Origin of the sequence: Streptomyces sp. B5E4, from assembly GCF_039871555.1 — a bacterium.
Taxonomy (GTDB): domain Bacteria; phylum Actinomycetota; class Actinomycetes; order Streptomycetales; family Streptomycetaceae; genus Streptomyces.
The window spans coordinates 1-54,535 of the sequence record NZ_JBDPMI010000026.1 but is presented as its reverse complement, the minus strand read 5'-3'; the positions used below and the strand labels follow the sequence as shown (position 1 = coordinate 54,535).

58 protein-coding genes are annotated in these 54,535 nt (G+C 72.9%); 21 read left to right on the top strand and 37 right to left on the bottom strand.

Annotated features, from left to right (window positions below; genetic code table 11):
• Positions 1 to 62: 62 nt before the first annotated feature.
• From ABGA99_RS27355 to ABGA99_RS27335, 5 genes are all read right to left on the bottom strand, one after another.
• Positions 63 to 467, bottom strand: a complete 405-nt coding sequence (locus tag ABGA99_RS27355; RefSeq protein ID WP_347575252.1) for an ankyrin repeat domain-containing protein — start codon at positions 465 to 467, stop codon at positions 63 to 65.
• Positions 468 to 476: 9 nt separating this feature from the next.
• Complete coding sequence (locus ABGA99_RS27350) at positions 477 to 1,586, bottom strand: phosphotransferase (RefSeq protein WP_347575251.1); 1,110 nt, start codon at positions 1,584 to 1,586, stop codon at positions 477 to 479.
• Between the two features lie 94 nt (positions 1,587 to 1,680).
• On the bottom strand, positions 1,681 to 2,385 hold the full coding sequence (locus tag ABGA99_RS27345) for an HAD-IA family hydrolase (protein WP_347575250.1): 705 nt from the start codon (positions 2,383 to 2,385) through the stop codon (positions 1,681 to 1,683).
• Positions 2,382 to 3,248, bottom strand: a complete 867-nt coding sequence (locus ABGA99_RS27340) for a winged helix-turn-helix domain-containing protein (protein WP_347575249.1) — start codon at positions 3,246 to 3,248, stop codon at positions 2,382 to 2,384. Before ABGA99_RS27340 ends, ABGA99_RS27345 begins: the two co-directional genes overlap by 4 nt.
• A gap of 278 nt (positions 3,249 to 3,526) precedes the next feature.
• Entirely contained in the window at positions 3,527 to 4,420 is an 894-nt protein-coding gene (locus tag ABGA99_RS27335) for a GntR family transcriptional regulator (RefSeq protein WP_347575248.1), read from the bottom strand.
• Between the two features lie 232 nt (positions 4,421 to 4,652).
• Between ABGA99_RS27335 and ABGA99_RS27330 the strand changes: the two genes are divergently transcribed.
• Complete coding sequence (locus ABGA99_RS27330; protein ID WP_347575247.1) at positions 4,653 to 4,868, top strand: hypothetical protein; 216 nt, start codon at positions 4,653 to 4,655, stop codon at positions 4,866 to 4,868.
• A gap of 13 nt (positions 4,869 to 4,881) precedes the next feature.
• Here ABGA99_RS27330 and ABGA99_RS27325 read toward each other — a convergent pair whose 3' ends face one another.
• The 3 genes from ABGA99_RS27325 to ABGA99_RS27315 form a co-directional block, all read right to left on the bottom strand.
• On the bottom strand, positions 4,882 to 6,138 hold the full coding sequence (locus ABGA99_RS27325) for a GNAT family N-acetyltransferase (RefSeq protein WP_347575246.1): 1,257 nt from the start codon (positions 6,136 to 6,138) through the stop codon (positions 4,882 to 4,884).
• A gap of 73 nt (positions 6,139 to 6,211) precedes the next feature.
• Positions 6,212 to 7,240 (bottom strand): asparaginase, encoded by a 1,029-nt coding sequence (locus ABGA99_RS27320; protein ID WP_347575245.1) that lies wholly within the window; start codon positions 7,238 to 7,240, stop codon positions 6,212 to 6,214.
• A gap of 63 nt (positions 7,241 to 7,303) precedes the next feature.
• Positions 7,304 to 8,011: an ABC transporter substrate-binding protein gene (locus tag ABGA99_RS27315; protein WP_347575244.1), complete on the bottom strand. Its 708-nt coding sequence runs from the start codon at positions 8,009 to 8,011 to the stop codon at positions 7,304 to 7,306.
• Between the two features lie 183 nt (positions 8,012 to 8,194).
• On the opposite strand from ABGA99_RS27315, the gene dtd reads away from it, so the two are divergent.
• Positions 8,195 to 8,620 carry a D-aminoacyl-tRNA deacylase gene (gene dtd / locus ABGA99_RS27310; protein ID WP_347575243.1) on the top strand — a complete coding sequence of 142 codons (426 nt, stop codon included), beginning with the start codon at positions 8,195 to 8,197 and terminating at the stop codon, positions 8,618 to 8,620.
• A gap of 138 nt (positions 8,621 to 8,758) precedes the next feature.
• Here dtd and ABGA99_RS27305 read toward each other — a convergent pair whose 3' ends face one another.
• The 6 genes from ABGA99_RS27305 to ABGA99_RS27280 form a co-directional block, all read right to left on the bottom strand.
• Positions 8,759 to 9,727, bottom strand: coding sequence for a folate-binding protein (locus ABGA99_RS27305; RefSeq protein WP_347575242.1), 969 nt, complete (start codon positions 9,725 to 9,727; stop codon positions 8,759 to 8,761).
• 98 nt (positions 9,728 to 9,825) lie between these two features.
• Positions 9,826 to 10,278 carry a transcriptional repressor gene (locus tag ABGA99_RS27300; RefSeq protein ID WP_347575241.1) on the bottom strand — a complete coding sequence of 151 codons (453 nt, stop codon included), beginning with the start codon at positions 10,276 to 10,278 and terminating at the stop codon, positions 9,826 to 9,828.
• Positions 10,279 to 10,359: 81 nt separating this feature from the next.
• Positions 10,360 to 10,926 carry an FABP family protein gene (locus ABGA99_RS27295; protein WP_347575240.1) on the bottom strand — a complete coding sequence of 189 codons (567 nt, stop codon included), beginning with the start codon at positions 10,924 to 10,926 and terminating at the stop codon, positions 10,360 to 10,362.
• A gap of 179 nt (positions 10,927 to 11,105) precedes the next feature.
• A complete protein-coding gene (locus ABGA99_RS27290) occupies positions 11,106 to 12,086 on the bottom strand; it encodes a hypothetical protein (protein WP_347583638.1) in 981 nt (326 codons plus the stop codon).
• Entirely contained in the window at positions 12,083 to 12,898 is an 816-nt protein-coding gene (locus ABGA99_RS27285; protein ID WP_347575238.1) for a hypothetical protein, read from the bottom strand. Before ABGA99_RS27285 ends, ABGA99_RS27290 begins: the two co-directional genes overlap by 4 nt.
• Entirely contained in the window at positions 12,895 to 13,845 is a 951-nt protein-coding gene (locus ABGA99_RS27280) for a hypothetical protein (protein ID WP_347575237.1), read from the bottom strand. The genes ABGA99_RS27285 and ABGA99_RS27280 overlap by 4 nt, the downstream gene beginning before the upstream one ends.
• 84 nt (positions 13,846 to 13,929) lie before the next feature.
• Between ABGA99_RS27280 and ABGA99_RS27275 the strand changes: the two genes are divergently transcribed.
• Positions 13,930 to 14,292, top strand: coding sequence for a DsrE family protein (locus ABGA99_RS27275; RefSeq protein WP_347575236.1), 363 nt, complete (start codon positions 13,930 to 13,932; stop codon positions 14,290 to 14,292).
• Positions 14,293 to 14,347: 55 nt separating this feature from the next.
• Here ABGA99_RS27275 and ABGA99_RS27270 read toward each other — a convergent pair whose 3' ends face one another.
• The 7 genes from ABGA99_RS27270 to ABGA99_RS27240 all read right to left on the bottom strand — a co-directional run bounded on the left by ABGA99_RS27270 (position 14,348) and on the right by ABGA99_RS27240 (position 19,259).
• Positions 14,348 to 14,599 carry a DUF3099 domain-containing protein gene (locus tag ABGA99_RS27270; protein WP_347583637.1) on the bottom strand — a complete coding sequence of 84 codons (252 nt, stop codon included), beginning with the start codon at positions 14,597 to 14,599 and terminating at the stop codon, positions 14,348 to 14,350.
• 54 nt (positions 14,600 to 14,653) lie between these two features.
• The gene (locus ABGA99_RS27265) at positions 14,654 to 14,941 is read right to left on the bottom strand and encodes a DUF1416 domain-containing protein (RefSeq protein WP_101423859.1); all 288 of its coding nucleotides are present in this window, start codon (positions 14,939 to 14,941) and stop codon (positions 14,654 to 14,656) included.
• A 44-nt stretch (positions 14,942 to 14,985) separates the two neighbouring features.
• The gene (locus tag ABGA99_RS27260; RefSeq protein WP_347575234.1) at positions 14,986 to 15,828 is read right to left on the bottom strand and encodes a sulfurtransferase; all 843 of its coding nucleotides are present in this window, start codon (positions 15,826 to 15,828) and stop codon (positions 14,986 to 14,988) included.
• 168 nt (positions 15,829 to 15,996) lie between these two features.
• Positions 15,997 to 16,137 carry a putative leader peptide gene (locus ABGA99_RS27255; RefSeq protein WP_347575233.1) on the bottom strand — a complete coding sequence of 47 codons (141 nt, stop codon included), beginning with the start codon at positions 16,135 to 16,137 and terminating at the stop codon, positions 15,997 to 15,999.
• 213 nt (positions 16,138 to 16,350) lie between these two features.
• Entirely contained in the window at positions 16,351 to 17,079 is a 729-nt protein-coding gene (locus ABGA99_RS27250) for a DUF2993 domain-containing protein (protein ID WP_347583636.1), read from the bottom strand.
• A 97-nt stretch (positions 17,080 to 17,176) separates the two neighbouring features.
• Positions 17,177 to 18,994, bottom strand: a complete 1,818-nt coding sequence (locus ABGA99_RS27245; RefSeq protein ID WP_347583635.1) for a hypothetical protein — start codon at positions 18,992 to 18,994, stop codon at positions 17,177 to 17,179.
• 7 nt (positions 18,995 to 19,001) lie between these two features.
• Positions 19,002 to 19,259, bottom strand: coding sequence for a MoaD/ThiS family protein (locus tag ABGA99_RS27240; protein WP_347575230.1), 258 nt, complete (start codon positions 19,257 to 19,259; stop codon positions 19,002 to 19,004).
• 143 nt (positions 19,260 to 19,402) lie between these two features.
• On the opposite strand from ABGA99_RS27240, the gene ABGA99_RS27235 reads away from it, so the two are divergent.
• From ABGA99_RS27235 to ABGA99_RS27225, 3 genes are all read left to right on the top strand, one after another.
• Positions 19,403 to 21,148 (top strand): ABC transporter ATP-binding protein, encoded by a 1,746-nt coding sequence (locus ABGA99_RS27235; protein WP_347575229.1) that lies wholly within the window; start codon positions 19,403 to 19,405, stop codon positions 21,146 to 21,148.
• Positions 21,149 to 21,219: 71 nt separating this feature from the next.
• Positions 21,220 to 23,058, top strand: a complete 1,839-nt coding sequence (locus tag ABGA99_RS27230) for an ABC transporter ATP-binding protein (RefSeq protein WP_347583661.1) — start codon at positions 21,220 to 21,222, stop codon at positions 23,056 to 23,058.
• A 69-nt stretch (positions 23,059 to 23,127) separates the two neighbouring features.
• Complete coding sequence (locus ABGA99_RS27225) at positions 23,128 to 23,397, top strand: hypothetical protein (protein ID WP_347575228.1); 270 nt, start codon at positions 23,128 to 23,130, stop codon at positions 23,395 to 23,397.
• On the opposite strand, the gene ABGA99_RS27220 is transcribed toward ABGA99_RS27225, so the two are convergent.
• The gene (locus tag ABGA99_RS27220) at positions 23,378 to 24,412 is read right to left on the bottom strand and encodes an alpha/beta fold hydrolase (RefSeq protein WP_347583634.1); all 1,035 of its coding nucleotides are present in this window, start codon (positions 24,410 to 24,412) and stop codon (positions 23,378 to 23,380) included. The genes ABGA99_RS27225 and ABGA99_RS27220 overlap by 20 nt on opposite strands.
• 163 nt (positions 24,413 to 24,575) lie before the next feature.
• Between ABGA99_RS27220 and ABGA99_RS27215 the strand changes: the two genes are divergently transcribed.
• The 3 genes from ABGA99_RS27215 to ABGA99_RS27205 all read left to right on the top strand — a co-directional run bounded on the left by ABGA99_RS27215 (position 24,576) and on the right by ABGA99_RS27205 (position 26,786).
• On the top strand, positions 24,576 to 25,313 hold the full coding sequence (locus tag ABGA99_RS27215) for a response regulator transcription factor (RefSeq protein WP_347575226.1): 738 nt from the start codon (positions 24,576 to 24,578) through the stop codon (positions 25,311 to 25,313).
• Positions 25,314 to 25,388: 75 nt separating this feature from the next.
• Positions 25,389 to 26,405: a LacI family DNA-binding transcriptional regulator gene (locus tag ABGA99_RS27210; protein WP_347575225.1), complete on the top strand. Its 1,017-nt coding sequence runs from the start codon at positions 25,389 to 25,391 to the stop codon at positions 26,403 to 26,405.
• Positions 26,406 to 26,579: 174 nt separating this feature from the next.
• Positions 26,580 to 26,786 (top strand): DUF397 domain-containing protein, encoded by a 207-nt coding sequence (locus ABGA99_RS27205; protein ID WP_347575224.1) that lies wholly within the window; start codon positions 26,580 to 26,582, stop codon positions 26,784 to 26,786.
• Positions 26,787 to 26,789: 3 nt separating this feature from the next.
• Here ABGA99_RS27205 and ABGA99_RS27200 read toward each other — a convergent pair whose 3' ends face one another.
• From ABGA99_RS27200 to ABGA99_RS27190, 3 genes are all read right to left on the bottom strand, one after another.
• A complete protein-coding gene (locus ABGA99_RS27200) occupies positions 26,790 to 27,428 on the bottom strand; it encodes a hypothetical protein (protein ID WP_347575223.1) in 639 nt (212 codons plus the stop codon).
• Positions 27,429 to 27,548: 120 nt separating this feature from the next.
• Complete coding sequence (locus ABGA99_RS27195; protein ID WP_347575222.1) at positions 27,549 to 28,691, bottom strand: ISL3 family transposase; 1,143 nt, start codon at positions 28,689 to 28,691, stop codon at positions 27,549 to 27,551.
• A 263-nt stretch (positions 28,692 to 28,954) separates the two neighbouring features.
• A complete protein-coding gene (locus ABGA99_RS27190; RefSeq protein ID WP_347575221.1) occupies positions 28,955 to 29,905 on the bottom strand; it encodes an NmrA/HSCARG family protein in 951 nt (316 codons plus the stop codon).
• 288 nt (positions 29,906 to 30,193) lie between these two features.
• Between ABGA99_RS27190 and ABGA99_RS27185 the strand changes: the two genes are divergently transcribed.
• The 5 genes from ABGA99_RS27185 to ABGA99_RS27165 all read left to right on the top strand — a co-directional run bounded on the left by ABGA99_RS27185 (position 30,194) and on the right by ABGA99_RS27165 (position 34,570).
• Positions 30,194 to 30,442 carry a helix-turn-helix domain-containing protein gene (locus ABGA99_RS27185; protein WP_347583660.1) on the top strand — a complete coding sequence of 83 codons (249 nt, stop codon included), beginning with the start codon at positions 30,194 to 30,196 and terminating at the stop codon, positions 30,440 to 30,442.
• A 317-nt stretch (positions 30,443 to 30,759) separates the two neighbouring features.
• Positions 30,760 to 31,788 (top strand): trypsin-like peptidase domain-containing protein, encoded by a 1,029-nt coding sequence (locus ABGA99_RS27180; RefSeq protein ID WP_347575220.1) that lies wholly within the window; start codon positions 30,760 to 30,762, stop codon positions 31,786 to 31,788.
• Positions 31,789 to 31,792: 4 nt separating this feature from the next.
• A complete protein-coding gene (locus tag ABGA99_RS27175) occupies positions 31,793 to 32,527 on the top strand; it encodes a response regulator transcription factor (protein WP_347583633.1) in 735 nt (244 codons plus the stop codon).
• Entirely contained in the window at positions 32,524 to 33,966 is a 1,443-nt protein-coding gene (locus tag ABGA99_RS27170) for a HAMP domain-containing sensor histidine kinase (RefSeq protein ID WP_347575218.1), read from the top strand. The genes ABGA99_RS27175 and ABGA99_RS27170 overlap by 4 nt, the downstream gene beginning before the upstream one ends.
• A 181-nt stretch (positions 33,967 to 34,147) precedes the next feature.
• Positions 34,148 to 34,570 (top strand): SSI family serine proteinase inhibitor, encoded by a 423-nt coding sequence (locus tag ABGA99_RS27165; protein WP_347575217.1) that lies wholly within the window; start codon positions 34,148 to 34,150, stop codon positions 34,568 to 34,570.
• A gap of 35 nt (positions 34,571 to 34,605) precedes the next feature.
• On the opposite strand, the gene ABGA99_RS27160 is transcribed toward ABGA99_RS27165, so the two are convergent.
• A complete protein-coding gene (locus tag ABGA99_RS27160) occupies positions 34,606 to 35,409 on the bottom strand; it encodes an SAM-dependent methyltransferase (RefSeq protein WP_347583632.1) in 804 nt (267 codons plus the stop codon).
• A 157-nt stretch (positions 35,410 to 35,566) separates the two neighbouring features.
• Entirely contained in the window at positions 35,567 to 37,312 is a 1,746-nt protein-coding gene (locus tag ABGA99_RS27155; protein WP_347583631.1) for a bifunctional metallophosphatase/5'-nucleotidase, read from the bottom strand.
• Between the two features lie 219 nt (positions 37,313 to 37,531).
• Between ABGA99_RS27155 and mshD the strand changes: the two genes are divergently transcribed.
• The 4 genes from mshD to ABGA99_RS27135 all read left to right on the top strand — a co-directional run bounded on the left by mshD (position 37,532) and on the right by ABGA99_RS27135 (position 42,557).
• Positions 37,532 to 38,476, top strand: coding sequence for a mycothiol synthase (gene mshD, locus ABGA99_RS27150; protein ID WP_347575214.1), 945 nt, complete (start codon positions 37,532 to 37,534; stop codon positions 38,474 to 38,476).
• A gap of 160 nt (positions 38,477 to 38,636) precedes the next feature.
• A complete protein-coding gene (locus tag ABGA99_RS27145) occupies positions 38,637 to 40,898 on the top strand; it encodes an RNA degradosome polyphosphate kinase (protein WP_347583630.1) in 2,262 nt (753 codons plus the stop codon).
• Between the two features lie 7 nt (positions 40,899 to 40,905).
• On the top strand, positions 40,906 to 42,126 hold the full coding sequence (locus tag ABGA99_RS27140; protein WP_347583629.1) for a hypothetical protein: 1,221 nt from the start codon (positions 40,906 to 40,908) through the stop codon (positions 42,124 to 42,126).
• Positions 42,123 to 42,557: an NUDIX hydrolase gene (locus ABGA99_RS27135; protein ID WP_347583628.1), complete on the top strand. Its 435-nt coding sequence runs from the start codon at positions 42,123 to 42,125 to the stop codon at positions 42,555 to 42,557. The genes ABGA99_RS27140 and ABGA99_RS27135 overlap by 4 nt, the downstream gene beginning before the upstream one ends.
• A 16-nt stretch (positions 42,558 to 42,573) precedes the next feature.
• Here the strand turns inward: ABGA99_RS27135 and ABGA99_RS27130 are convergent, their stop codons facing one another.
• The gene (locus tag ABGA99_RS27130) at positions 42,574 to 42,990 is read right to left on the bottom strand and encodes a VOC family protein (protein WP_347575210.1); all 417 of its coding nucleotides are present in this window, start codon (positions 42,988 to 42,990) and stop codon (positions 42,574 to 42,576) included.
• 79 nt (positions 42,991 to 43,069) lie between these two features.
• Between ABGA99_RS27130 and ABGA99_RS27125 the strand changes: the two genes are divergently transcribed.
• Positions 43,070 to 43,693, top strand: coding sequence for a TetR/AcrR family transcriptional regulator (locus ABGA99_RS27125; RefSeq protein ID WP_347575209.1), 624 nt, complete (start codon positions 43,070 to 43,072; stop codon positions 43,691 to 43,693).
• Here ABGA99_RS27125 and ABGA99_RS27120 read toward each other — a convergent pair.
• The 8 genes from ABGA99_RS27120 to ABGA99_RS27085 all read right to left on the bottom strand — a co-directional run bounded on the left by ABGA99_RS27120 (position 43,659) and on the right by ABGA99_RS27085 (position 51,025).
• A complete protein-coding gene (locus tag ABGA99_RS27120) occupies positions 43,659 to 44,192 on the bottom strand; it encodes a YbjN domain-containing protein (RefSeq protein WP_347575208.1) in 534 nt (177 codons plus the stop codon). The genes ABGA99_RS27125 and ABGA99_RS27120 overlap by 35 nt on opposite strands.
• Positions 44,185 to 45,549: a D-inositol-3-phosphate glycosyltransferase gene (mshA, locus tag ABGA99_RS27115; protein WP_347575207.1), complete on the bottom strand. Its 1,365-nt coding sequence runs from the start codon at positions 45,547 to 45,549 to the stop codon at positions 44,185 to 44,187. The genes ABGA99_RS27120 and mshA overlap by 8 nt, the downstream gene beginning before the upstream one ends.
• Before the next feature lie 349 nt (positions 45,550 to 45,898).
• Positions 45,899 to 46,756 carry a class I SAM-dependent methyltransferase gene (locus tag ABGA99_RS27110; RefSeq protein ID WP_347575206.1) on the bottom strand — a complete coding sequence of 286 codons (858 nt, stop codon included), beginning with the start codon at positions 46,754 to 46,756 and terminating at the stop codon, positions 45,899 to 45,901.
• A 73-nt stretch (positions 46,757 to 46,829) separates the two neighbouring features.
• Positions 46,830 to 47,495 carry a hypothetical protein gene (locus ABGA99_RS27105; protein WP_347583627.1) on the bottom strand — a complete coding sequence of 222 codons (666 nt, stop codon included), beginning with the start codon at positions 47,493 to 47,495 and terminating at the stop codon, positions 46,830 to 46,832.
• Positions 47,473 to 48,129 (bottom strand): hypothetical protein, encoded by a 657-nt coding sequence (locus ABGA99_RS27100; RefSeq protein ID WP_347583626.1) that lies wholly within the window; start codon positions 48,127 to 48,129, stop codon positions 47,473 to 47,475. Before ABGA99_RS27100 ends, ABGA99_RS27105 begins: the two co-directional genes overlap by 23 nt.
• The gene (locus ABGA99_RS27095) at positions 48,117 to 49,304 is read right to left on the bottom strand and encodes a putative T7SS-secreted protein (RefSeq protein WP_347583625.1); all 1,188 of its coding nucleotides are present in this window, start codon (positions 49,302 to 49,304) and stop codon (positions 48,117 to 48,119) included. Before ABGA99_RS27095 ends, ABGA99_RS27100 begins: the two co-directional genes overlap by 13 nt.
• The gene (locus ABGA99_RS27090; protein ID WP_347575202.1) at positions 49,301 to 49,597 is read right to left on the bottom strand and encodes a hypothetical protein; all 297 of its coding nucleotides are present in this window, start codon (positions 49,595 to 49,597) and stop codon (positions 49,301 to 49,303) included. The genes ABGA99_RS27095 and ABGA99_RS27090 overlap by 4 nt, the downstream gene beginning before the upstream one ends.
• A 72-nt stretch (positions 49,598 to 49,669) precedes the next feature.
• Positions 49,670 to 51,025 (bottom strand): MFS transporter, encoded by a 1,356-nt coding sequence (locus ABGA99_RS27085; protein ID WP_347575201.1) that lies wholly within the window; start codon positions 51,023 to 51,025, stop codon positions 49,670 to 49,672.
• A 140-nt stretch (positions 51,026 to 51,165) separates the two neighbouring features.
• Between ABGA99_RS27085 and ABGA99_RS27080 the strand changes: the two genes are divergently transcribed.
• Entirely contained in the window at positions 51,166 to 51,924 is a 759-nt protein-coding gene (locus ABGA99_RS27080; RefSeq protein ID WP_347583624.1) for a phosphoglyceromutase, read from the top strand.
• Positions 51,925 to 52,394: 470 nt separating this feature from the next.
• Here ABGA99_RS27080 and phoU read toward each other — a convergent pair whose 3' ends face one another.
• The gene (gene phoU, locus ABGA99_RS27075) at positions 52,395 to 53,069 is read right to left on the bottom strand and encodes a phosphate signaling complex protein PhoU (RefSeq protein WP_347575199.1); all 675 of its coding nucleotides are present in this window, start codon (positions 53,067 to 53,069) and stop codon (positions 52,395 to 52,397) included.
• Positions 53,070 to 53,240: 171 nt separating this feature from the next.
• Here phoU and ABGA99_RS27070 point away from each other — a divergent pair, with 171 nt between their 5' ends.
• Positions 53,241 to 54,515 (top strand): ATP-binding protein, encoded by a 1,275-nt coding sequence (locus tag ABGA99_RS27070; RefSeq protein ID WP_347575198.1) that lies wholly within the window; start codon positions 53,241 to 53,243, stop codon positions 54,513 to 54,515.
• The last annotated feature ends 20 nt before the right edge of the window (positions 54,516 to 54,535 follow it).

The window sequence follows — 54,535 nt, the reverse complement described above, 5'->3', positions numbered from 1 at the left end:
CGCACAGGGCCGGGACAGCCCGCAACGGACAGCCGCAACGGACGGCTCCGGACCGGCGGGACTCACACTCCGCCGAAGAGCTCCAGCAACTCCGTCCGGCCGTCCGCCCGCGCCGCCGCGACCGCCGACGGCGACCCGGCCTGCGGATCCGCCCCGTGCCGCAGCAGCACCCGCACGACCTCGTCCGCCCCCGCCCGCACCGCCGCCGCCAGCGGCGTCGCGCCCAGGGCCCCGACCTGGTCCGCGTCGGCCCCCCGCTTCAACAGCGCGGCGACGGTCCCGGGATGCCCGTGCACCGCGGCGAGCATGACGAGGGTGTCCCCGTGGTCGTCCCGCAACCCGGCGGGTACCCCGGCGTCCACATAGGCGGCCAGCGTGTCGGTCTGCCCCTGCCGGGCAAGCTCGAAAGCCTTGGTGGCCAGCTCGAACACGGCGGGGTCGTGTGCGGGCTCGTCGGCTCCACTCATGCCGTCACCCTACGATGCGGAAGGCAATCCCCCGGTATTGGCCGCGCGCCGCTCCCGCGGTGTGGTCAGCCACCTCTGCAGCTCGTGCTCGATCTCGCCGGCGCCGGTCACCGCGGGCAACAGCAGTGAGTCCGCGGCCCGGTCGAGCGCCGTGTGGATCACCTTGGCCGCCTCGGCGGTCGACGTCTCACCCCGCTCCGTCGAGTACGCCTGCCGGATCACATCGGTGTACACCGACTGGATCCGCTTGAACGCGAGATAGCGCGGCAGGTCCGCTCCGATACCGGCGGCCGCGCCGGGCCGGAACTCGTCCGCCACGTCCGCCCAGCGAGCGATGACCTCGTTCTCCTGACGGGCCGGATAGCGCATCAGGTGCAGGTGGGTGGCCAGGTCGTAGAGCGGATCGCCGATCAGGGCCAGTTCCCAGTCGATGGCCCAGAGAGCGTCGTGTTCGTCGACGATGAGGTTCGCGCGGTGTACGTCTCCGTGCAGCAGTCCGAGGGGGCGCGGGGTCATGCCCTGAAGCCGGGCTTCGAGGGCGGACGCGGGGGCGAGGGCAGACCCCGGGTGGATGCCCAGACTGTGGAACAGCGCGTCGAAATGCGGCAGCGAGCGCTCGACCACGCCGGTGAAGGTGAACCGGACGAGATCTCGGGCGAACTCCGCGCTGCCGTGGTCCTCCGGCATCGGCGCGTGGAGGGCGAGCAGCGAGGGATCGCAGGGGTCGACGGCCAGGAGCTCCCGGAAGAGCCGGATGATCTGGTCGGTGAACCCGGCGGGCACTTCCTCCCCGGGCGGCGCGACCTCCGCCAGCGTGCACCCTTCGATGAAGCCCTGGACGGTGAGGGAGTCGATGTGGCCGACCGCGGGAATGTGGGAGACGCGACCGGCCAGCGTGGCGAGCAGGTCGTCCTCGGACCCGAAGCACCTGCGATCGAACCACAGCAGCCCGGGCCGGGGATCCCGCAGCTTCACCCACCCGGCCGACTGCCCGAACAACCCTGGAGCGGCGCCCAGCCGAACCGCGTAGGTCTCGTGGTGGTATCCGGGCAGCGGTCCGATGACCTGCTCCGGCGCGGCGAAGAGGACCTGAAGAACGGATGCTGGGGAGGCCGGCACTGGCGAAGTGTCCTCTGCTGCGGGCGTGATCGGGACAGATTACTCCCTCTGCCGCATGGCGTCCCATGGACACAGATCAATCGTCAGGACGGTTTCAGAGCGGAGTGGTCGTGCCGCGTAGTTCGTGGAGTACGGCCTCCAGCGAACCGACCGTGAGTGGTGCGTCTGCCTCCCGGAGGGCCTGCTCTTTGTGGGCTGCGCGTGCATAGCCGATGAAGGCGACTCCCGCGGCTTCTGCGGCCTGCCAGTCGGACGGCGTGTCGCCGATCATCACGCAATCACCGGGCGTCGTGCCGGTCGACTCGAGCGCGCGCAACAGACAGTCGGGGTCGGGCTTCAGCCCGGATCCGTCGGGTCGGCGCCCGTGTATGTGGGGGGAGAAGTAGCGGCCGAGTCCCTGCCCGTTCAGGTGCACCTGGATGGCGGCAGCCGAGTTGTTGGACGTGATGGCCAAGGTGCGTCCGAGCGTGTGTAGTTCGGCGATCAGTTCGTGGGCGTACGGAGTGGGGGTGGCGGTTGCGGCCGCCTCCTTCTCCGCCCCCGTCAGACGCCTCTCCACGTTCTGGACCATGTCGTCATCGAACCGTTTCCGGGCCGCTGAGAGGATGCTGAGAGGGTCGTTCGGGTCGTGCTCGGACGAGCTCGGCAGGCCGGGTGCGTGGCCGTCCAGCATCGTGAGGAGCTGCCCGGCGACGTGTGCCGCAGGATACGCCGAGAACAACCGGCAGACGGGGCCGTCGAAGTCGAAGAACACGCACTTTGCCGATTCGAGCACTTCTTCCAGGGCAGTCACGGTCATCCGCTCCACGGTACGGCTATGGTTTCCCAACGCGTCTCGAACCACGCGCGCTGCTGGTCGATGAAGGCCGCCTCATGCGTGCCGCCGCCGTACTCGGTCCCGTGGAAGTGCAGCAACGGGGTCTCCATGCCGCGGACGTCGTAGATGGCGTGACGTCTCTCCGAGCCGGGATCGAGCGGGACCTCGTTCGGCTGCACCGTGTAGGCGCCGAAGAGGACCTCGGCGCTGTTCAGGATGTAGAACTTGTGTCCGGGGAGCTGCCCCGTGGTTTTTATCCGCACGGAAACCCTGACCCGGCCGGTCTCCTCCAGGTGGTTCAGATCGGCCCACAGCACCCGGGCGAAGCTGTTGCCGATCTCGTGCAGCCGATTGCCCGGTCGCTGGTCCTGCGGCTGCTGGATGAGCCGGGGAAGATCCTGAAACGCCGACCGTCGGGGGATCAGTGCCCTGACGGTGATGCTGGCCGGCGTCAGGCTCCCCCGGGAAACCGCCTGGAACGGCTCTTTCAAGGCGTTGACCAGCGATTGCATCGTTACCGAGACCACGTCCAGCGTGACGTCGTCTTCGCCGAAGGCCCGCATCAGGCAGTCGACCGGAGCCGGGTCGTCCGGAGCCGGAGCCGTCTGCAGCACCTTGGGCGGGCGGCCCTTCTTCGGGGCGTCGACCAGACCGTCCTTGCGCAGCAGGTCGATGGCTCGCTGAACGGTCGGCCGCGAGACATGATGCCGGTCGGCCAGGGACTCCTGGGTGGGCAGAGTGGTGTCGTCGGCAAACTCGCCCTCGTTGATCCGGCGGCGGAGGTCGTCGGCGATCCGCTGGAAGGCGGGAGCACGGGCGCCATCCCCCGCTGCAGCTTGATGCATCTCAGAAAGGTACAACGCCCTGTCATTTTCGAGCAGTTGTCAATGCTGTCGAGGCCGGCGCCTGCCTTTTGAGGTGACGAAACCGGGCATCTTCGGTGTCGCTGTCCGCTGCGTGCAACTGGTGCAACTCCGTAGATTCGCACCGTCGAAGGTCAGCGAGTGACGATGTGCGATCCCGGAGGCGAGGTATGGCCCATCTCCTGATCACCGGACAGTGCGCCGGGCCGCTGCCCGATCCCCCTGCTTGCGCTGCCGGTGGCGTTGCCGTGTCCCACGGCTCAGTAGCCGAAGGGGTACGGCTCGGCGATGTTCGTCCACAGCGACTCGAACCACGACCGGGAGTGCTCGACGAAGTCCACGTCGCTCTTGCCACGGCTGTGAGGGCCCGCGGAGTAGCGGAACAGGTGGGAGTGGAGACCGAGGACGTCGTAGATGTCCATGTGGCCGTCACCTGCCGGGGTGGGGACGCGGTTGGGGACCACCTCGTAGAAGCCTGTGAGGGCCTCGGTGCCGTTGAGAACGTAGAGCTTCGAGGTCGGGGTGATGGCCACGCCGCGGACCTCGACGGAGAGTTCCTGTACGAGGCCGCGTTCGCTGAGGAACTGCACGCTGTGCGCGAAGGCGCGCGCGTGCAGTTCGATGAGTCGGTTGAGGCGCTTGAGGGGGCGGGGATCCGCCGGGGCGTCGACCAGGCGGGGGAGTGCCAGGTGAGCCTCGGGGCTGGGGACCATGAGGCGGCAGGTGACCGAGCGGGGAGCCGCGCGGCCGGCCCTGATGGCCATCAGGGTAGGAGTGATCGCCTCCTTGAGGGTCTCGGTGGTCAGGCTGAAGACGTCGAGGGTGACGTGGGTGGCCTGAAATGCCACGTCGAGCCGCTCTGCCAGTATCCCGTCCGCTGTGAGCGCCGGAGCCCCGTCGCGGGGGGCGGCCGGCTCCGCCACCGTCGGTGGCGAACCCCTGCCGACGTCGGCGAGCAGGTGCTCGCGCTTGAGGAGGTCGAGGGCTTTGCGGACCACGCCGCGTTCGACCTCGAACTCCTCCATCAGGGCTTTCTGCGTCGGCAGGCTGTCGCCCGGGCGCAGTTCGCCGGAGTCGATGCGTGCGCGGAGTGCGTCGGCGACGCGGTCGCGTGCGGTCCGGCCGCCGGTTGCCGAATGCTGGTCCCTGCTCACCTCGCCAACCTTACAACTTCTGGCCAACCGGCGGGGGTTGTCTCCAGAATGTTTTGAGTTGGTTACCAACTGGGCACAAGTTAAGCAGAGTTGGTTACCAACTCTGCGACCCTGGGGGCAACTGAAGGAAGTTGGCGGTGATGGTCGTCGCCCGGGGCTCGCGCTCTCCCGCTGTCCGAAGGCGCATGGGGGGAGGGGGGACCACTGCGTTCGCAGAAGGGAGGGACCCACCATGCCGGTCGGAATCACTCTGGCTCTGTCCGCGCTGCTCGTGGGTTTCGAGCGCTTCGTCGAATGGCGCTTCGGCACGGTGGGAGCGATCGGGCTCACCACCTTGCTCGTGGGGCTCAAGGCGCAGAACGTCACGTGCATGACCATCGGCGGCCTCGCGCTCGCCGTGCTGCTGCTCCAGTCCGCCGAGCCCGGCCGCGCCGCGGCCGGGCAGTGAGGCAGAAGGAAATCTAGAACATGTCGGGACACCACGGTCGGCGCGAGGTGCGCAGCAGGGCGTCCGCCCGTGCGGCGGCGCCCGGGCGCTCCTCGTCGACCACGCCCAGGGCGGCGAGCCGTACCGCGGACTCGTCGCCCAGGGCGAGCCGCGCCAGCTCCGCCACGCTCAGGGCGAGGTCGGCGGGCCGGTCCGTGGGTACGCAGCCGGTGTCGCCCGCGCCGCCGGCGTCCAGCAGGAAGCGGCCGCCGGCCAGGCCGGCCGGGTCGTGTACGTCGAGTACCAGGGAGCCGGAGGCCGCGTAGGTGCGGGCCTCCAGAAGACGCGGGACGTCCAGTGGCCGCAGCCACAGGTAGTCCGCGTGCGTGGTCACCCGGGCCGCCCGAGGGTCACCTAGGTAGAGGGGGAGGAGATCGTCGGGCGCCCGGTGGCCCGTATGGATGGTCGTGATCCAGTCGAAGGAGACCAGGTAGCGCCAGAGCGCCCGTTCCGCGGCGGGCGTGACGGCGATCAGGTCGGTCACCGTCAGCTCGTCGTCGGAGAGCTTGCCGGGCCAGTCGCCCCACTTGGTGCGGTAGGTGACGATGCCCTCCGGCTCGCCCGCCGCCGAGCGGTACATCGCGTAGAAGGGTTCGTGCCACGGCCCGTCGATGCTGAAGCGGACCTCGCCCGTGTGCACCTTCCACCGGTACGCGCTCCGGTTCACCGCGCCCGGAACCAGCCGGCGGAAGCGGTCGTGCAGCGCCGGGGCGATCGCCCTCAGTTCGGCGGCGTCGAGGAGTTCGACGGTGCCGCCGTCGTCCGGGCCCGCGTAGCGCGGGTCGAGCTGGGCGCGCGGGGTGGTCACGTCGTAGCTCGTCGTCCAGGTGGCGGGGCCGAAGCCGTAGCGGCCGTAGATCGGATACTCGGCGGCGACGAGGCTGGCGACCACGTCGCCGCGCTCCTTCGCCGCGGCCATGTCGTCCCGCAGCATCCGGCTCAGCAGTCCGCGCCTGCGGTGCGTCGGCGAGACCGTGACGCTGGACACCGCGCACGAGGCCACCGCCGCCCCGCCCGGCACCGTCAGCTCCTGATCGAAGCTGCGGTACGTGCCGACCCACCGCCTGCCGTCGTACGCGCCCCGCACCCGGGCGAGGTCGCGCTCGGCCACGAAGAGCCTCACGTCCTCCTCGGTGACCGCGGGGGTGCGGAGGAAGCCGGTGTGCAGCGCGCGCATCCAGGCGTCCACGTCGCCTTCGGTGAGCGTGCGGATCTCGATGCCGTCGCTCATGACCACACCACGCCCGCGGGGTGAACAGCTGTGCCGGAGTTATCGATCATCCGCCCACGTTAGGTGGCGGGCGTCAGAACGTCGCGCGAATTTCCCCGACGTGCTCCGCGCCGCCCAGCAGCGGCGCCGCCCCGATCCTGGTCAGCACCGGCGACCGTACGCCCAGCAGCGCCAGCCCTCGCGCCAGCACCGGACCCACGGCCCGCAGTGCCCCGTCGTCGACCTTGAACGCCAGCGCCCGCCCGTCCGGCAGCGCCACCGCCTGCACGCCCTCAGCGCCGACCTTCGCCAGCGCGCCCGGCACCCCGCGCATCAGCCAGGTGTCCCACCGCCGGGTCCCCGCGACGTACTCCGGATGCGCCCGCATCGCGTCCGCCACCCGCCGCTCCGGCGTGCCCTCCGCGGCCACCACCATCCGCCGGAAGCCGCGCGCCAGCGCCGTCAGCGACAGCGACATCAGCGGGGCGCCGCAGCCGTCGACGCCGACGTGCCGCACCTCCTCGCCCGCCGTCTCCTCCACCACCTCCCGCACGAGCCGCTGCAGCGGATGGTCGGCGGCGAGGTACGACGCCTGCGGCCAGCCGTTCGCGACGCAGGCCGCGAGCATCGCGGCGTGCTTGCCCGAGCAGTTCATGGTCACCCGGTCGCGCCGCCCTCCGGCGGCGAGGTACGCCTCCCGCTCCTCCGGGTCCAGCGGCAGGTCGGGCGGGGTCTGCAGGGCGTCCTCGGAGAGTCCGGACCCGGCGAGCATCTTGCGTACGAGATCCACGTGGAACCGTTCGCCCGAGTGGCTGGCCGCGGCCAGCGCCAGCCGCGCGCCCGCCAGCGGTCCCGTGTCCGTACGGGCCCCCGCCCGCAGCACCGCCGCCGCCTGGAACGGCTTGTTCGACGAACGCGGGAACACCTGGGCCGTCACGTCCCCCCAGGCCCGCTCCACCCCGCCGTCAGGACCCAGCAGCACCAGCGACCCGCGGTGCCGCCCCTCGGCGAAGCCGGAGCGCACCACCTCCGCCAGCACGGGCGCGGGACCGGCGTGCGCGCCCTCCCCGGGCGCCGGGGGACCGGGGACCGGCGGCGGGGATATCCAGGTGTTGTCGTGCATGCGCGGGCGCCTTCCGTGCCGGGGACGGCCTCGGGATCTGAAGCTCCGTCGCTCGGTCAGAACTCAGGACAGCAGGTCGTCGACCTGCGCCTCCCCTTCACGATAACGGCGTGCGATCTCGGCGCTGCACTCGTCCGCCGTCCGCTGCAGCCGCTGCCGGCGGCCGGAGATCCGGGCCTCGTAGCCGGCCAGCCGGGCGAGGCCCTGGTGCAGCTCCTCGTCCGTACGGGCCGACAGGTCGGAGAGCGCGACCTCCGCGAGCATCTCCTCCGCCAGCTCCCGGTACTCCTCGCGCAGCGGCGTGCCCAGCGTGACGTGCCGGGCCGAGGCCGGGCGCGGCGAGGGGCCGTCGGTGAGGATCTCGGGGAGCCGGTCGAGCACCGGCGAGTGCGGGCTCGCGCGGCGGCCCAGCTCGGCGCGGAGGATGTCGATCCGGCCGTGCAGCAGGCGGCGTACGTAGCTGAGGTCGGCCTCCTCCTGCTGCGCGGAGCGGCGCAGCAGGCGCAGCTCGGGCAGGCCCAGCGCGTCGAGCCGCGCGGGCGGCGTGGCGGGATCGGGGGCGGCGAGCACGGCGGTGGCACCGGCCCCCGCCGGCGCGGCCCCGGCCGGCGCGGGCGCCGCGCTCCGCGCCGCCTGGGCTGCCTGGGCCGCCTGGGTCGGCCCGCCGTCCGGGGCGCGCGGCCCCGGCGGTCGGGGCGGGCGGTCGGCGGGCGGGCTGCTGCGCGCGGTCGGTACGGGCGGCGTGGGCCGCCCGGCTCCGGGAGAGCTCATGCGAGTGTCAGTTCCCCTTCGTCCGAAGATGCCGCGTCGGCGTGGCGACCTTCCGGACACCGTAGGCAATCGTGCCATTGCACACGGTCGAATCGCAGGGAGACTGCGCCCGTTCGGCCCCGCGCACATTGCGGCGCCCGGGGGCACGGCGGCGCACGTGGCGCCCTCGGGATAATGCGACGTATGCGAGCGGTGGTGCAGCGGGTGGACGGCGCGCGGGTCGAGGTCGGCGGCGAGACGGTCGGAGAGGTGATCGGCGAAGGGTTGTGCGTGCTCGTGGGCGTCACCCACGACGACACCCCCGCGAAGGCCGCGCAACTGGCGCGCAAGCTGTGGACGCTGCGGGTGCTGGACGACGAGAAGTCCTGCTCGGACGTGTCGGCGCCGCTGCTCGTGATCAGCCAGTTCACGCTCTACGGCGACCCCCGCAAGGGGCGCCGGCCGACCTGGCAGGCGGCGGCGCCCGGGGAGGTCGCCGAGCCGCTGGTCGACGAGGTCGTGGCGCACCTGCGGGCGCTGGGCGCGCAGGTCGCGACCGGGGCGTTCGGCGCGCAGATGCGCGTGACGCTGACGAACGACGGCCCGTTCACGGTGCTGGTCGAGGTCTGAGCCGTACGGGCCGTTCGGCACAAGGCGTACGAACCCGCGGCGCACACATGTACGCAACGCGCGGGGCACGGGGGGCGCGCGCGACATCCGAGGCGCACGGGAGCACGCCCCCGCGTCGGGGGCGCCGCCCCCGCGGCCTTAAGGCTCGACCACCGTCTCCTGCGCCGCCGCCGTCTCGTCCGCCAGCAGCGCCGCGTCCGCCGGAACGTTCCGCTTCACCAGCGCCAGTGCGATCGGCCCCAGCTCGTGGTGGCGCACCGAGGTCGTGACGAAGCCCAGCTTGCGCCCCTCCTCCTCGGTCGCCAGCCGGACCGCCGCCCCGTGCGGCGGGAGCGTGACCTCGCTGCCGTCCAGGTGCAAAAAGACCAGCCGCCGCGGCGGCCGGCCCAGGTTCTGCACCCGGGCGACCGTCTCCTGCCCCCGGTAGCACCCCTTCTCCAGGTGCACCGCGGTGCCTATCCAGCCCACCTCGTGCGGGATCGTGCGGTGGTCGGTCTCCAGGCCCAGCCGCGGCCGGTGCGCCGCCACCCGCAGCGCCTCGTACGCCAGCACCCCGGCCGGCGGGCCCGCGGCGGCGGCGAAGTCCGTCAGCGTCTCGCGCGGCAGGAAGAGGTCGCGCCCGTACGCCGTCTCGCGGACGGTCACGCCCGCGGGCGGCTCCGCGATGGAGCCGGCCGGCAGATGGACGACGGCGAGGTCGTCCGTACGGTCCGCGATCTCGACCCGGTAGAAGAACTTCATGCTCTCCAGGTACGCGATGAGGTCCTTCTGCGTGCCCGGCTCCACATGAGCCCACGTCGTCTCGCCGTCGTCGACGAGGTACAGAGCGTGCTCGATGTGCCCGTGGGCGGACAGCACCAGCGCCTCGGTGGCGTGCCCCGGCGCGAGCGCCTCCACGTGCTGCGTCAGCAGCAGGTGCAGCCAGCTCAGCCGGTCCTGGCCGGTGACCGAGACGACACCGCGGTGGGAGAGGTCGACGAAGCCCTCGCCGGCGTCCAGCGCGCGCTGCTCCCGGAAGAGATCGCCGTAGTGCGCGGCGACGCCCTCGTCGGGAGCCTCGGCGGCGACCGCCCCGGGCAGGGAGAGGAGGGGAGAAGGCGCGTTCATGCTTCAAGAGTACGTCCGGGTGGGCACCCGCGGTCACGGGCCGGATTCGGCCGCGTTCAGGGCCTCTCGGGGCCGCGGGGCCTCCGGGGCGCGGGGGCTCAGGGGCGGGACGCGGCGGAGGGGCCGGACGTACCGGACTCGGCGCAGGTGGCGCAGCGGCCGAGGATCGCGAAGTGCTGCACGTCGCTCTCGAAGCCGAACCGCTGCCGCAGCGTCTCCGCGAACGGCTCCGCCACCGCGTTCTCCGCCTCGATCACCCGGTCGCAGACGCGGCACACGAGGTGCAGGTGGTGGTGGCGGTCGGCGATGTGGTACGTCGGCGGGCCGTGGTTGAGGTGCGCGTGGCTGACGAGGCCCAGCTCCTCCAGCAGCTCCAGCGTGCGGTAGACCGTGGAGATGTTCACGCCGGCGGCGGTCTTGCGGACCTCGCAGAGGATGCCGTCGGGTGTCGCGTGCTCCAGGGAGTCGACGGCCTCCAGCACGAGCTGCCGCTGCGGCGTCAGCCGGTAGCCGCGCTCGCGCAGGTCGCGCTTCCAGTCGGTGGTCTCCACGGCTCAAGTGTATGAGCGTTGCGGCGGAACCCCGGCCGGTTGCCGGAAAGGGCCCCGGACGGGGCCGGGCGAGCGCCGGGCTCAGCGGAAGAAGGCGATCCCGTCGTCCGGGAGGTCCTTGAGGTCCTTCGCCCACTCCCGCGGGTTCACGACCTTCTTGAGCTGGGCCGACATATACGGGCGCAGCTCCACCTCCGGCGTGGCCTTCTCGCCGACCCACATCAGATCGCCGTTCACGTACCCGTACAGCCGCTTGCCGCCCGCGTACGGCGGGGAGGTCTCGCTGCGCGCGACCGCGTCCGTGGCCAGGTCGAGCTGGGGCTTGCCCTCGGCCAGCTCGCCGTACCAGACCTCGGCGACGCCCTGGTCGCGCACCATGACGACGTCGAGCTGCCGGCCGGGGCGGATCCGCCAGTAGCCGGACTCGCTCTCCAGCGGGCGCACCTTCTCGCCGTCCTCGTCGAGCACCCAGGTGTACGACGTGTACGCCAGGAAGTCCCGGCCGTCGTGGCCGAAGCGCACCTCCTGGCCGAAGTTGCACTTCTCGCTGCCGGGGAAGTCGAAGACGCCCGCACCCTGCCAGTCGCCCAGGAGGAACGCCAGCGGGACCAGGTCCTTGTGCAGGTCGGAGGGGATCTCGATCGGCATCGTCAGCGCTGGCCCTGGTACAGCTTCTTCACGACCAGGCCGGCGAAGGCGAGTGTGCCCACGCAGACCAGCACGAGCAGGATGTCGAAGGTGACGACAAGCACGAGGGCGCTCCGTAACGATGAGGGACGTACCGCCGCCGAGTCTAACCGCCGGGCCCGGCACCGGCCCGGCGGGCGTCAGCCGAGGAGCTGGTGCTGGAGGACCAGGGTCTGCTGGAACGGGACCAGCTCCGCCTCCTCGGGCGCCTCGACGGTGACCAGGCCCACGGTGTCGCCGGCGACGACGTACGCCTGCCGGACGTGCTCCTTGCCGCGCGGCTTCGCCTCGTCGTACACGTACAGCTCCATCTCCGGCAACTGGTCCTTGTCCGACCAGCGCTCGTCGACCGCCACCTCGGGGGCGCCGGTCAGGTCGCGGGCGGTGGAGATGCCGCCGGCGAGCTGCTCGTCGTAGAAGTGCGCGGCGAGGGAGCCGGTGTTGAACTGCAGCAGGTAGATCCGGGCACGGGTGCCGTCGGGCATGGTCCAGCCGGTGGCGGCGATGTGGCGTACGGCATCGTCGGTGAGCGCCTGCCGCAGCTCCTTGCGCTCCTCCTCGGCGTAGACGGAGGTGAAGTCGGCGGGCGCCAGCCAGCCGTCCTCGGTCTTCAGCTCCTCGTCGTCCTCGGCGCCCGCGGGGGCGGGCAGCAGCAGGTCGCGGAGGTCGGCGTGGTGGACCTCGCCGGCGTTGGCGGGCGCGAACGGCGGCGGCTTGCCCTCGGGCAGCGCGGGCAGTTCCAGCTCGGGGTAGTCCCAGCGGCCGTCGCCGTCGGTGGCCAGGCCGGGCAGGTCGCCGCGCTCGGCGCCGGTGACGGCGTAGGCGGAGCCGAACGCGGCGCCGGCCAGCAGAAGGACGGCGGCACCCCAGCGCAGGGCGGGGCGCAGCCACCGGCGGGGCGGCCTGGGCGGGGCGGGGGGCTGGGGGTGCGGCGGGGCCTGGTACGGGGACGGGGGTTGCTGGGCGTACGCGGGGGCGGGGGCAGCGGGTCCGGGCGCGGGGTGCGCGTACTGCGGCTGCTGCGGTTGCCCGTACTGCGGCTGGGGCTGCTGCGGCGGTGCGGCGTGCGCCGGCAGGGGGGTGGGGTCCGGGTGCCGGGGGGTCGGGTCGTAGCCGCTCATATGGACTTCCCGGGGGCGTCGATGTGGTCGAGCTGCTCCTCCAGGAGCCGTACCGCGCGCTCGCCGTGACCGGCCGGTCCGTACGCGGTGAGCGTGACCAGCATCTCGCCCTTGGCCGCCGAGCAGGTCATCATCTTCACCGCGTCGCCCTCCGCGCTGAGGGCGGTTTCGGGCACCAGGAAGCACGCGGCGCTCTTGTGCCCGTCGACCTTCGGCCCCTCCTCGAAGAGGTCCATCGTGCGCGTCAGCTCCTCCTGTACGGCCGCGAGCCCCGCCGCCTTGCCCTCGCCCGAGAGCTCGGCGAGCTGCACCTCGACGACGAGGTCGGCCTCGTCGGCCGCGTAGGACCGCATGGCCATCCCCTTGAGCTCCAGGTCGTCCAGCGCGTCGAGCTGCATCCGCCGCTGGTCGGGCGGCAGTCCGCGCGCGCTCTGCTTGTAGACCGCTTCCGCCTGCTTGGCGGTCAGGACGGTGTCGTTGCCGAACCCGTCGATGTCCGGCCCCGGGTGGTAGCCCGCCGGCATCGGCAGCAGCGCCTTGCCGATCGGGCCGCCGGGGGGCGCGGGGACGCCCGGGTCCTTGGCGGCGTCGCCGTCGAGGCCGCGCTCCCCGGGCTTCTTCCAGACGTCGGTGCTGCCGGCGCCGCGGTCGGCGTCCTGCACCTTCAGCGCGGTGGCGACGACCCCGGTGGCCGCCGCCCCGGCGACGAGCACCGCGGCCAGCACGACGGGCACGAGCCGCCGGGACCGTGGCGCCGGCGGGGCGGGCGCGGCGGCCGGCGGCGGGACGGGTCCGGGGTAGTGGCCGGTCACAGGCGCTCCAACTGGCGTTCGGCGATCGTCGTCAGGTCCTTCTGCTCAAGCGGGGAGCTTTCGATCAGGTAGATCTCCATCACGATGTCGCCGCGGCGCGCGAGGGCCATGCCCTGGTAGAGCGGCGGCACCCCCACCTCCTCGTACGGCTCCTCGGGGAAGTAGGCCTTGCCGTCGGCGGAGCCCTTCAGCGACACGGTCGGCACCCGGCCGTTCGGGCCGAGGGAGGAGAACATCTGCTGGTTCTCCAGGTAGTCGACGGACCCGGCCGCCGTGTCGTTGCGGAACTGGAAGAGGTTGACCATGACGACGGACTCGGTGTCCCCCTCGTTGCGCCACGAGGTGAACGCGGTCCGCCGCAGCCCGTTCTCCAGCATGAACGTCAGCACCTCCCCGGGCGCACCCGTGCCGGCCGCCACCTCGTACGGCGCGAGCCAGCCCTCGCCCTCGCCACCGACGTCGAGTTCGGCGTCGACCGTCCCGGCCGGCCGGGAGACGAGCAGCTCGCGCAGGTCGCCGTCCGTCTTCACCCGGCGGTCCTGCGCGGCGGACAGCGGTTCGACCTCGTCGTCGGGCAGCGGGTCCTCGGGGTGGGCGAGGCCGGGCTGGTTGAGCGGGGGGAGCGGGGTCGGGGGGTTGCCGGCCTGCTCGAAGTAGCCGTAGGTGACGCCTCCGAGGGCGCCGGCCAGCACGGCGGCGGCCAGCAGCAGGGCGGTGCGCTTCCCGCGGCGGCGCGGCCGGGTGCCCGCGGCCGGCGCCGCTCCGGCGTCGGCGGCCGTGCCGTACGCGCCTTGTGCCGTGCTCCCGTACGCACCCTGTGCCGCGCTCCCGAACGTCCCGTACGACGAGGTCCCCGGCGGCCGGGTGTCGGGTCTGATCGGCGTGAGCCTGGTCGTCGGCGGGTCGTCGGCCGCCTGCGGGCCGCTCGTTCCGTCGGGAAAGGTCACAAGCGCCCCCTGCTCCGGTCCATACCTGTACAGCGCGCGGCGGCGCCAGAACGTCACCCTCGCGGCAGTCCCTACAGTTGGCGCATGGCCAAGAAGCTTGTGATCAAGGTGACCGCGGGTACGGATGCGCCGGAGCGCTGCTCCCAGGCGTTCACGGTGGCGGCCGTCGCCGCCGCCAGCGGCGTGGAGGTGTCGCTCTGGCTGACCGGGGAGTCCGCGTGGTTCGCGCTGCCCGGGCGGGCCGCGGAGTTCGAGCTGCCGCACGCCGCACCGCTGCCGGAGCTGATCGACGGGGTGCTGGCGACCGGGCACATCACGCTGTGCACCCAGTGCGCCGCGCGCCGCGGGATCGAGGAGAAGGACGTGCTGGAGGGCGTACGGATCGCGGGGGCGCAGGTGTTCGTCAGCGAGGCGATGGCGGACGGCAGCCAGGCTCTCGTCTACTGACCCGGCTGCCGGGCGTGCGTCCTCTTTTGCCGCACCGCACGTCTGGTCCGCGGTTTCACTTCTCGTCCCACCACGTGTCGCCCTCCTCCCGCAGGTTGCCGACGATGACCGCCACCGGCACGAGGGCCGCCGCGACCACGCACATGACGAGGGCGGCGGTTGTGGAGAAGGGCAGGGCGACGGCCCCGGCGAGGACGAACAGCAGCACCGCGGTGCCCATCAGCAGGAAGTAACGCCTCCGCCGCCGCGGCTGACTCCGCGGCACGCGGGGGTCCGTGTGGACGCCGGAACGGCGAAAGCCCCGCATACCTCCACGGTACGCCCGGGAGGCGGTGCGGGGCTTCGCGCGGACCGCGCGGTCTCAGACCGCGATCGCGACCTCCGAGAGGCCGCCCTGCTGGGCGACCACGGTGCGGTCGGCGGTGGCGCCGGGCACCAGGGCCCGTACGGTCCAGGTGCCCTCCGCGGCGTAGAACCGGAACTGGCCGGTGGCCGAGGTCGGAACCTCGGCCGTGAACTCGCCGGAGGCGTCCAGCAGCCGCACGTAACCGGTGACGGGCTCGCCGTCGCGGGTCACGGAGCCCTGGATGGTGGTCTCGCCGGCCTTGACGCTGGCGGCGTCGGGGCCGCCTGCCTTGGCTCCGCACATGAAGGGTGGTGTCCTTTCTCGGGGTGTGACCGGGCGGTCAGCGGTCAGTCGTTGGCGCCCAGCTCGATCGGCACGCCGACGAGCGAGCCGTACTCGGTCCAGGAGCCGTCGTAGTTCTTGACGTTCTCCTGGCCCAGCAGCTCGTGCAGCACGAACCAGCTGTGCGCCGAGCGCTCGCCGATGCGGCAGTAGGCGATGGTGTCCTTGGAGAGGTCCACGCCCTCGCCCTCGTACAGCTCCTTGAGCTCCTCGTCCGACTTGAAGGTGCCGTCGTCGTTGGCCGACTTCGACCAGGGGATGTTCCGGGCGGTGGGCACGTGCCCGGGGCGCTGCGACTGCTCCTGCGGCAGGTGCGCCGGGGCCAGCAGCTTGCCGGAGAACTCGTCGGGGGAGCGGACGTCGACGAGGTTGAGCGTGCCGATCGCGGCCACGACGTCGTCGCGGAAGGCGCGGATGGCGGTGTCCTGCGGCTTGGCCTTGTACGCGGTCGCCGCGCGCTGCGGCACCTCGGCGACCAGGTCGCGGGAGTCCAGCTCCCACTTCTTGCGGCCGCCGTCGAGGAGCTTGACGTCGTCGTGGCCGTAGAGCTTGAAGTACCAGTAGGCGTACGCGGCGAACCAGTTGTTGTTGCCGCCGTAGAGGACGACCGTGTCGTCGTTGGCGATGCCGCGCTCGGACAGCAGCTTCTCGAAGCCGGCCTGGTCGACGAAGTCGCGGCGCACCGGGTCCTGGAGGTCGGTCTTCCAGTCGATGCGGACGGCGTTCTTGATGTGGTTCTTGTCGTACGCGGCGGTGTCCTCGTCGACCTCGACGAGGACGACCTTCGGGTTGTCGAGGTTGGCCTCGACCCAGTCGGCGTCCACCAGGACGTCACTGCGGCGACTCATCTGCTTCTCTCCTCCGGAGCGCTGGGACAGGGGTACGGCGGGTGTGCCGCCGGCGCACGCAGCAGGCAGGGCGGAGCGCCGGGGGCGGAGTGTGCGGACAGCCGGGCGGGCGGTGCGGGGGGAGGCACTGACCCGGCTGGGGGCGGGAGCTGCGGACCCGGACCCCGGTCAGGCGGTGCGACAGAGCATGGCGGCGACGCGGCACAGGTCGACGGCGCGCCGCTGGGTCAGGTGATCTGCCTGTCCCCTGGGGCGGGGACCGCTCATCGAGCACAGCATGCGGTCGATCGTACGGAGGGACGTGCGCATGTGTCACCGTTGTGTCGGATCATGAGACGGCTTCGTCCGGAATATGGGACGAGGTCGGGGTGGGGGAGGTGGGGGGAGGGTCCCGCGGGGGATGGCGGGGGCGGGGTTTCTGCGGTACGGACGCGGCGGTCTCAGCTTACGGACGGGAGCGGGTGTCCGGGGGCGTACGGCGGCCGTGTCGGTGCCTCCGTGCGGGTGGGTGCGGGGGCGGCCCTACTTCTTGGCCGAGCGCTCGTCGCCCAGTTCCACGTCCTTGCCGCTGCCCGTGACGACGATGCCGTCCTGTGTCACCTCGACGTCCGTCAGGCGTATCCCGGGCGGCAGGTCGTTGATCGTCCAGTTGTAGTCCATGTGGTCGCGTACGTAGTCCTCCAGGCCCGGCACGCCCCTGAGCTTGTCCACTCCGGTGGCGCGCAGCCGGATCGTGTCGCCGTCGACCACGCTGACCTTGCCGAGCAGCGACTCCTCCAGCCGCTGCCCGAGGAAAGTCGTGCCGACCGTCGCCTTCACCTTGTTCTCGCCGGCCGCGCCCTTCCCGCCGTACGAGACCACCACCACCGGCAGCGCCGCGGAGATGTCCTCGTACGTGATCGTCACCTTGCCGTCGGCCCTGTCCGCCGTCGCCCGGTCCCAGTCGTCGCCCTCGATCCGCACGCCCGACAGCTCCCCGCGCACGCCGTCCAGCCGGAGCGCGCGGCCGCCGCTGCCGACGGCGTCGATGCCGTCGATCCGTACGTCCACGGCCTCGAACTCGCGCGACATCACCTGCGTCAGGAAGGGGAAGCCCTTGATGTCGATCTCGGGCCGCTGGGAGAGTCCGTACTCCTTCTCGATGCGGTCGGCCGCGTCCGACTCGGCCAGCTTCAGCGCGATGCGGTCGGCGGCGAGCGTGAGCAGGGCGACCACGACCAGCACCACCGCTGTGATCCTCAACGCGCGCATCGGTTCTCCGCCCCCCGGTCGGTCGTGCCTGAGAGCTTAGACAGGTGGACGGCTCCGTACCCGCAGGTTGGCGGGAGCGGCGGCCTGCGGCGGCGGGTCAGAGCAGGGCCAGCCCGAGCAGGTGGACCGCGGGCACCGAGAGCGTGAGCGGCAGGGAGACCCCGGCCGTCATGTGCACGAACCGCGACGGGTAGTCGTAGCTCGCCACCCGGACCGCGATGAGCACGCACACCCCGGCCGCCAGTCCCAGCAGCCCGCCCGCCGCGCCCATGTCGGTGCCGAGTCCCGCCGCGAGACCGCCGGCCCCGGCCGCGGCGACCGCGGCGACGGGCGAGGCCTTCGGCGGCAGCGGCACTCCGCGCCCCAGCGTCCCGGCGGCCACCGCGACGGCGCCGACGACGACGGCGTGCCGCTCGGCGGCGAGGTAGCCGGAGGCGAGGACGGCGAGGGTGGCGGCGGCGAGGGCGACGTTGAGCGCGGTGAGGCGCTCCTTGGGCGCGCTGGTGCTGCGCAGTTGGACGAGGGCGATGAGGAGGAACCAGCCGCCGAGGGAGCCGAGCGCGGCGATCACGGCGTCGTCCTCGTCGACGGCGAGGACGGCGCCGGTCGCGGTGAGCCCGGCGGCCGCGGCCAGCGCGATGCCCTCGCGGGCGGGCCACATGCCGTTCAGCCGGAACCAGCCGGCGGCGGTGACGCCCTGCAGCAGGGCCACGGCGACGGCGAGCCCGGGCCGCACGTCGAGCGCGGCGGCGACGGCGAGGAGTGCGGCGAGCACGGCGGTGAGCGCGGCGGGCTGCGGCCCGGGCGCTATGAGCACCGAGGTGCCCTCCTCGCGGAGCACCTCGGCGGGGGGCTTGGGACGGCGGAGGGCGGGGGCACCGTAGAGGGTCCCGGTCTCGGGGCCGCCGGGGCCGGGGAAGCCGGCGCCCGGGGTGCCGGGGCGGCTGTGGCCGCCGGCGGCGGGGACGTCGGGGTGGACGTCGGCGGGGTGTCCGGCGGCGCCGGGATGTCCGGCCGCGGGGCCGTGGGCCCCGGCTGCGGTCCCGGGGTGCCCGGCTGCGGTGCCCGGGTGGGCTGCGGTGCCGCCGCGGTCCCAGCCGTCGGGCCACTGGGCGCCGCCCCCGCCCGGGGGCTCGTGTCCGGTGACCGGCGGCAGGTAGGCGGTCTGCTCGGCCGCCCCGGCGCCGGTCCCGGCGTATCCGGCGGGCCCGGCGTCCGTCACCGGCGGCATGTAGGCCGTCTCCTCGACCGCCCCCGGTCCGTGCGGTGCCGCCGCGCCGCGGCCGTCGCTCCCGGCCGGTGCCGGATACGCCGTGCCCGGGGCGGCACTTCCGGCGGCGTACGCCTGCGGGGGCCCGCCCGGGCCCGTACCACCGCCGAGCGAGCCGCTGCCGTAGGCCCCCGGCCCGCCGGGCTGCTGCCGGCCGTGACCGCCGTAGGGCGCCGCGTGCCTGCCGGGCCGGCCCGCGTCCGCGGAGCCCTGGCCACGGCCGTGTCCCGGCTGCCCCCCGGCCGGGGAGCCCTGCCCGCCGCCGTACGGGCCCTCGCCGTACCCCGCGCCGATCACGCCGGGCTGTCCCGCGCCCGCGGGATCCTGGCCGCCGCCGTACGGCGCCCCGTGCCCGCCCGCACCCGTCGACCCGCCGTAGGCGTCCCCGTACGGGCCCGCGTCGGTCACCGGGGGCAGGTACGACGTCTGCTGGGCCGCCGCCGACTCCTCGTGCAGGGCCATCCCCAACTGGGTCTCCGGGCCCCCGTACCCGTCGTCGCCCTGGCCCGCCGCCGGCGGGAACCGCGTGTGCCCGCCCGGGGTGCCGGCCTCGGCGCCCTCGCGCGGCTCCTCGTACGGGGCCCAGCCCGCGGGCGTCGGCGGGGCCGCCGGCCACGGCGTGGGGTCGTGTCTCTCGTCGCTCATCGTGCGCCTAGCCTCCCGCGAACGGGGGCAGGACCTCAACCGTCCCCCCGTCCGCCAGCGCCACCCCCGCGTGGTCGCGCGCGCCCACCGCCCGCCCGTCCACCAGGAACGAGCAGCGCGCCAGCACCCGCGCCAGCCCCTCCCCGTGCCGGCCCGTGGCCGCGGCCAGCGCCTCGGCCAGGGTGTCGGCCGCGTAGGGCTCCTCCGCCGTGCCCGCCGCGGCCTTGGCCGCCGCCCAGTACCGGATGGTGCCGTTCGCCGTCATGGCGTCCCGTTCCCTTCCCTTCCCCGTGCCCCGCCAGTCCCTCGACTCCCTCGCGTACCGCGGACCCGCGGCGCGTACGCCCCCCATCATGCCCCTGGCGAAATTCTCGTCGCCCCGGGCAACCTTCGACGTACGCTGCGGACGTGCTCGCCCGAATCCTCCGCGCTCACCTGCGCCCCTACCGCCGGGACCTCGGCTGGATCGTGGCGCTGCAGCTCGTCGCGACCGTGACGACGCTCTACCTCCCCACGCTCAACGCCGACATCATCGACCACGGCGTCATCCCCGGCGACAACGGCTACATCCTGCGCACCGGCGGCTGGATGATCGCCTTCAGCCTGGTGCAGCTCTGCGCGGCCGGCGGCGCCGTGTTCCTCGGGGCCCGTACGGCCACCGCCCTCGGCCGCGACATGCGCGCCTCCGTCTTCGACCGCGTGCAGACCTTCTCCGCACGCGAGATGGCCCGCTTCGGCGCCCCGTCCCTCATCACGCGCACCATGAACGACGTGCAGCAGATCCAGATGCTCGCCCTGATGACGTTCACGATGATGGTCGCGGCGCCGATCATGTGCGTCGGCGGCGTCGTCATGGCGCTCAACCAGGACGTGCCGCTGACGTCCCTGCTGCTCGTCGTCGTGCCGGCGGTGGGCGTCGTCGTGGCGCTGATCGTGCGCCGCATGCGCCCGCTGTTCCGCAGCATGCAGAAGCGCATCGACGAGGTGAACCGCATCCTGCGCGAGCAGATCACCGGCATCCGCGTCATCCGCGCCTTCGTCCGCGACGAGCACGAGCGGCGCCGCTTCGGCAAGGCGAACGACGACCTGAGGGACGTGGGCGTACGGGCCGGGCGGCTGCTGGCGCTGCTGTTCCCGACCCCGATGCTCGCGGTGAACCTCTCCAGTGTCGCCGTCGTCTGGTTCGCGGCCGGGCGGATCGACAGCGGCGCCATGGACGTCGGCGCGCTGACGGCGTTCCTCTCCTACCTGATGTACATCCTCAGCAGCGTCATGATGGCCACCTTCATGTTCATGATGATCCCGCGCGCGGAGGTCTGCGCCGAGCGGATCCAGGAGGTGCTGGACACCGAGTCGTCGGTGGTCCCGCCCGCGGCCCCGGTGCCCGCGGCGGCCGAGCCCCGCGAGCGGGGGCGGCTCGACGTCCGCGGCGTCGAGTTCCGCTACCCGGGCGCCGAGGAGCCGGTGCTGAAAGACGTCGACCTGGTGGCACGTCCGGGGCGGACGACGGCGGTCATCGGCAGCACCGGCAGCGGCAAGTCGACGCTGCTGGCCCTCGTGCCCCGGCTCTTCGACGCCACCGCGGGCAGCGTCGCGGTGGGCGGCGTGGACGTACGGGACCTGGATCCGGCGGCGCTGGCGCTGGCCATCGGCTACGTACCGCAGAAGCCGTACCTCTTCAGCGGCACCGTCGCCTCGAACCTCCGCTACGGAAAACCGGACGCCACCGAGGACGAGCTGTGGGACGCGCTGCGCACCGCGCAGGCGGCGGACTTCGTCCGCGCCATGGACGGCGGCCTCGACGCGGCCGTCGCGCAGGGCGGCTCGAACGTCTCCGGCGGCCAGCGGCAGCGGCTCGCGATCGCCCGCGCGCTGGTGCACCGGCCCGACATCTACCTCTTCGACGACTCCTTCTCCGCCCTCGACTACGCCACGGACGCCGCCCTGCGCGCGGCCCTCGCGCGCCGGCTCGGGGACGCGACGGTCGTGATCGTCGCCCAGCGGGTCGCCACGATCCGGGACGCGGACCGGATAGTGGTCCTGGACGAGGGCCGGGTGGCGGGCGCGGGCACGCACGCGGAGCTGATGGCGGCGAACGAGACGTACCGCGAGATCGTGCTCTCCCAGCTCACCGAGAAAGAGGCGGCGGCATGAGTGCGCCGGCGAAGGAACCCGGGAAACAGCGGCAGCCGTCGCCGCCCGGCCCGCGGCCCGGCGGCGGGCCCATGCGCATGTTCAGCGGCCCGCCCGTCGAGCGCTCCCTCGACTTCCGCGGCTCCGCCGTCCGCCTCCTGCGCACCCTGCGCCCCGACCGCACCCTGATCCGCGTCATCCTCGTCCTCGGCGCCGCCAGCGTCGCGCTCACCGTCGCGGGCCCGAAGCTCCTCGGCCACGCCACCGACCTCGTCGTCGCCGGCGTCTACGGCGACCGCGTCGACACCGGCTCCGCCCGCGCCACCGACGGCATCGACTTCGACGCGGTCGGCCGGACGCTGCTGTGGGCGGCCCTTGTGTACGTCGCCGCCTGGGGGCTCGGGCTCGCGCAGGCGCGGCTGACGGCCGTGGTCGTGCAGCGGGCGGTCTTCCGGCTGCGCGAGGACGTGGAGGCCAAGCTGTCGCGGCTGCCGCTGTTGTACTTCGACCGCCACCAGCGCGGCGAGATCCTCTCCCGTACGACCAACGACATCGACAACGTCGGGCAGTCGCTGCAGCAGACCATGAGCCAGATCGTGACGTCGCTGCTGACGATCGCCGGGGTGCTGGCGGTGATGTTCTGGATCTCGCCGCTGCTGGCGCTGGTCGCGCTGGTGACCGTGCCGCTGTCGATCACGGTGGCGACCCGGGTCGGCAAGCGCGCGCAGCCGCAGTTCGTGGCGCAGTGGGCGTCCACGGGCAAGCTGAACGCGCACATCGAGGAGATGTACACCGGGCACTCGCTGGTCCAGGTCTTCGGCCGCCGGGAGGAGGCCGCCGAGACCTTCCGCGAGGAGAACGACGAGCTGTTCCGGGCCGGCTACCGGGCGCAGTTCATCTCGGGGCTGATCCAGCCGGCGATGATGTGCATAGGCAACCTCAACTACGTGCTGGTCGCCGTCGTCGGCGGCCTGCGGGTCGCCTCGGGCGCGCTGTCGATCGGCGACGTGCAGGCGTTCGTGCAGTACTCGCGGCAGTTCAGCCAGCCGCTGGGGCAGATCGCGTCCATGGCGAACCTGGTGCAGTCGGGCGTCGCCTCGGCGGAGCGGGTCTTCGAGCTGCTCGACGCGGACGAGCAGGAGCCGGACGCGGCGACCCCCGCCCGCCCGGCGGAGCCGGTGCGGGGCGAGGTGGCGTTCGAGGGCGTCTCGTTCGCGTACGAGCCGGAGAAACCGCTGATCGAGGACCTGTCGCTGACGGTGCGCCCGGGCCAGACGGTGGCGATCGTCGGCCCGACGGGGGCGGGGAAGACGACGCTAGTGAACCTGCTGATGCGGTTCTACGAGGTGGCCGGCGGCCGGATCCTGCTCGACGGCGTGAACGTGGCGGAGATGAGCCGCGAGGAACTGCGGGCGCAGATCGGGATGGTGCTGCAGGACACATGGCTGTTCGGCGGCACGATCGCGGAGAACATCGCGTACGGCGCGCCGGCGGGCACCCCGCAGGAGAAGATCGTCGCCGCCGCGAGGGCCACCCACGTCGACCGCTTCGTCCGTACGCTCCCGGACGGCTACGACACGGTGATCGACGAGGAGGGCACGGGCGTCTCGGCGGGCGAGAAGCAGCTCGTCACCATCGCCCGCGCGTTCCTCGCGGAACCGGCGATCCTGGTCCTGGACGAGGCGACCAGCTCGGTGGACACCCGCACGGAGGTCCTGATCCAGCACGCGATGGCGGAACTCCGCACGGGCCGTACGAGCTTCGTGATCGCCCACCGCCTCTCCACGATCCGCGACGCGGACGTGATCCTGGTGATGGAGTCGGGCAGCATCGTGGAACAGGGCACGCACGAGGAACTGCTGGCGGCGCAGGGCGCGTACGCGCGGCTGTACCAGGCCCAGTTCGCGGAGCCGGTGGCAGAAACGATCTAGGTCACCCGTGCGGGTGGACTCCGTCCCGGACCGATGATCTGCCTGGTCCGGCTGGGTGAGACTGGCAGCGTGAGCGTCAAGGGAGCACTGTCGTCGCAGGCGACGGTCGAGGAGTTCGAGGAGATCGCACGGTTCGCCTGCCAGGTGACGGACAAGGCGGTCAGATTTGAGTTCCTCAACGGGAAGATCAGCGTGAAGCCGGCGGCCGACGGAGACCGATGCGAGATCATCGCGTGGCTGGCGCACCAGTGCTTGCGGAGCGAGAGCCCGTTGTGCGTCCTCCCCCAGCCGGCGGGGATCGAACTCGACACCGGGGAACTCAAGAACTACGTCCGCTGACCGCCTCGGCCGCCCACGCCGCGATCCGCTCCAGCAAGTCCTCGCTTGCCGCGTTCTCCGCGTGGCCGAAGTCCTCCTCCAGCCACAGCTCCGCCCCGCCCGGCTCCGCCGCCGCGGCGAGGGCCTCGGGGTGGTCCACGGGGAAGTACGTGTCCCGGGTGCCGTGGACGATGAGGAGGGGGGCCGGGGCGATCAGCGGGACCGCCGCCGTGGGGGAGAGGGGTTCGGGGTTCCAGCAGCGGTGGTGGATGCGGGTCTTCAGGGCGAGGCGGGAGACCGCGCGGCCCGTACGGCGTTCCACTATCCAGTGCAGCCGCCGCATCGGCGCCGTGCCGCGGTAGTACCAGCGGGCCGGCGAGCTGACGGACACGATCGCGTCGGCGTACGGGACCGTGCCCGTGGGGATCGCGCCGGCGCCGAGTGCGTGGGCGCCGAGCGCCACCGAGCCGTCCGTACCCGAGCCGAGTGCCACCGGGCCGTCCGCTCCCCGGTCGGCCGCGCCCCCGGCTCCCCCCGTCGCGGCCGTTCCGTACGCCCCCGTGCGCCCCTCGCGCCCCCCACGCTCCCGTTCGTTCCCACGCGCCTCCGGGCGATACAGCGCGCCGTGGCGCAGCACCACCGAGCCGCCCATCGAGAACCCCACCGTCGCCACCCGGGCGTGCCCCAGCGACCGGGCCCACGCCACCGCCGCCGCCAGGTCCAGCACCTCCCGGTCCCCGACCGTCGACCGCCCGCCGGAGCCGCCGTGGCCCCGGAACGAGAACGTCACCACCGCCGCACGCTGCGTGAACACCGCAGCCGCCCGCCGGATCGCCGGCCGCTCCAGCGCGCCCGTGAAGCCGTGCGCCACCACGATCGCCGGGGCGCCGGGGCGCGGCCCCGGAGCGTACGCCGCCTCGATCGGCACCCCGTCCGCCGCGCGCAGCAGCGCCGTACGGGAACCGGGCGGGGCGGGTGCGGCAGGACCGGGTGCGGCGTCTCGTCGGCCGGACGAGGCCGCGGAGGTGGAGCTCATGTGGGCTATTCTGACGTGTGAAGGACCCGGGCAAGGTTGCCCCCGGGTCCTTTCGTGCTTACATGCCACCTTCTGAGGAGGCCGATCACATGGGCAAACGCAGAGGCAGAGCCGAGACCGAGACGACCGCGAGCACCGCCGTCCCCCGCCGGGAGGTGCGCCCGTGAGTTCTCTGCTGCTTCTGACCAACGCCCTGCAGCCCTCCGCCGAGGTGCTCCCCGCGCTCGGGCTGCTGCTCCACAACGTGCGCGTGGCCCCCGCCGAGGGCCCCGCACTGATCGACACCCCGGGCGCCGACGTCATCCTCATCGACGGCCGCCGCGACCTGCCGCAGGTACGCAGCCTGTGTCAGCTCCTGCGCTCCACGGGCCCCGGCTGTCCGCTGATCCTCGTCGTCACGGAGGGCGGGCTCGCCGCCGTCACCGCCGAGTGGGGCGTGGACGACGTCCTGCTGGACACCGCCGGTCCGGCGGAGGTGGAGGCGCGGCTGCGGCTCGCGCTCGGCCGGCAGCAGCTGCCCGCCGACGAGAGCCCCACCGAGATCCGCAACGGCGATCTGACGGTGGACGAGGCCACGTACAGCGCGAAGCTGAAGGGACGGGTGCTGGACCTGACCTTCAAGGAGTTCGAGCTGCTGAAGTACCTGGCGCAGCACCCGGGGCGGGTGTTCACCCGGGCCCAGTTGCTCCAGGAGGTCTGGGGCTACGACTACTTCGGCGGCACCCGCACCGTCGACGTCCACGTCCGGCGGCTGCGGGCGAAGCTCGGTCCCGAGCACGAGTCGTTGATCGGCACGGTACGGAACGTGGGCTACCGCTTCGTCGTGCCGGAGAAGGCGGAGAAGAAGGCCGAGAAGCAGGAGCAGAAGGGCGCGGCGCACGAGGCGCGCCACCGCGCGTAGGTAAGCCCCCAGGCGGTGGCCAGGGCATCACAGAGGCGGGGTAGTGCGGGGAGTCATCACGCGTAGACTTGCGCCGTGGCCAAGGTGACGCGGGACGACGTGGCACGGCTGGCGGGGACCTCGACCGCGGTCGTGAGCTACGTCATCAACAACGGACCCCGGCCGGTCGCCCCGGCCACCCGGGAGCGGGTGCTCGCCGCGATAAAGGAGTTGGGCTACCGCCCGGACCGCGTGGCGCAGGCCATGGCCTCGCGGCGGACGGACCTCATCGGCATGATCGTGCCGGACGCGCGGCAGCCGTTCTTCGGCGAGATGGCGCACGCGGTGGAGCAGGCGGCGTCCGAGCGCGGCAAGATGGTGCTCGTCGGCAACTCCGACTATCTCGACGACCGCGAGGTCCACTATCTGCGGGCGTTTCTCGGGATGCGCGTCTCCGGCCTGATCCTCGTCAGCCAGGGCCCCAGCGCGGCCGCGGCGGCGGAGATCGACGCATGGGACGCGCGGGTGGTGCTCATGCACGAGCGCCGGGACCAGCCGGAGGACCTGGTCGTCGTCACGGACGACGTCGGCGGCGCGCGGCTGGCGACCAGCCACCTGCTGGACCACGGCCACGCGTACGTGGCCTGCCTGGGCGGCGTCGAGACGACCCCGACGACGGGCGACCCGGTCACCGACCACGTGGAGGGCTGGCGCATCGCGATGCGCGCGGCGGGCCGCTCGACGGAGGGCCGGCTCTTCCAGTCCCCGTACAACCGCTATGACGCCTACCAGGTCGGCCTCAAGCTCCTCTCCGGCCCGGACCGCCCCCCGGCCCTCTTCTGCGCCACCGACGACCAGGCCATCGGCCTGCTCCGTGCGGCCCGCGAACTGCGCATCGACGTCCCGGGCGAGCTGGCGGTGGCGGCCTTCGACAACGTCAAGGAGGCGGGTCTCACGGACCCGCCCCTGACGACGGTCGCCTCGGACCGCCCGGCGATGGCCCGCGCGGCGGTCGACCTGGTCCTGGACGAGACCCCCCTGGCCACCCGCCGCGAACGCCTGAAGCAGTTCCCCTCCCACCTGGTCACCCGCCGCTCCTGCGGCTGCCCGTAGCGGGGGCGGGGCGCCGGTCCGGCGGCAGCCGGAGCCGCACCCACACGCACTTCCCGATGCCGTTGGCCCGCCGATGGGTACCCCAGTCGTCCGCAAGCGCGTCCACGAGCGCCAGCCCGCGCCCGCTCTCGTCGTCCTCGCCCGCGATGCGGGGGTGGGGCCAGTCGTCGGCTTATGCGGTCACTGGAGCACGGCAGCGTTGCGTGGCGCCGGTCCAGCTACAGCGGTGAGTCCGGCAACTGCGTCGAGATACGTCGAGGCGCGACCGCGATCAGCGTCCGAGACAGCAAGGACCCCGGGAGCGGCGTCCTCGCTGTCAGCGCTGCCGCGTGGGCCGACTTCGTTGCAGCTGTCAGACGCGGGGAGTTCCCGCAGACGTAGCGCTCAGTCCGGATGGGCACCCGCCGGGGGCGGTCTGTACGACCTCACCGGATCGGCCCAGCCGCCGAGGCGGCGGCTCAGGCCGAAGCGGGCCGGGAGCCACCATCGCCTTCTGACGTGGCCGTCCGTAGCGGGTGACCACCGAGGGCCCGACAGGTCCTCCACTCCCCACCAGGTCTTGACCGCCTTCCGTCCGTGGAGCTTCAGCAGCGGCCATCGCGGTATGTGCAGGCCGACATAGACCATGTTCACGTCGTCTCCGCACTTGGTCGTGTAGAAGCACCGGTGCCCGTCCGTGTAGCTCGACCCCAGGCCGCAGTCGAGTCCCATGGTGCCGCCGAGCCAGGTGAGGGCCAGCTTTCCGTCCGCGGGGATCGACGGTACGAGCACCGGGTTGTACCAGACCTCGCGGTTCAGGCCGCGCGTGAGCGAGGTGCGCACCGTCTGGGCGACCACGACGTTGGTGGCCGGGCCCCGGCCCACGTTCATGAGCCACCACTTCGGTTCGGCGTCGTCCGTCTGCGCGCTCTCCCACATGAACTGCAGGACGGGCATGTGAGAGCGACGGTCGGACATGTAGGCGAGGATGAACGAGCCGAGCGATACCAGAACGGCGAACGCGGAGATGATCAGTGCCAGCACGGCACCTCCCCCTCGGGGCTGGCGGGCTGTCCGGATCCGGTGAGGAGCAACGCGGCGCCACAACGGCCACCGTAGTACCGCCGCGCCTCCGGCCCCACCCCTCGGCTTTATAGGCTCTTCCTACTTCAGGTGGGGGCTGGTGAGTCCGCCTCCGATGAGCAGCATGCGTAGTCGGTAGTGATCGCGGTTGCGGAAGCCTCGTGCGATGCGGCGTTGGAGTTCGATGAGTCCGTTGATGGCCTCTGTGCCGCCGTTGTTGGCGCGGCCGGTGTCGAAGTAGGCGAGGAAGGCTTCGCGCCATTGCTGCAGCGTCTTGCCGAGTCGCTTGATCTCCTTGATCGGGCACGTCGGGAAGGTAGCGAGGACCTTCTCGGCGATCTTGCGTCCCTCGGCAGGACCGTCGGCCTGGTAGGCGGCTCGCAGTTGCTGGGCGCAGAGCCAGGCGACGAGAACCTCGTCGTGGCGTTCGTCAGCGGCGATCGTGAGGTCGAGTCGCGCTCGTTGTCGGTCGGTGAGTTTCTCGACCCCGCAGCGCAAGATGGTGCGGATGCCGTAGAGCAGGTCGCCCTTCCTGCCCCGGTGGCCATGGATCTGTTGCTGGACGCGACGACGGACCTCGTCGACGGCCGCGGAACCGAGCTTGACGACGTGGAACGCATCCAGGACCGCAGTCGCATCCTCGAGCTTGTCATCAATGGCGTTCTTGTAGCCGCGGAACGGGTCCAAGGTCGCTTCCTTGATCCCGTCACGGAAGCCCGGTCCGCGTTCTTCGAGCCAGTCGGCGTAGGCCTGCCCGGACCGGCCCGGGACGAGGTCGAGCAGCCGGGCTCGTGTCCTTCCCTTCGCGTCGGTGGTCAGGTTGACCATCCCGGTCAGCGTCTTCGGCCCGCGACCCCCTTGGTCGATGGGTCGTTCGCTGACATGGCGCCAGACATGCTCATCGACCCCGAGCCGGGTGACCCCGTCGAACCGCGTGTCGTCATCGGCCATCGCCTTGAGCAGGGGACGGATCGAGGTCCACACCGTGTTCCATGTCGTGCCGAGCTGGCGGGCGATCCCGCGCACGGAGGCGTGCTCACGCCGCAATTGTCGGATCGCCCACCAGCACGCCCGCACGGTGAGCAGCGCCCGCGGCTCGGCCACCGTATGGTTCTGCTCGGTGAACGTGCCGACCGGGCAGGCCGGTTCGACACAGCGCCAGGTCCGCTTGCGCCACACGATCTTCACGGGCCGGTCGAAGCAAGGTGCGTCGATTAGGACCACCTCAACGTCGACCGTGGGAGTGAGCGATCGCGCCGCAGGTCCGGCAGCCCATCACCATCCGCGCCGACTCGACCCGAACAGTCAATCGGTCGCCATCACCCCGGTCGACGTCAATCACGTGGAGATCGTCGAGACCGACGAGCAGGTCGCAGTTCACGCAGTAGGTGTTGGCGTGATGGCAGCGCGCAGCGGCACGTGCCACGGGCTCAGACAACGTCGAGGCCTTCCCGAATGGCGCGTGTCTGATCTCGTCGGCGATGGGTCTAGTGACCAAAGGTGACCGGCTGGCCATGCCAGCCGGTCTTGCGGAGGAACTGTTCCCAGCTCAGCGTGTTGGGATCGATGCGCCGGCTCCACGTCGTGTCGCGGTCGTCTCGGAAGTATCCGAGGTCGACCGCGTACTGGGCCATGCCGAGGGTTTCGTCGACCACCAGAGGGTTCTCTCCCAGCGCGGGGAAGTAGGTCAGCAGGTCTTCGCGAGAGTAGGCGCTGCGGTACTCGGCTTTGAGTCCGGTGACGCGGGAGAACTCCTCGACCATCTCGGCTGGGGAGATGACGTCCCCCACGACCGGCAGACAGGCGCCGCGGTAGGTGTCGGGGTTGGAGAACACCTCGAGGGCGGCCGGCCCGGTCGCGGTGAGTGGGTCCACGAACGGGGCACGGAAGTCTTCGGGGAGGTAGAAAGGCATGAGCACCGTGTCACCATCGATGTGCGGGGTGTAGTACTCCAGTGCGTTGGTGTAGAAGAACGAGAGCATGATGAAGGTGTGCGCGATCGGCAGAGTCCGGATGTACTCCGCGATGAGCGCCTTGTCCGTGAAGTGCGGGGCGTACTTGGTGCCCGAGGACCGCTCGTCGACGTTCTCGAGAGCACTGAAGACGACGTGTATCACTCCGGCCTCGACCGCTGCATCGGCAAGTTGGCGCCCGAGAGGGAACTCCTCGGAGGGCGGCGCGATGACTGGGGTCATCAGGAAGGCCCCCTCGGCCGATCTGAACGCGTCGACGAGCTCGCGCTGGTGACCCAGCGCGAGAGGAACCTCGGCGATCTCCGCTCCCAGTCCTGCCAGGCTCCGGGCCTGGGCAGAGCCGGCGTCCCGGGTCAGGGCTCGCACTCGGAACCTGCCGCTCTCAAGCAAGGAGGTGGCGACGCTCCTTCCCTGCTTGCTAGTGGCACCCGCGACGACGATCAACGGCTTGCTGCTCTCAGACATCGTGTACTTCCTCTTGTGTATCCCCGGTGTTCGCGGCGGACGGCAGTTGCGCGGCAGATACCGGAGGGGCGTGAACGCAACAATCATATCGTGATATCGCGATGTGTCAATGTGTGGCTGGGGGCGAACTCGGTTCGTCACATCGAGATACGATGGTGCGTGAGAGGCGAGGAGGCGACCGTGGCGACGTCACAGGCAACGAACTCAGGAGGCGACGCGGAGAACGAGCCCCCTCTGGCTGCGGTCGAGGCCTTGAAGGCGCTGGCGAACCCTGCACGGCTGCAAATCATGGACTGGCTGCGGGACCCTCACCGCGAGTTCGCTCAGTGGGAGCCAATAGCCGACCGGGACGAGGTCGGAGTCTGCGTCAGCCATCTGCAGGCCAAGTCGGGGCTGGCGCAATCGACAGTCTCCTCGTACATGGCAACCCTCGAGCGGGCAGGCCTGGTACAGGCCACACGGGTCGGCAAGTGGATCCACTACAAACGCAACGAGGGCACGCTGTCGCGACTCGCGGAGATGCTCCGCGGCACATAGCGACGATCACGAAAGGGCGCCACGAGGCGACCAACGGCGCACGGCACACCAGACTCCTCGCGACATCGCGGGCGTGACTGAGGCAGGAACCAATCCCTGCCTCCGCGATCCTCGAAGCCTCGCTTTCCACGCTAGCCGCGATCATTCCCCCAGGCATCGACCAGGGCGGCGTGTTCCACCAGATCGATCAAGCACTTGGCGACCGTTGCCCCCACCTGAAGTAGGAAGAGCCGCTTTATATCGGGCAAACGCGGTTTTACTCCACTTCTTACATCCGTCTCAGACGCCTCTCAGAATCCGCGGGGATCGTCGAAGGCATGACGGAGCAGACATACCGCACCAGCACCCAGCCCGCCTTCGTCGCCGGCCGTGACGGGGTCCTGCCCGCCGACCGGGCCGCCGCGGGCCACCCCCAGACCCTCGCCGGGACGCACGGCGGCGGGTACGCCGGGTTCGGCGCCCCGCCGCCGCCCTCCGCCGGCCCGCCGCGGCGCAGGCGCGCCAGGGGCCCCCTCGGGCTGCTCGCCGCCGCCGCGCTCGTCGCGGCCGTCGTCGGGGGCGGCAGCGCCGCCCTCGTCGGGGAGCTGACCGATTCGTCCGCCACGAGCACCAGCGCCGCCGGCCCCGCCAGCGGCACCCAGGTCTCCGCGGGGAACAGCGGCTCCGTCACCGGCGTGGCCGCCGCCGTCAGCCCCAGCGTCGTGGAGATCCAGTCCTCCTCGACCGCCGGGCAGTCGACGGGATCCGGGGTGATCGTCACCGAGAGCGGCGAGATCCTCACCAACAACCACGTCGTCTCCGGCGCCGACCAGGTCCAGGTCACCTTCAGCGACGGGTCCACCGCCGCCGCCGACGTCGTCGGCACCGACCCCGACCTCGACATGGCCCTCCTCCAGGTGCAGGGCAAGAGCGGCCTCAAGCCCGCCGTCCTCGGCGACTCCGACTCCCTGAGGGTCGGCGACGAGGTCGTCGCCATCGGCTCCCCCGAGGGCCTGAGCGGCAGCGTCACCAGCGGCATCGTCTCCGCGCTCGACCGAGACGTGACCGTCGAGAAGGAACAGCAGCAGCCGCAGAGCGGCGAGCAGTGGCCGTTCGGCTTCGGCGGCGGCCAGTACAACGGGCGGCTCGGGCCGCAGACGACCACGTACCAGGCCATCCAGACCGACGCCTCGCTCAACCCCGGCAACTCCGGGGGCGCGCTCGTCGACATGAACGGCCGGATCGTCGGCATCAACTCGGCCATGTACGCGCCGCAGGACAGCTCCTCCGCGGGCAGCGTCGGCCTCGGCTTCGCCATCCCCGTCAACGATGTGAAGCACATCCTCGACGACCTCAGGAACAATTGAGACCGTGACCGAGCAGCAGCAGCGCATCCTGATCGTCGACGACGAGCCGGCCGTACGCGAGGCGCTGGAGCGCAGCCTCGCCTTCGAGGGCTACGGGACCGAACTCGCCGTCGACGGTCTCGACGCCCTCGACAAGGCCGTCTCGTACCGGCCCGACCTCGTCGTCCTCGACGTGCTCATGCCCCGCATGGACGGCCTGACCGCCGCCCGCCGGCTGCGGGCCGCCGGCGACCGGGTGCCCATCCTCATGCTCACCGCCCGCGACACCGTCGGCGACCGCGTGACGGGCCTCGACGCGGGCGCCGACGACTACCTCGTCAAGCCCTTCGAGCTGGACGAGCTGTTCGCCCGCATCCGCGCGCTGCTGCGCCGCCGCGCGTACGCCGAGGGCGGCGAGCCGCCCGACACCGCCGAGACGCTGGAGTTCGGCGATCTGCGGATGGACCTCGCCGCCCGCGAGGTCACCCGCGGCGGCCGGCCGGTGGAGCTGACGCGCACCGAGTTCACGCTGCTGGAGCTCTTCCTCCACCACCCGCGGCAGGTGCTCACCCGCGAGCAGATCCTCAAGGCCGTCTGGGGCTTCGACTTCGAGCCGTCCTCCAACTCCCTCGACGTGTACGTCATGTACCTGCGCCGTAAGACCGAGGCCGGCGGCGCCCCCCGGCTGGTCCACACGGTCCGCGGCGTCGGCTACGTCCTGCGCGCCCCGGAGCCCGGCGGCAGGGGCGCCGCCAGGTGACGTCCCGCTTCGGCCGGCTGCCGCTGCGTTCGCGGCTGGCCCTGCTCACCGCCGCGGCGGTCGCGGTCGCGGTGGCGGCGTGCGCGGTGGCGGCGTGGTTCCTGGTGCGCTCGCAGCTCCTGTCGTCGCTCGACGAGGAGTTGACCAAGACGGTGCCGGCGACCGGGATCAAGATCCAAAACGGCAGGCTCCAATGCCCGCAGTCGGTGCCGGACGCCACCGGGCCGTTCAGGCCGAGCGGCCCGACGGTGCAGGTCGTACTGGAAGACGGTCAGCGGTGCTACCAGACCGGTGAGCGGCTCGTCGAGGTCCAGGGGCAGGACACCCGGGTCGCCGGCGGCGAGCTGGACTGGGCGGCCCACAACACGACTGCCGACGACGGCACCGAGTACCGCGTGCTCACGCGCCCCTGGCCCCGGGTCCCAGGCGTCGCCTATACCGTCGGCCGTCCCCTCAGCGAGGTCACCGACCCTCTCGACACCCTTGCCCTCGTCCTCACTCTGCTCGCCGCCGGCGGCGTCGTCGCGTCCGGCGTCGCCGGGGTGGCGCTCGCCCGCGCGGGCCTGCGCCCCGTGGAGCGGCTGACGCATACCGTCGAGCACATCGCCAGGACCGAGGATCTCGCCGTCGAGATCCCCGTCGAGGGCGACGACGAGATCGCCCGGCTGTCGCGGTCGTTCAACGCCATGACCGCCGCACTGGCCACCTCCCAGGAGCGGCAGCAGCAGCTCATCGCCGACGCCGGGCACGAGTTGCGGACGCCGCTGACCTCGTTGCGTACGAACATCGAACTGCTCGCCCGCAGTGAGGAGTCCGGCCGCGAGCTGCCGCCGCGGCAGCGCAGGGAGCTGCTGGAGTCCGTCACCGCGCAGATGACCGAGCTGGCCGCGCTCATCGGCGACCTCCAGGAGCTGTCCCGGCCCGACGCCGCGCCGGACAAGGCGCAGCTGGAGGTCGTCGCGCTGGACGAGATCGCCGAGCGGGCCCTGCGGCGGGTGCGGCTGCGGGCGCCGGAGGTGCGGATCGAGGCGGAGCTGGCGCCCTGGTTCGTACGGGCCGAGCCCGCGGCGCTGGAGCGGGCCGTGGTCAACCTGCTGGACAACGCGGTGAAGTTCTCGCCCGCCGGCAGCCGGGTCGAGGTCCGGCTCGGCGCCGACGGGCTGCTGCGGGTGCGCGACCACGGTCCCGGCATCCCGGAGGCGGAGCTGCCGCACGTCTTCGAGCGGTTCTGGCGCTCGCCGTCGGCGCGCAGCCGGCCGGGCAGCGGGCTCGGGCTGTCGATCGTGGCCCGTACGGTGCAGCAGGCCGGCGGCACCGTGGAACTGCGCCGGGCGGCCGGCGGCGGGACGGAGGCGCTGCTGCGGCTGCCGGGGGCGCCGGAGCCGCCACCGGGTTCCTCAGCCGCGATCCGGGGGCGCGGGCAGGACCGTTCGGGGTAGGGCCGTTCGGCCCGCCGCCCGGAGGGGCGAATCGGCCGTGGGGACCCGTACGGGGCAAGCAAACGGAATCGAAGGACATGCCTCCTTCGGGTGACGGTGCCGCCCGTAGCTGACCGACTGGGGTATCTCTGACGTTCCAGACCCCCGTACGCCCCACGCCCCCGCCGAGGAGAAACCCCCCATGACCGTCCGGCCCCTCGCCGCCGTCCTGGCCGCCACCGCCACCGCCGTGCTGCTGCCGCTGACCGCCGCCGCCACCGCCTCCGCCGAGCGCCCGCTGCCCGAGCCGTTCGACGCCACGCACCTGCGGCTGACGACGAAGTACGTCAGCGACCGCGCCAAGGGCGGCTTCACGTATCTGGACTGCGAACCCGTCGGGGGCACGCACCCCGCGGCGGAGTCGGCCTGCACGGACCTGGCGAAGGTCGACGGGCGGTTCGAGGAGCTGTCCGACAAGCAGGGCGCCTGCACGATGCAGTACGAGCCCGTGGAGCTGCACGCCACCGGCACCTGGCGCGGCAAGCCCGTCGAGTACGTCTCCGAGGTCTTCCCCAACCCCTGCATGGCGGATCTGGCGACCGGCGGGAACGTCTTCAACTTCTAGCCGTCCCCCGGCCGCCGCGGCGGGGCGCGAGCGCGCTAGGGCTTGCGCCCCACCGCGCCGTACGCGTCGATCGGCTTGGCCGCGCCCACCTTCGGCGAGCCCGGCCGCCAGCGCGTGATCGGCACCATGCCGGGTGCGAGCAGCTCCAGCCCCTCGAAGCACCGGGCCAGCTCGTCCGGGCCGCGCAGGTGGTACGGGACGCCGCCGGCCTCGATGAGCTTCTCGCCGCCCTCGACGACGGCCTCGCCGGTGTCGGTGCCGTCCCACAGCACCAGGTGGCTGCCCGACGGCACGGCGTCCATGACCCGGCCCACGATGCGGCGCAGCTCGGTCAGCTCCGGCTCGTAGCCCAGCACCCCCATGAACATCACCGCCACCGGCTCGGTGAGGTCCAGGGTGTCCGCCGCGCCGGTGAGGATCCGCTCGGGGTCGTGGTAGTCGGCGTGGACGTACGCGGTCACGCCCCCGGGCCCGGTGTTGACCAGCAGGGCGCGGGCGTGCGCCAGCACCAGCGGGTCGTTGTCGACGTACACGACGCGGGCCGCGGGGGCGCTCTGCTGCGCCACCTCGTGGGTGTTCTGCATCGTGGGCAGGCCGGTGCCGATGTCCAAGAACTGCCGGATCCCCGCCTCCCTCGCCAGGTGGGAGACGACCCGGATGAGGAACTGGCGGGACTGCCGGGCCATGGTCACGATGTCCGGGTAGACCTGCGCGACGGCGTCACCCGCGGCGCGGTCCGACTGGTAGTTGTCCTTGCCGCCCATCCAGTAGTTCCAGATCCGCGCCGCGTGCGGCACGGAGGGGTCGACCGCCGGGGGTGCCGCGTCCTCGTTGCTCATCGTGACCGTCCTGCCGGGAGAGGGCTGCGCGGAAGGGGCCCGTCCCGCCGGGGAGTCGCGGAGGGACGCGCCGGGTGACCATCACAGCAGAAGGGGGTGGGCGGCGCAGGCGATTCCGCCCGCAACCGCTCACCCCCCGGAGGGTCTCCCCGGTCGGCTACTGCCCGATCACCGTGATCCGGTCGGCGGCCGGCGGTGCCAGCGGCTTGTCCGCGCTGGAGTTCGCCGTCAGGTAGTCCTCAAGGGCGGCCAGGTCGTCCCCGCCGACCAGCGGGTCCGTACCGTCGGCCAGGGTGGGGAAGCCGTCGCCGCCGCCGGCGAGGAAGGAGTTGACGGCGACCCGGTACGTGGCCGCCGCATCCAGCGGCTGCCCGTCGAGCCGGACCGAGTCGGCGACGACGCGGTCGGCGCCGGACTTGGTGAGGTCCAGGGTGTACGTCAGTCCGGCGGACGGCTGCAGGACCTTCGGCGCCGCCTCGTTGGCGCCGCTGACCTGCTCGCGGAGCACCTGCAGAAGCTGCTCGCCGGTCAGGCTGGTCAGGTTCACGGTGTTCGAGAACGGCTGGACCGTGAAGCCCTCCCCGTACGTGACGACTCCGTCGCCCTCGCCGCCGGACGCCGCGTACGTGAGGTCCGCGCGGATCCCGCCGGGGTTCATCAGCGCCACCTGCGCGTTCTCGTCGAGCGTCCTGGCGTGGGCGAGCTGGGCGTCGGCGATGAGGTCGCCGAGCGGGGACTCGGTGCCCGCGCGCGGGATGTCGCCGGAGACGTAGCCGACGGGCTTGGCGGCGATCGGCGCGGCGAGCGCGTTCCACTCCTCGATCAGCGCGGTCATGTCCCCCGCCCTGGGCTGCTCGCGGTCGACCACGTGGTTCTCGGCGTCCGGCAGCTCGGTCGCGGTGCGCACGATGTCGCCGCTGCGGCGGTCGTACGTCAGCGTGGTGTCGGTGTAGAGGCGGCCGAAGGACGACGCGGAGGTGACGCTGCGCGCGTTGCCCTTCGGGTCGGGGATGGTGCAGGCGTACGGCTGGTGGGTGTGTCCGGTGACGAAGGCGTCGACGCTCGCCGTCGTGCCCCTGGCGATCTCGGCGACCGGTCCGGAGATCCCGGCGCCCGGACCGGGGGTGTCGCAGTCGTAGTTGTACGCGCCGCCCGCCGAGGCCGCCGGGAAGCCGCCCTCGTGGACGAGCGCGACGATGGACTCCACGCCCTGACGCCGCAGTTGCTTCGCGTACTTGTCGAGCGTCTCGATCTCGTCGTGGAACTCCAGGCCCTTGACGCCCTCGGCGGAGACGATGTCGGGGGTGCCTTCCAGCGTCACGCCGATGAAGCCGATCCTCACGCCCTGCTTCTTCCAGACGTACACGGGGTCGAGGGCCGGCCTGCCGGTCTTCTCGTCGGTGACGTTGGCGGCGAGGTAGGGGAAGTCGGCGCCCCCGTAGGTGCGGCCCTCGGTGTAGCCGCCGTCCTCGGGGTGGTTGCCGCCGTCCTGGAGGCGGCGCAGCTCGGCGACGCCCTCGTCGAACTCGTGGTTGCCGACGCCCGCGACGTCGAGGCCGAGGCCGTTCATGGCCTCGACGGCGGGCTCGTCGTGGAAGAGGCCGGAGATCAGCGGGCTGGCGCCGACGAGGTCGCCGGCGGCGGCGGTGACGGAGTAGCGGTTGCCCTCGCGGGCGTCGCGCAGGGAGGTGGCGAGGTATTCGGCCCCGCCGGCGGTGATGTTCTTCTTCGAGCCGTCCGGCTGGAGTTCGGTGACCTGCCCCGAGGAGCCCTGCGGGGGTTCGAGGTTGCCGTGGAAGTCGTTGAAGGACAGCAGTTGGACGTCGACGGTACGGCCGCGGTCCCGCTTCTTCGCGCTGTCCGCGCCCGCCGGCTGCGCGGCGGCGAAGAGGCTCCCGGCCACCGCCAGTGCGGCGGCGCCCGCCGCGGCCCGGCGCCCCCTTCGTGTCGTACGGACCCTGCCTGCCGGCTCTGTGCTTCGAGACCTCACTGTGAACGCCCCCTCGGCGCGACGTGGAAACACCGCTCGGCAGCTTAGGGTCGACGCGCGTAGCGTGTCTCCAACGAAGACTGAACGATTCCCCAACCTTGTCGGGCGTGCCGCTGGCCTTAGGCTTCCTCCATGACGGAGTCCGGTACGACCGACACGGGGAAGCCGCGCGGCAGGCGCATCGAGGTGCTCGACGAGCTCACGCCGTCCCAGTCCCACGCCGTGCTCGGCATCATCGACGCCGCCGCCGGGACCGACGGCCGCCAGGCCGTCTCCGAACAGGGCCGGCTCACGCTGCGCAGAGGCCACCGCGAGGGCGTCAAGCACCTCCTCCTCTACGACGGCACGGAACCCGCGGGCTACGCGCAACTGGAGGAGACCGACCCCGTCGAGCCGCCCGCCGCCGAACTGGTCGTCCACCCCGCGTACCGCCGCCGCGGCCACGGCCGCGCGCTGGGCCGCGCGCTGCTCACCGAGTCGGGACAGCGGATGCGGCTGTGGGCGCACGGCGGCCACCCCGCCGCCCGGCACCTGGCGCAGTTGCTCGGCCTCACGCTCTTCCGCGAGCTGCGTCAGCTGCGGATGCCGCTCGACGCCTACGCGGGCGAGGGCGTGCCGGAGCCGCGGCTGCCGGCGGGGGTCACGGTGCGTACGTTCCGGCCCGGCGAGGACGACGCGGAGTGGCTGGCCCTCAACGCCGCCGCCTTCGCGCACCACCCCGAGCAGGGCTCGCTCACGCAGACCGACCTGGACGACCGCATGGCGGAGCCGTGGTTCGACCCGCGCGGCTTCTTCCTCGCCGAGCGCGCCGGGAAGGCCGTCGGCTTCCACTGGACGAAGGTGCACAGCGCGGAGCACCTGGGCGAGGTGTACGTCCTGGGGGTGCACCCCGACGCCCAGGGCGGCGGGCTCGGCAAGGCGCTGACGACGATCGGGCTGCGCCATCTGGCGTACGACCGCAGCATGCCGACGGCCATGCTGTACGTCGACGCCGACAACGCCCCGGCGGTCGCGGTCTACGAGGGCATGGGCTTCCGCACCCACGAGACGGACCTGATGTACCGCACGGAGGGCTGAGGGCCCCCGGAATCCCCGGCACGGCCCGCGACCGCACACCGAGGGTTGGTCGTGTCGTTACCCTCGGTTCAACCTCAATTGCGAACATCGACGGATGCAGCGCTCCGCCGCGAATCTCTCCGCCGTGCCGGGTCGGGCCAGGACACGGGAGAATAGGGGCATGGACGACAGCTCGCCCCTCGTCACCGCCGCCCAGCCCGCGCAGCCGGCCCAGCCGTCGGTGGGCTCGATCGCCGCCCGCCGCCCGCACGCGGTGGCCCCCGCCATGCAGCGTGCGGCCCAGCAGATCGACCCGGACATCGACGCCGACGCCGACGACTACGACGGCCAGGAGGCGGACGAGGAGCTGCCCCAGGGCCGCTTCCTGGACCGGGAGCGAAGCTGGCTGGCGTTCAACGAACGGGTGCTGGAGCTGGCCGAGGATCCGGCCACCCCGCTGCTGGAGCGCGCGAACTTCCTGGCGATCTTCGCCAGCAACCTGGACGAGTTCTTCATGGTGCGCGTCGCCGGCCTCAAGCGCCGTATCGCCACCGGCGTCGCCACCCGCTCCGCCTCCGGGCTGCAGCCGCGCGAGGTGCTGGACCTGATCTGGAACCGCTCGCGCGAGCTGATGGCGCGGCACGCCGCCTGCTTCCAGCAGGACGTGCAGCCGGCGCTGGCCGACGAGGGCATCCAGCTCATCCGCTGGGCGGACCTGGGCGAGAAGGAGCAGGCCCGGCTCTTCACCCTCTTCCGGCAGCAGATCTACCCGGTGCTGACGCCGCTGGCCGTCGACCCGGCGCACCCGTTCCCGTACATATCGGGACTGTCCCTGAACCTCGCGGTCGTCGTCCGCAACCCCGTCAGCGGCCACCGGCACTTCGCCCGCGTCAAGGTGCCGCCGCTGCTGCCGCGGTTCCTGGAGACGGCCACGGTCGGCGGGGCCCAGCGGTTCGTACCGCTGGAGGACGTCATCGCGGCCCACCTCGAAGACCTCTTCCCGGGCATGGAGGTCCTCGCCCACCACACCTTCCGGGTCACGCGCAACGAGGACCTGGAGGTCGAGGAGGACGACGCGGAGAACCTGCTGAAGGCGCTGGAGAAGGAGCTGATGCGGCGCCGCTTCGGGCCGCCGGTGCGGCTGGAGGTGGAGGAGTCCATCGACCCGTACGTGCTGGACCTGCTGGTCCGCGAGCTGAAGATCTCCGAGGCCGAGGTCTATCCGCTGCCGGGCCCGCTCGACCTCACCGGGCTCTTCGGCATCGCCGCGCAGGACCGGCCGGAGCTGAAGTACCCGAAGTTCGTCGCCGGCACGCACCGCGACCTCGCCGAGGTCGAGTCGGCGTCCGCGCCGGACGTCTTCGGGGCGCTGCGCGAGCGCGACGTGCTGCTGCACCACCCCTACGACTCCTTCTCCACCTCCGTCCAGGCGTTCCTGGAGCAGGCGGCGGCGGACCCGGACGTGCTGGCCATCAAGCAGACGCTGTACCGCACGTCGGGCGACTCGCCGATCGTCGACGCCCTCATCGACGCGGCGGAGAGCGGCAAGCAGGTGCTGGTGCTGGTGGAGCTGAAGGCGCGCTTCGACGAGCAGGCGAACATCAAGTGGGCGCGGAAGCTGGAGGAGGCGGGCTGCCATGTCGTGTACGGGCTCGTCGGGCTGAAGACGCACTGCAAGCTGTCGCTGGTCGTACGGCAGGAGGGCGAGACCCTGCGCCGCTACAGCCACGTCGGCACCGGCAACTACCACCCGAAGACGGCGCGGCTCTACGAGGACCTGGGCCTGCTGACCGCCGACGCGCAGGTGGGCGCGGACCTCTCCGACCTGTTCAACCGGCTCTCCGGCTACTCGCGGCGGGAGAACTACCGCCGGCTGCTGGTGGCGCCCACGTCGGTGCGCGAGGGCCTGGTCCACCGGATCCACCGCGAGATCACGCACCACCGGGCCGGGCAGACCGCGTACGTCCGCATCAAGGTCAACTCGATCGTCGACGAGGCGGTCATCGACGCCTGCTACCGGGCGTCGATGGCGGGCGTGCCGGTCGACATCTGGGTGCGCGGCATCTGCGCGGTGCGTCCCGGGGTCCCGGGCCTGTCGGAGAACATCCGGGTACGCAGCGTCCTGGGCCGGTTCCTGGAGCACTCCCGGGTCTTCGCCTTCGGCAACGGGGGCGAGCCGGAGGTGTGGTTCGGCAGCGCCGACATGATGCACCGCAACCTCGACCGGCGCATCGAGGCGCTGGTCCGGGTCGCGGACCCGGCGCACCGGGAGGCGCTGAACCGGCTGCTGGAGACGGGCATGTCCGACACGGTCGACTCCTGGCACCTGGACTCGAACGGCGACTGGACGCGCAACGCGGTGGACGACGCGGGCAACCGGCTGGGGAACGTACAGGAAATGCTCATCGACGCCCGGAGGCGCCGGCGTGTCATCGCCGCATGAGACATCCGTGACGGCCACGGCGGCGCCGGGCACCGCCCCGCTCGCCGCGGGCGAGGTGCTGACGCGGTACCTGAGCACGCAGGCCACCGAACTGCTCCGCGGCCTGCGGGACCTCCCGGCCCAGGAGACGGGCGCCGAGGCGAGCGCCGCGACTCTCGCGGGCGCGGTCCACGACGCGGCGTTCCGCATCGCGGACACGCTGGGCAGCTTCGGCCCGTTACTGGACGCGGAGTGGGCGGAGCGCCTGGAGGGCGAGCTGTACTGGCTGGGCACGACGGTGCTGCGCGAACACGTGTACGCGGCACGCCGGGACCGGCTGGTGGCGGCGCTGCGCCGGCTGTCGGGCGAGGAGGAGGCGGACCCGGCCGCCGGCGGGACGGACCTGCGGGACGGGGTCGCGGAAGCGGTCGGTACGGGGCGCGCGGGCGGCGCGGTGCCGGGGGCACGGTCCCGGGACGGGGCCGCCGGATACGCCTCCGCTGCCCCCGCCGCCACGGCTTCCCTCTCCGGGTCGGCCGGCTCACGCGCCGGCGCCTCCGCTGCCGCCCGGCCCGCGCCCGGCGGCCCGGCCGGCGCACCGCGGGCCGTCGGCGCGGCTCGGGCGGGGGCGTTGCTGGAGCGGCGGCTGGGGCTGGCGCGCAGCCGGGCGCATTCCGAGGCGCTGGATGCGCTGACGTCCGCGCGGTACCACGCGCTCGCCGACGCCGTCGCCCTGCTCGTCTCGGACGCGCCGCTGACCGGCGCCGCCCGGCGGTCCGCCGCCGCGCTGCCCGAGTACCACGACGAGCTGTGCCGGGTGCTGGCCGCCGCCGTCGCCGCGCTGCCGCTGGCGCGCGCAGGACGCCCGTACAACGCCGCCGCCCTCGCCCGCGGGCTCGCCGCCCCCCGCGCGCCCGCCGCCGACGACCGCGACGACGCCCCCTGGCGGCACGTGCACGCGCTCGTCCGCCGCGCCCGGCACACCGCGGAGATCCTTGCGGCGTGCCCGCCCGGCACCGTCCCCGTACGCCCGGCCGGCCCGCCGCTGCCCGCCGCCGGCGCCGCGCTCGACCGGGACCGCGAGGCCGTCGAGGCCGCCGCCGCGGCCGCCTCCGCCGCCGCGACGCCGCGGATCGCCCCCGCCACCGCCTACGCCCTCGGCGTACTCCACGCCGACCAGCGCCACCAGGTGGAAGCCGCGCGCTTCACCTTCGGCAGTCTCTGGCCGACGAGAGGGGAGCAGGAGTGAAGGAGCACCCGACCCACCTGATCCGCGCCGCCGGCTGCGTTCTGTGGCGTACCGCACCCGAGGCCCCCGGCGGGCTGGAGATCGCCCTCGTCCACCGCCCCGAGTACGACGACTGGTCCCACCCCAAGGGCAAGCTCAAGCAGGGCGAGGAGCCCCTGGCCGCCGCGCTCCGCGAGGTCGCCGAGGAGACCGGCATGGCCTGCGAGCCCGGCGCCCCGCTGCCCACGACGCACTACCGGGTGGCGGACGGCCGTCCCAAGGAGGTCCGCTACTGGGCCGCCCGGGCGGCCGCCGGCGTCTTCGTCCCGAACCACGAGGTGGACCGGGTCGTCTGGCTGCCGCCGGCCGCGGCCCGCCGCAAGCTGACCTACGGCCACGACCGCGCCCTCGTCGACGCGCTGCTGGCCGCCCTGCCCTCCGAGGCGGCCTGAGGGGCCGCGGCGCCGCCTACGCAGTCGCGTACTGCCCGGCGAACTCGCCCGTCGGCGCGATCGGCGTGATCACGTCGATGAGGATCCCGTTCGGGTCCGCGACGATGAAATGCCGCTGCCCGAAGTCCTCGCTGCGCAGCTCCAGCTCGGGCCGCAGCCCTTCGCGTACGACGAGCCGCTCCCACTCCGCGTCCACGTCGGCGACCTCGAAGTTGAGCAGCAGTCCCCGCGCGGCCACCCGGTGGCCCTCGGGGACCGTGGGGTGCGCGGGGTCGAGCAGGGCCAGCTCGTACGCCGGGTCGCCGGGCCGGCGCAGGCTCACGTACCAGTCGGCCTCGAAGGTGACCTCGAAGCCCATCAGCCGGACGTAGAAGTCCCGGGATTCGGTCAGCCGGCTCGTGCCGATCACGGGATAGAAACTGGTCAGCTCCATGGCCGACTCCTTTCGCGTACCATCGGTATGTCAAAACCGTAGTTCGCATACCATCGGTATGTCAAATGGGGAGGTGCGCATGACCGCGCGCGGCGGAGTCAGGGCGGAGCAACGGGCGCAGACCAGGCGGGTGCTGCTGCGCGAGAGCCGGCGGCTCTTCGCGAGCCGCGGCTACGGGGCCGTGGGGCTGGCCGAGATCGTGCGCGCGTCCGGCGTGACCAAGGGCGCGCTGTACCACCACTTCGAAGGCAAGGCGGACCTCTTCCGCGCCGTCCTGGAGGAGGTGCAGCAGGAGGTCGGCCGGCGCGTCGCGGAGGCCGCCGGACGGCACCCGGACCCGTGGGGGCAACTGACGGCCGGCTGCCGCGAGTTCCTCACCGCGAGCACGGACCCCGAGCTGCAGCGGGTCATGCTCGTCGACGGACCCGCGGTGCTGGGGTGGAGCGAGTGGCGGGCGATGGACGAGGCGGCGTCCGCGCGGCATCTGACGGAGGCGCTGACGGAGCTGGTGGCTGCGGGGGTCGTGGCGCGGCAGCCGGTGGCGCCGCTGGCGCACCTGCTGTCGGGCGCGATGAACGAGGCGGCGCTCTGGCTGGCCGCCGACGCGGGCCCCGATGATCTCGCCGCCACCTGGGCGGCGCTGGAGCGGATGCTGGACGCGCTCCGTACTACTCCGGCTGCTCCGCGCGCGTCAGGTGCGTGAACGCCTCCAGATTGCGCGTCGACTCCCCGCGCGCCGTACGCCACGCGTACTCCTTGCGGATCGCCGTCGCGAACCCCAGCTCCAGCAGCCTGTTGAAGCTGCCGTCCGCCGTCTCCAGCACCGTGCCCAGCACCCGGTCCAGCTCCTCCGGCGTCACCGCGGCCAGCGGCAGCCGCCCGACGAGGTAGATGTCGCCGTGCCGGTCGACGGCGAAACCCACCCCGTACAGCCGGGTGTTGCGCTCCAGCAGCCAGCGGTGGACGCCGGCCTCGTTCTCGTCGGGGCGGCGGATCACGAAGGCGTTCACCGACAGGGAGTGCCGGCCGGCGATGAGCTGGCAGGTGGTCGACAGCTTCCGGGTGCCGGGCAGGGAGACGACGTACGTGCCCGCCGCGGGCGACTCGTACGCGATCCCGGCCTCGCGCAGCGTGTCCTCGATGACCTCGCCCGCCGCGTCCGCCCCGCCCGCCGCCGTGTCCGTGCCCGCTGCCTCAGCCATGCGGCGATCGTAGGCGAGGTCCTACGGCATGGGGGAACCCGGCGATCGCCGCGGCGTACACGTCGGCCGTCGCACGGGCGGCGGTGTCCCAGCCGAAGCCCGCCGCGTGCCCGGCCGCCGCCGCGCCCATCCGGTCCGCCAGCGCCGCGTCGGCGGCGAGCCGCCCCAGCGCGTCGGCGAAGTCCGCCGGGTCGTGGCCGTCGACCAGCAGCCCCGTGACCCCGTCGCGCACCGCGACCGGCAGCCCGCCGACCGCCGCGGCCACCACCGGCGTGCCGCACGCCTGCGCCTCCAGCGCGACCAGCCCGAACGACTCGCTGTACGACGGCATCACCAGCACCGACGCCGCCCGGAACCAGCGCGCCAGCGCCTCCTGCGCCACCGGCGGCGTGAACCGTACGACATCACAGATGCCCAGCCGCGCCGCCAGCTTCTGCAGCGCCTCCGGCCTGGCCAGCCCGCTCCCGCTCGGCCCGCCCACCACCGGCACCACCAGCCGCTCGCGCAACGCCGGCTCCCGTTCCAGGAGCAGCGCGACGGCGCGCAGCAGCACGTCGGGGGCTTTGAGCGGCTGTATGCGGCCGGCGAACAGCGGCACGAAGGCGCCCTGCGGCAGCCCGAGCGCGGCGCGGGCCTCGGCGCGGGAGTCGCCGCGCGACACGGCGGAGGCGCCGACGGCGCCCGGGCCGGCGGGGCGGAAGACGTCGAGGTTCACGCCGGGGCGCACGATGGCGACGCGGGCGGGGTCGGCGTCGTAGTGGTGGATCAGGTCGTGGGCCTCGTCGTCGGTGTTGGCGATGAGCCGGTCCGCGGTCCGCACGATCTGGCTCTCGCCGATGACGCGGGCGGGCGGCTCGGCGCTGTCGCCGGTGGCGAGGGCGGCGTTCTTGACCTTGGCCATCGTGTGCATGGCGTGCACGAGCGGCACGCCCCAGCGCTCGGCGGCGAGCCAGCCGACGTGGCCGGAGAGCCAGTAGTGGGAGTGCACGAGGTCGTAGTAGCCGGGGCGGTGACCGGCCTCGGCCTGCATCACGCCGTGCGTGAACGCGCAGAGCTGCGCGGGCAGGTCCTCCTTGGCCAGCCCTTCGTACGGCCCCGCGTCCACATGCCGTACGAGCACGCCGGGCGCCAGCTCGACGACCGGTGGGAGGGCGGCGGTGGTGGCGCGGGTGAAGACCTCGACCTCGACGCCGATCTCGGCGAGCCGGCGGGCCAGCTCGACGATGTAGACGTTCATGCCCCCGGCGTCGCCGGTTCCCGGCTGATGGAGGGGCGAGGTGTGCACGGAGAGCATGGCGACGCGACGCGGCCGCCGGTGCCGCGCAAGCGCGCGGAGCCGGGAGAGGTGGTGGCTCACGGCTGCAGTTTCCTCCTCGGACTCGCCGTCATCCCCGCCGTCCTGGAAGGAACACCGGCGTGGAGGGCTTCATTCCCGGGGTGACGGGGGCGGATCGGGGAGGGTCGTCGCGAGAGCGGCACGGCCGCCCGGCGGGGTACGGGCCTGGGTCTGCCGCCGGCGGTGGCAGGGCCGGGGGCCCCGCCGCAGGCCGGATGTTCTCGGCCTGGCAGCGCGCGACCGCCGCGCGGCGGACGCCTGCGCGGGCGCCCTTCGGCAACACCGCCGCGCGGCTGCGCGCGGACGTCCGCCTGCCCCTTGCCCCTCTCGTGTCCGTGAGGTCCCGCCCGCGCACCCGACCGCAGGCGGGCTACGCCCAGCCGCGCGGGGCCACCGCCGCCCACGGCAGCGTCAGCTCGCCCTGGCGCCAGCGGCCCGGGCCGTCGGTCAGGGGCCAGTTCGCCGACAGGGCGCTCGCCGTACGGATCCAGCGTTGCCGCGCGCCCAGGGGGGCGTACGGGGCCGCCACCGACCAGGCGCGGTCGAAGTCGCGGAGGAAGGCGTGCACCGGCTCACCCGGGACGTTGCGGTGGATGAGCGCCTTGGGCAGCCGCTCCGCCAGGTCCGAGGGTGCGGCCAGGGTCGCCAGGTGGGCGGCGAAGGTGACGGTCCGGGGGCCCTCCCGGCCTAGCGCCACCCACACGTGCCGCCGGCCGGCCTCGTCGCAGGTGCCCTCCACCAGCAGCCCGTCCGGGCCGAGCCGGGCCGTGAGCCGCGCCCACGCCGCCGGGACCTCCTCCTCGCCGTACTGCCGCAGCACGTTGGCCGCCCGGATCAGCGCCGGGCGGGCGCCCCCGGGCAGCGGGACCTCGAAACCGCCGCGCAGGAACGTCAGCCCCTCGCGCGCGTACGGACGGGCCGCCGCCACCCGCTCCGGGTCGATCTCCACGCCCGCGACCTCGGCCCGCGGGCAGGCCGTACGCAGCCGTTCCAGCAGCTCCACGGCGGTCCAGGGGGCGGCGCCGTACCCGAGGTCGACGGCGACGGCCCGGCCCTCGGCGCGCGCGGTACGGCGCAGGGCGGCGCCGTGGGCGGCGGCGATCCAGCGGTCCATGCGGCGCAGCCGGTTGGGGTTGGTCGTCCCGCGGGTCGCGGACCCGACCGGGCGCGCGGGGCGGGCGGACCGCGCGTGGGACGCGGACTGCCCGGGCCGCTGCGGGGACACCATGCGTCCAGCGTACGAGCCGCCCACCGCCCCCCGCCCCCGGGCGGCCCCGGCCCCACGGCAGCTCCTCCCCGGGTCAGCGCGGGACCCGTACCCCTGCCGTCCGCAGCGCCGCGATCAGTTCCCTGCGGTGCGGTGTGCGGAGTTGCACCGCACCGCCGGACCGCAGGTGCACGTCCACGCAGCCCTGGACCGGCCACGTGCCCGGCTGGTCCACCGCGCCCAGCAGGGTCGCGAGCGGGACGTCCAGTGCCGCGCCGTCCGCGCCGCGGAGCAGCAGCGCGTCCCGGGTCACGGCGACCGCGCCCGGCTGCTGCGGGCCGCGGTCCCAGGCCGCGGGCTCCGTGGCGTACGCGGCGTCCGGCGAGGCGGTGTTCAGCCCGTAGCGGACGGGCAGCGCCCGCTCCGCGCCGGCCAGCGCCGCGCACGCCGGTGCCGCGGCAGCCGCGAGCGCGCGGTCCGCCCGGCGGCGTACGACCAGCGCGCACGGCAGCAGCAGCGCCACCACCCCGGCCCCGATCCCCGCCGCGACCGCGACGTTCGCGACGATCCCCGGGGCCAGCACCACCGCCGCGCCGAACGCCGCCACCACCGGCGCGACCATCACCGCGAGCAGCAGCACCCTGCGCCCCTGCGGCGTCCCCTGTTCCGGCCGCGCCAGCAACTCCCGCATCAGCAGCCGGTTGCGCGCGACGACCTCCGCCGGGCTCGCCGAGCCGCTACCCCGCGGTCCCGTGCCCATCCGATGCCTCGGCCACGAACGCCGACCGGCCCGCGATCACCGCCACCAGACCCGCCAACTCGCCGGCCTGCAGCGGGTTCAGGCTCGTCCCGACGACCAGCAGCCCCAGCCCGCCCCCCGCCGGCGTGGCCAGCGCCCCCGCGAGGCCCACCTGCACGGGGTCCTCGCCGACGCCCTCGACGCCCTCCGCCGCAGCCCGCGGCAGCGCCGGCTGCGCCACGAAGCCGAACCCCATCCCCATGTCCGTCGCGTACGCCTCCGTGTAGGCCGGCGCCGCGCCGTAGTGCTCCGCGAACACCGACGTCATCAGCTCGCCCAGGTCCAGGTCCGAGGGGCTCTCCGGCACCTCCACGACGCCCGCGAACACCAGCCATGCCGCCTGCTCCCCGCTGCTCGGCAGCGGCGCCGTGACGATGCCGTTCATCAGCACCCCGTCCGCGTACAGCACGTCGTGCCACGCGAGCAGCGCGTCGGTGAACTGCTCCCGCCGCTCCGCCGCCGTCCGCGGGTACGTCAGTCGCACCAGCTCCGCGCAGCGGGTGCGGGTCGCCTCGCGGTCGCCGCCGTCGGCCATCAGGTCGAACCAGTCGGCCGGGGCGTACAACTGGATCCGGCCCGGGGTCAGCGTGCCCATGGCGCCACCGTCTCCCTGTTCGTCAGCGGGCCGAAGTCCCAGGTGAGGAGCTTCCCGGCGGTCTCGATGGTGTCGTGCGAGCCCTCGGCGGTGAAGGCGTTGCCGGTCCAGGTGGTGAAGTACTGCCCGGTGCGCATGCCGAACTCGCGCACGCTCATGCTGTACGAGGCCCCGCGGGCGAGCTGGAAGTAGCCCTGCGGCAGCTCCATGGCGGGCAGCCGGCCGCCGAGTTGGGCGACCATGCGCGTCGGCTGGTTGCCTGCCTTCGCGGCGGCCAGGATCTCGTCGCCGAAGCGGGCGCCGAGCTTGCCGAGGCCGAAGCCGACGGCGTCGAGGATGACGTCCTTGGTGGTGAGGGCCTTGAGGAAGCTGCCGGTGGTGCCGACCGCGGAGAGGTAGTGCGCGACGAGCGCGACGCCCGCGAGCGCGAGCGAGGCGGCGCCGAGGAACTGCAGCCCGGGGACGAGCGCGAGGAGTCCGGTGACGGTGCTGAGCAGGCCGGCGATGTCGCCGAGCGTCTTGAAGAGCGGGGCCAGCTCCGCGAGCGTGCCCATCGGGTCCGTCACGGCCTGGCCGATGGCCTCCAGCGCCCCGCCGACGGCGTCGCCCAGCTTGTCCCAGAAGCCGGGCTCGTTGGGGGCGATGTCGAGGGCCTTCTGCAGCCGGGCGGCGGCGTCGCGGCCTTCCTGCTCGTAGTCGTCCTGGAGGCTGCGCGCCCGGCGGCGTACGTCGGCGAGGGGGTCCTCGCCGGAGTCGGAACCCCCGGATCCCGGCCCCGAGCCCTCGCCCTCCTCGTCCTTCTTCTCCTCTTCCTTCTTCGCCTCCGCGTCCGCCGTCCGCTTCAGCTCCGCGGCCTCGTCCTCCAGCCGCGCCGCCGCCCGCTGCCGGCGGTCGATGTTCTCGGCCCAGTCGGTGAGCACCGTACGGGCGGTGGAGAAGGCGCTGTACGCGTCCTTCACCTTCGGGCGGAAGTCGTCTGCCAGCAGCGCCCGGAAGGCGTCCGCGGCCTTGCCGCGCCAGTCGCCCTCGTCGGCGCCCTCCAGGACCCGGCATATCTCGCCCAGGGCGTCGGAGGTACGGCGGACGGTGGCGGCGGTGTCCTTGGCCGTCTCGAAGTCGCCGGGGCAGGGCACGAAGCCCAGCGTGGGGTAATCCGCGGCGGTGGGTGCGCTCACTTCTGCGCCGCCTCGGAGAGCGCGGCGGCCAGGTCCTTGTCGAGGTCGGCGAAGCCCTTCTCGATCTGGTCGAGCGCCTCCACCGCGCCCTTGGCGAACTTACGCAACTGGCCGAACCCGTACGACCACTCGTCGCCGAACTCGTCCATGCGCCGCTCCAGCGCGCTCGCCCCCATGGCCTTGGCGTCCACGTCCGCCATCGCGCGGGCCGGCTTGTCCAGGACTTCGCCGATGTGGGCGAGGTTGTGGCGGACGCGTGTGAGCATCTCGTTGTCGATGTACAGGTCGGACACGTGCGTCCCCCTCGGACCGGAATGGCGGGCTCTTCCGAGGGGCAGACGCTACCCGTGTGACGCGTGGGGCTGCTACATCGGTCTGCCCGACGATTCTTCGACGACGTTTCCGGCCGACTCCACGACCGCCTTCGCGGCCGGATCCCCCACCGGTTCCCCGGTCTTGGCGGGCCCGCCCACCGGCGCGACGACCGGCTCGGCCACCGGTTCCATGACCGGGTCCTCCGTCGGCAGCCCCCGCATCAGCAGCGCGTACCCCGCCGCCGCCACCGTGCCCACCGCCGCGCACCCCGCCCACAGCCAGCCCGCCCCGGCCCTGTCGATGACCCACCCGCCCAGCAGCGGCGCGGCCAGCGACGCGACGGCCCAGGACGTGGTGTACATGCCCTGGTACCGCCCGCGGCCGTGGACGGGGGAGAGGCGGACGACGATGCTGGTCTGCGTCGGGGCGTTGACGATCTCGCCGAGCGTCCAGACGCAGACGACCAGCGCGTACACCGCGACCGACCCGGCGAAGACGTTGAGCCCGAACCCGTACCCCGCCAGCAGCGAGGAGACGATCAGCAGCATGCGCGGGTCGCGGTGCTCGATGAACCGGGTCACGGGTATCTGCATGACGACGATCAGCACGCCGTTCACGGCGATGGCGAGCCCGAAGTCCGAGCTGGAGAAGCCCTGGTCGCCCATCGCCACCGGCAGCGAGACGTACGCCTGCATGAAGATGAGCGCGATCAGGAACGACAGCCCGACGACCCCCATGAACCGCCGGTCGCGCACCACCGTGCCCAGGCTGACGGAGTCGGCCGCCTCGCCCGCGGCGCCCGCGGGGTGCTCCGGCCGGGACTCCGGGAGCTTGACGAAGACGAGGATCGCGCAGACGAGGGTCAGGACGCCCTCGATGAGGAAGCCGGCCCGGTAGCTGTACTCGGCGATGAAGCCGGCGCCGGCGGAGGAGATCGCGAAGCCCAGGTTGACCGCCCAGTAGTTGAGCGAGAAGGCCCGTACCCGATCCGCCGGCGGGACGATGTCCGCCATCATCGCCTGCACCGCGGGCCGGGAGGCGTTGGACGCCATGCCGACGGCGAAGGCGACGGCGGGGATGGCCACGGGGTGACTGGTGAAGCCGAGGGCGGCGACGGTCACGGCGGTCGAGGACTGCGCGAGCATCAGCGTGGGGCGGCGCCCGAGGCGGTCGGCGAGCACGCCGCCGCCGAGCGAGGAGATCACGCCGCCGAGCCCGTACAGCGCGGCGACCAGACCGGCGTACGAGGCGGAGTGGCCGCGCTCCTGGGTGAGGTAGAGGGCCATGAAGGTGGCGACGAAGCCGCCGAGCCGGTTGACGAGCGTGGACGTCCACAGCCACCAGAACTCGCGCGGCAGACCGGAGACGGTCTCGCGGGCGGCGCGTCCGATGCGGGTGACGGGCACGGCGGAACCCCCGGATGTAAGTGGCGCGATCAATGAGGGGATGTTACGAAGCAGGGGCGCGGTTGCGCCACCGAATTGACGGCTGCCGTCAATCCGGGCCCGCGGGGGAGGGGACCGGCCACTCGATTAGGCTCGGAGCCATGGCCGACGCACCGTACAAGCTGATCCTCCTCCGCCACGGAGAGAGCGACTGGAACGCCAAGAACCTGTTCACCGGCTGGGTGGACGTGAACCTCACCGACAAGGGCGAGAAGGAGGCGGTGCGCGGCGGCGAGCTGCTGCGCGAGGCCGGCTGGCTGCCGGACGTCGTCCACACGTCGCTGCTCAAGCGCGCCATCAGGACCGCGAACCTGTCGCTGGCCGCCTGCGACCGGCACTGGATCCCGGTCGCCCGCTCCTGGCGGCTCAACGAGCGGCACTACGGCGCGCTGCAGGGCAAGGACAAGGCGCAGACGCTCGCCGAGTTCGGCGAGGAGCAGTTCATGACCTGGCGCCGCTCGTACGACACGCCCCCGCCGCCGATCGCCGACGACAGCGAGTTCTCGCAGGCGCACGACGCGCGCTACGCGCACATCCCCAGCGAGCTGCGGCCGAAGACCGAGTGCCTGAAGGACGTGCTGGAGCGGGCCCTGCCGTACTGGTACGACAGCATCGTGCCGGACCTCCAGGCCGGCCGGACGGTGCTCGTCGCGGCCCACGGCAACAGCCTGCGGGCGCTGGTCAAGCACCTCGACGGCATCTCCGACGAGGAGATCCCGGGCCTGAACATCCCCACCGGCATCCCGCTGGCGTACGAGCTGGACGCCGACCTCCACCCGGTCGGCAGCGGCGGCACGTACCTCGACCCGGAGGCGGCCGCCTCGGCCATACAGGCCGTGGCCAACCAGGGCAAGAAGTAGCGCGGCCGGCGGCACACGTACACCGCAGCCCCTGCCCGGCGTCGTCAGGGCAGGGGCTGCGGGCGTCTCGTCGCAGGCGTCGTCCGGCGGCTCAGCCGCAGCTCCCGCCGCACTGGCACGACCCGCCCGACTGGCACCCGCAGGAGCAGCCGGGGCCGCAGGAGCAGGAGCTGAGCTTCGGCAGCGGGGTCATCTTCGGGCGCATCCGCGGCGGCCGTGCCGTGGCGCGCGGGTCGGCACGGGTGCGGGAGGTGAACTCTTCCGGCATGCGGGACCTCCTAGCAGGGGTGTTCCCTTCCACCAGGAGGCTGCCCCGGCGTCCGGGGCGCACATGCGGGCGCGCGGATGCATCTGCGGCCGTCGTACGGCCGTACGCCCCGGAAGCCGCGCCCGGCGCGTGAGCCGCCGCCGGGCGCGCCCGGCGCGCGCGGGGTCCGTGCCCCCGCGCTCCGGGCCCTACGCCCCTTCGGCTACGCCCCTTCGACCGATGCCGCGCTCAGCTCGTCGGCGTGCTCGCCGGTCACCAGATACACCACCCGGCGGGCACAGGACACGGCGTGATCGGCGAAGCGCTCGTAGTAGCGGCCGATCAGGGTCACGTCCACCGCGGTCTCGATGCCGTGCTTCCAGCGGTCGTCCATCAGGTGCTGGAAGATCTTGCGGTGCAGGTAGTCCATCCGGTCGTCGTCCTGCTCCAGCTCCAGCGCCAGGTCGACGTTCTTGGTGGTGACGACCTCCGCGGTCTTCGCCATCAGCCGCTGCGCGAGCTGCCCCATCTCCAGGACCGTGGCGTGCAGGTCGTCGGGGATGCAGCGGCCGGGGTAGCGCAGCCGGGCGAGCTTGGCGACGTGCTTGGCCAGATCGCCGGCGCGCTCCAGGTCGGCGCTCATCCGCAGCGACGTCACCACGATGCGCAGGTCCGTGGCCACGGGCTGCTGCCGGGCGAGCAGCTGGATGGCCCGCGTCTCCAGCTCCCGCTGCAGGTCGTCCACCTTCTCGTCGCCCGCGATCACGCTCTCGGCGAGTTGCAGGTCGGCGTCGAGCAGGGCTGCCGTGGCACGGCCCATGGCGGAGCCGACCAGCCGGGCCATGTCGACAAGGCCCTCGCCGATCGAGTCGAGCTCCTCGTGGTAAGAGTCGCGCATCCCAGTGTCCCGTCCATCCTCTATGCCGATTTATGCAGCATCCACCATGCAGGGGACGATGCGCCACTTAGTGAATCGAGACCGACCTCAGGGTGAACTCTTGGCGACCAGTGTTCGAGACGGCACCCGGATGGCTGTGGAAGGGGTGCACGAGGTGCCTAACCTGGAGTCATGGACGTGAACGCGGCGGTCGCCGCGGCGGCAGCGATCGCCGGGCTGTGCACCGGCGTCATCGCCGTGCTCGCGTTCCGGTGGAGCGAGCGTGAGCAGACCAGGCCCACGCGCACCTCGCTGCACACGGACGCGGTGCTGCCGCCCGGCGTGGACACCGTCCTGTCCGTCCTGCGCTCCTCCGCCGTCGTGCTCGACGAGGACGACGCCGTCGTCAAGGCCAGCTCCGCGGCGTACGCCCTGGGGCTCGTCCGCGGCGGCCGGCTGGCGGTGGAGCCGATGCTGGCCATGGCCCGCGACACCCGGCGCGACGGCGAGATACGGCAGGTCGAGCTGGACCTGCCCCGGCGCAGCGGCCGCGGCGAGGCGCTGGCGGTCTCCGCCCGCGTCGCCCCGCTCGGCTCCCGGCTCGTCCTGCTGCTCGTCGAGGACATGACCGAGGCCCGGCGCATCGAGGCCGTCCGCCGCGACTTCGTCGCGAACGTCAGCCACGAGCTGAAGACCCCCGTCGGCGCGCTGTCCCTGCTCTCCGAGGCGGTCATGGACGCCGCCGACGACCCCGAGGCCGTCGAGCGGTTCGCGGGCCGGATGCAGGGCGAGGCGACCCGGCTGACGAGCCTCGTCCAGGAGCTGATCGACCTCTCCCGGGTGCAGAACGACGACCCGCTGGAGGACGCCGAGCCGGTACGGATCGACGAGCTGGTCGGCGAGGCCATCGAGCGGTGCCGGCAGCAGGCCGGCGCCAAGCAGATAACCATCGCCACCGGCGGCACGGCCGGCCTCCACATCTGGGGCCACCGCGGCCAGCTCGCCGCGGCCCTGGGCAATCTGGTGGAGAACGCCGTGAACTACAGCCCGGCCCGTACCAGGGTCGGCATCGCGGCCCGCCGGCTGCCCGCCCCGGGCGGCAACCTGATCGAGATCGCGGTCACCGACCAGGGGATCGGCATCTCCGAGAAGGACCGCGAGCGGGTCTTCGAGCGCTTCTACCGGGTCGACCCGGCACGCTCGCGGGCCACCGGCGGGACCGGGCTCGGTCTCGCCATCGTCAAGCACGTGGCCGCCTCGCACGGCGGGGAGGTCACGGTGTGGAGCGCTGAGGGCCAGGGCTCCACGTTCACCCTGCGGCTACCCGAGGCCGCACGTCCGAAGACCGGCCGGCCCGACACCGGCCGCAGCGGCGCTCTCATCGGCCCGGAGGACCTCGACGGCGAGGACCGGCTCCGGCTCGGCGGGACCGACGCGTCAGACACAGCTCCGGAGGTCATTCCGTGACCCGCGTGGCCCACCCCCCG

Coding starts and splice junctions, on each gene's coding strand:
- ABGA99_RS27230 (WP_347583661.1), top strand. CDS start 21,220: ATGCGCATGTTCAGCGGCCCGCCCGTCGAGCGCTCCCTCGACTTCCGC.
- ABGA99_RS27165 (WP_347575217.1), top strand. CDS start 34,148: ATGACCGTCCGGCCCCTCGCCGCCGTCCTGGCCGCCACCGCCACCGCC.
- dtd (WP_347575243.1), top strand. CDS start 8,195: ATGCGAGCGGTGGTGCAGCGGGTGGACGGCGCGCGGGTCGAGGTCGGC.
- ABGA99_RS27345 (WP_347575250.1), bottom strand. CDS start 2,385: ATGACCGTGACTGCCCTGGAAGAAGTGCTCGAATCGGCAAAGTGCGTG.
- ABGA99_RS27290 (WP_347583638.1), bottom strand. CDS start 12,086: ATGAGCGGCTACGACCCGACCCCCCGGCACCCGGACCCCACCCCCCTG.
- ABGA99_RS27190 (WP_347575221.1), bottom strand. CDS start 29,905: ATGTCTGAGAGCAGCAAGCCGTTGATCGTCGTCGCGGGTGCCACTAGC.
- ABGA99_RS27250 (WP_347583636.1), bottom strand. CDS start 17,079: ATGCGCGCGTTGAGGATCACAGCGGTGGTGCTGGTCGTGGTCGCCCTG.
- ABGA99_RS27120 (WP_347575208.1), bottom strand. CDS start 44,192: ATGGCTGAGGCAGCGGGCACGGACACGGCGGCGGGCGGGGCGGACGCG.
- ABGA99_RS27325 (WP_347575246.1), bottom strand. CDS start 6,138: ATGAGCGACGGCATCGAGATCCGCACGCTCACCGAAGGCGACGTGGAC.
- ABGA99_RS27125 (WP_347575209.1), top strand. CDS start 43,070: ATGACCGCGCGCGGCGGAGTCAGGGCGGAGCAACGGGCGCAGACCAGG.
- ABGA99_RS27240 (WP_347575230.1), bottom strand. CDS start 19,259: ATGACGGCGAACGGCACCATCCGGTACTGGGCGGCGGCCAAGGCCGCG.
- ABGA99_RS27340 (WP_347575249.1), bottom strand. CDS start 3,248: ATGCATCAAGCTGCAGCGGGGGATGGCGCCCGTGCTCCCGCCTTCCAG.
- ABGA99_RS27245 (WP_347583635.1), bottom strand. CDS start 18,994: ATGAGCGACGAGAGACACGACCCCACGCCGTGGCCGGCGGCCCCGCCG.
- ABGA99_RS27295 (WP_347575240.1), bottom strand. CDS start 10,926: ATGCCGATCGAGATCCCCTCCGACCTGCACAAGGACCTGGTCCCGCTG.
- ABGA99_RS27145 (WP_347583630.1), top strand. CDS start 38,637: ATGGACGACAGCTCGCCCCTCGTCACCGCCGCCCAGCCCGCGCAGCCG.
- ABGA99_RS27315 (WP_347575244.1), bottom strand. CDS start 8,011: ATGAGCTCTCCCGGAGCCGGGCGGCCCACGCCGCCCGTACCGACCGCG.
- ABGA99_RS27130 (WP_347575210.1), bottom strand. CDS start 42,990: ATGGAGCTGACCAGTTTCTATCCCGTGATCGGCACGAGCCGGCTGACC.
- ABGA99_RS27275 (WP_347575236.1), top strand. CDS start 13,930: ATGGCCAAGAAGCTTGTGATCAAGGTGACCGCGGGTACGGATGCGCCG.
- ABGA99_RS27220 (WP_347583634.1), bottom strand. CDS start 24,412: ATGAGCTCCACCTCCGCGGCCTCGTCCGGCCGACGAGACGCCGCACCC.
- ABGA99_RS27355 (WP_347575252.1), bottom strand. CDS start 467: ATGAGTGGAGCCGACGAGCCCGCACACGACCCCGCCGTGTTCGAGCTG.
- ABGA99_RS27330 (WP_347575247.1), top strand. CDS start 4,653: ATGCCGGTCGGAATCACTCTGGCTCTGTCCGCGCTGCTCGTGGGTTTC.
- ABGA99_RS27105 (WP_347583627.1), bottom strand. CDS start 47,495: ATGGGCACGGGACCGCGGGGTAGCGGCTCGGCGAGCCCGGCGGAGGTC.
- ABGA99_RS27255 (WP_347575233.1), bottom strand. CDS start 16,137: ATGCGCACGTCCCTCCGTACGATCGACCGCATGCTGTGCTCGATGAGC.
- ABGA99_RS27270 (WP_347583637.1), bottom strand. CDS start 14,599: ATGCGGGGCTTTCGCCGTTCCGGCGTCCACACGGACCCCCGCGTGCCG.
- phoU (WP_347575199.1), bottom strand. CDS start 53,069: ATGCGCGACTCTTACCACGAGGAGCTCGACTCGATCGGCGAGGGCCTT.
- mshD (WP_347575214.1), top strand. CDS start 37,532: ATGACGGAGTCCGGTACGACCGACACGGGGAAGCCGCGCGGCAGGCGC.
- ABGA99_RS27260 (WP_347575234.1), bottom strand. CDS start 15,828: ATGAGTCGCCGCAGTGACGTCCTGGTGGACGCCGACTGGGTCGAGGCC.
- ABGA99_RS27305 (WP_347575242.1), bottom strand. CDS start 9,727: ATGAACGCGCCTTCTCCCCTCCTCTCCCTGCCCGGGGCGGTCGCCGCC.
- ABGA99_RS27080 (WP_347583624.1), top strand. CDS start 51,166: ATGGCCGACGCACCGTACAAGCTGATCCTCCTCCGCCACGGAGAGAGC.
- ABGA99_RS27185 (WP_347583660.1), top strand. CDS start 30,194: ATGGACTGGCTGCGGGACCCTCACCGCGAGTTCGCTCAGTGGGAGCCA.
- ABGA99_RS27180 (WP_347575220.1), top strand. CDS start 30,760: ATGACGGAGCAGACATACCGCACCAGCACCCAGCCCGCCTTCGTCGCC.
- ABGA99_RS27265 (WP_101423859.1), bottom strand. CDS start 14,941: ATGTGCGGAGCCAAGGCAGGCGGCCCCGACGCCGCCAGCGTCAAGGCC.
- ABGA99_RS27160 (WP_347583632.1), bottom strand. CDS start 35,409: ATGAGCAACGAGGACGCGGCACCCCCGGCGGTCGACCCCTCCGTGCCG.
- ABGA99_RS27320 (WP_347575245.1), bottom strand. CDS start 7,240: ATGCACGACAACACCTGGATATCCCCGCCGCCGGTCCCCGGTCCCCCG.
- ABGA99_RS27205 (WP_347575224.1), top strand. CDS start 26,580: ATGCGGTCACTGGAGCACGGCAGCGTTGCGTGGCGCCGGTCCAGCTAC.
- ABGA99_RS27100 (WP_347583626.1), bottom strand. CDS start 48,129: ATGGGCACGCTGACCCCGGGCCGGATCCAGTTGTACGCCCCGGCCGAC.
- ABGA99_RS27110 (WP_347575206.1), bottom strand. CDS start 46,756: ATGGTGTCCCCGCAGCGGCCCGGGCAGTCCGCGTCCCACGCGCGGTCC.
- ABGA99_RS27070 (WP_347575198.1), top strand. CDS start 53,241: ATGGACGTGAACGCGGCGGTCGCCGCGGCGGCAGCGATCGCCGGGCTG.